The sequence below is a fragment of the Streptomyces hoynatensis genome, from assembly GCF_003626535.1.
GTDB classification, from domain to species: domain Bacteria; phylum Actinomycetota; class Actinomycetes; order Streptomycetales; family Streptomycetaceae; genus Streptomyces; species Streptomyces hoynatensis.
On record NZ_RBAL01000006.1, the window covers coordinates 285,892 to 341,944 of the forward strand.

Annotated in this window: 51 protein-coding genes and 1 pseudogene (2 of these 52 running past the window's edge); 31 read left to right on the top strand and 21 right to left on the bottom strand. The window is 74.2% G+C overall.

Features of this window, described 5'->3' with window-relative positions; translation table 11 throughout:
• Positions 1-416, bottom strand: partial view of a transaldolase gene (gene tal, locus D7294_RS13405; RefSeq protein ID WP_120679127.1) — the beginning only. It extends 703 nt beyond the left edge of the window; only the first 416 of its 1,119 coding nucleotides appear in the window; the start codon lies at positions 414-416; the stop codon falls past the left edge of the window.
• Between the two features lie 38 nt (positions 417-454).
• Positions 455-2,533 (bottom strand): transketolase, encoded by a 2,079-nt coding sequence (gene tkt, locus D7294_RS13410; protein WP_120679129.1) that lies wholly within the window; start codon positions 2,531-2,533, stop codon positions 455-457.
• 403 nt (positions 2,534-2,936) lie between these two features.
• Here tkt and D7294_RS13415 point away from each other — a divergent pair, with 403 nt between their 5' ends.
• A complete protein-coding gene (locus D7294_RS13415) occupies positions 2,937-3,878 on the top strand; it encodes a heme o synthase (RefSeq protein WP_120679370.1) in 942 nt (313 codons plus the stop codon).
• Positions 3,879-4,036: 158 nt separating this feature from the next.
• Positions 4,037-4,471: a hypothetical protein gene (locus D7294_RS13420; RefSeq protein ID WP_338325646.1), complete on the top strand. Its 435-nt coding sequence runs from the start codon at positions 4,037-4,039 to the stop codon at positions 4,469-4,471.
• A 66-nt stretch (positions 4,472-4,537) separates the two neighbouring features.
• Here D7294_RS13420 and D7294_RS13425 read toward each other — a convergent pair whose 3' ends face one another.
• From D7294_RS13425 to D7294_RS13440, 4 genes are all read right to left on the bottom strand, one after another.
• Complete coding sequence (locus D7294_RS13425) at positions 4,538-5,539, bottom strand: COX15/CtaA family protein (RefSeq protein ID WP_241562328.1); 1,002 nt, start codon at positions 5,537-5,539, stop codon at positions 4,538-4,540.
• A gap of 85 nt (positions 5,540-5,624) precedes the next feature.
• The gene (locus D7294_RS13430) at positions 5,625-6,413 is read right to left on the bottom strand and encodes an ABC transporter permease (protein WP_120679132.1); all 789 of its coding nucleotides are present in this window, start codon (positions 6,411-6,413) and stop codon (positions 5,625-5,627) included.
• Positions 6,410-7,345 carry an ABC transporter ATP-binding protein gene (locus D7294_RS13435; protein WP_120679134.1) on the bottom strand — a complete coding sequence of 312 codons (936 nt, stop codon included), beginning with the start codon at positions 7,343-7,345 and terminating at the stop codon, positions 6,410-6,412. Before D7294_RS13435 ends, D7294_RS13430 begins: the two co-directional genes overlap by 4 nt.
• A gap of 111 nt (positions 7,346-7,456) precedes the next feature.
• Entirely contained in the window at positions 7,457-8,761 is a 1,305-nt protein-coding gene (locus tag D7294_RS13440; protein ID WP_120679136.1) for a Gfo/Idh/MocA family oxidoreductase, read from the bottom strand.
• Between the two features lie 303 nt (positions 8,762-9,064).
• On the opposite strand from D7294_RS13440, the gene D7294_RS13445 reads away from it, so the two are divergent.
• The 8 genes from D7294_RS13445 (at position 9,065) to D7294_RS13480 (ending at position 16,010) form a co-directional block, all read left to right on the top strand.
• Positions 9,065-9,964 (top strand): helix-turn-helix transcriptional regulator, encoded by a 900-nt coding sequence (locus D7294_RS13445; protein ID WP_120679138.1) that lies wholly within the window; start codon positions 9,065-9,067, stop codon positions 9,962-9,964.
• On the top strand, positions 9,961-11,382 hold the full coding sequence (gene sufB / locus D7294_RS13450) for a Fe-S cluster assembly protein SufB (RefSeq protein WP_120679140.1): 1,422 nt from the start codon (positions 9,961-9,963) through the stop codon (positions 11,380-11,382). Before D7294_RS13445 ends, sufB begins: the two co-directional genes overlap by 4 nt.
• 188 nt (positions 11,383-11,570) lie before the next feature.
• Positions 11,571-12,752 (top strand): Fe-S cluster assembly protein SufD, encoded by a 1,182-nt coding sequence (sufD, locus tag D7294_RS13455; protein ID WP_120679142.1) that lies wholly within the window; start codon positions 11,571-11,573, stop codon positions 12,750-12,752.
• Complete coding sequence (locus D7294_RS13460) at positions 12,749-13,114, top strand: non-heme iron oxygenase ferredoxin subunit (protein WP_120679144.1); 366 nt, start codon at positions 12,749-12,751, stop codon at positions 13,112-13,114. Before sufD ends, D7294_RS13460 begins: the two co-directional genes overlap by 4 nt.
• Before the next feature lie 9 nt (positions 13,115-13,123).
• Positions 13,124-13,885, top strand: a complete 762-nt coding sequence (gene sufC / locus D7294_RS13465) for a Fe-S cluster assembly ATPase SufC (RefSeq protein ID WP_120679146.1) — start codon at positions 13,124-13,126, stop codon at positions 13,883-13,885.
• A complete protein-coding gene (locus tag D7294_RS13470; protein WP_120679148.1) occupies positions 13,882-15,168 on the top strand; it encodes a cysteine desulfurase in 1,287 nt (428 codons plus the stop codon). Before sufC ends, D7294_RS13470 begins: the two co-directional genes overlap by 4 nt.
• Positions 15,169-15,183: 15 nt before the next feature.
• Entirely contained in the window at positions 15,184-15,666 is a 483-nt protein-coding gene (gene sufU / locus D7294_RS13475) for a Fe-S cluster assembly sulfur transfer protein SufU (protein WP_120679150.1), read from the top strand.
• Positions 15,663-16,010, top strand: a complete 348-nt coding sequence (locus D7294_RS13480; RefSeq protein ID WP_277751086.1) for a metal-sulfur cluster assembly factor — start codon at positions 15,663-15,665, stop codon at positions 16,008-16,010. The genes sufU and D7294_RS13480 overlap by 4 nt, the downstream gene beginning before the upstream one ends.
• Positions 16,011-16,097: 87 nt before the next feature.
• Here the strand turns inward: D7294_RS13480 and D7294_RS13485 are convergent, their stop codons facing one another.
• Positions 16,098-16,334, bottom strand: a complete 237-nt coding sequence (locus D7294_RS13485) for a hypothetical protein (protein WP_120679153.1) — start codon at positions 16,332-16,334, stop codon at positions 16,098-16,100.
• Positions 16,335-16,600: 266 nt separating this feature from the next.
• Between D7294_RS13485 and dapD the strand changes: the two genes are divergently transcribed.
• Complete coding sequence (gene dapD, locus D7294_RS13490) at positions 16,601-17,599, top strand: 2,3,4,5-tetrahydropyridine-2,6-dicarboxylate N-succinyltransferase (RefSeq protein WP_120679155.1); 999 nt, start codon at positions 16,601-16,603, stop codon at positions 17,597-17,599.
• A gap of 123 nt (positions 17,600-17,722) precedes the next feature.
• On the opposite strand, the gene dapA is transcribed toward dapD, so the two are convergent.
• Positions 17,723-18,646 carry a 4-hydroxy-tetrahydrodipicolinate synthase gene (gene dapA / locus D7294_RS13495; protein ID WP_120679157.1) on the bottom strand — a complete coding sequence of 308 codons (924 nt, stop codon included), beginning with the start codon at positions 18,644-18,646 and terminating at the stop codon, positions 17,723-17,725.
• Between the two features lie 431 nt (positions 18,647-19,077).
• Here dapA and D7294_RS13500 point away from each other — a divergent pair, with 431 nt between their 5' ends.
• Positions 19,078-20,583 (top strand): hypothetical protein, encoded by a 1,506-nt coding sequence (locus tag D7294_RS13500; RefSeq protein WP_120679159.1) that lies wholly within the window; start codon positions 19,078-19,080, stop codon positions 20,581-20,583.
• Positions 20,584-20,730: 147 nt separating this feature from the next.
• On the opposite strand, the gene D7294_RS13505 is transcribed toward D7294_RS13500, so the two are convergent.
• Positions 20,731-20,922: a hypothetical protein gene (locus D7294_RS13505; RefSeq protein WP_120679161.1), complete on the bottom strand. Its 192-nt coding sequence runs from the start codon at positions 20,920-20,922 to the stop codon at positions 20,731-20,733.
• Positions 20,923-21,044: 122 nt separating this feature from the next.
• A complete protein-coding gene (locus D7294_RS13510; protein ID WP_120679163.1) occupies positions 21,045-22,250 on the bottom strand; it encodes a helix-turn-helix domain-containing protein in 1,206 nt (401 codons plus the stop codon).
• A gap of 511 nt (positions 22,251-22,761) precedes the next feature.
• Here D7294_RS13510 and D7294_RS13520 point away from each other — a divergent pair.
• From D7294_RS13520 to D7294_RS13565, 10 genes are all read left to right on the top strand, one after another.
• A complete protein-coding gene (locus D7294_RS13520) occupies positions 22,762-23,466 on the top strand; it encodes a GntR family transcriptional regulator (RefSeq protein ID WP_120679167.1) in 705 nt (234 codons plus the stop codon).
• Positions 23,463-24,419, top strand: coding sequence for a dihydrodipicolinate synthase family protein (locus D7294_RS13525; RefSeq protein WP_120679169.1), 957 nt, complete (start codon positions 23,463-23,465; stop codon positions 24,417-24,419). Before D7294_RS13520 ends, D7294_RS13525 begins: the two co-directional genes overlap by 4 nt.
• Positions 24,420-24,493: 74 nt before the next feature.
• Positions 24,494-26,263, top strand: coding sequence for an L-arabinonate dehydratase (araD, locus tag D7294_RS13530; protein ID WP_422070694.1), 1,770 nt, complete (start codon positions 24,494-24,496; stop codon positions 26,261-26,263).
• Between the two features lie 245 nt (positions 26,264-26,508).
• Positions 26,509-27,438, top strand: coding sequence for a carbohydrate ABC transporter permease (locus D7294_RS13535; RefSeq protein ID WP_120679171.1), 930 nt, complete (start codon positions 26,509-26,511; stop codon positions 27,436-27,438).
• Positions 27,435-28,328 carry a carbohydrate ABC transporter permease gene (locus tag D7294_RS13540; RefSeq protein WP_120679173.1) on the top strand — a complete coding sequence of 298 codons (894 nt, stop codon included), beginning with the start codon at positions 27,435-27,437 and terminating at the stop codon, positions 28,326-28,328. The genes D7294_RS13535 and D7294_RS13540 overlap by 4 nt, the downstream gene beginning before the upstream one ends.
• Positions 28,328-29,512, top strand: coding sequence for a Gfo/Idh/MocA family protein (locus D7294_RS13545; RefSeq protein WP_120679175.1), 1,185 nt, complete (start codon positions 28,328-28,330; stop codon positions 29,510-29,512). Before D7294_RS13540 ends, D7294_RS13545 begins: the two co-directional genes overlap by 1 nt.
• Entirely contained in the window at positions 29,509-31,131 is a 1,623-nt protein-coding gene (locus tag D7294_RS13550) for a glycoside hydrolase family 43 protein (protein WP_120679177.1), read from the top strand. Before D7294_RS13545 ends, D7294_RS13550 begins: the two co-directional genes overlap by 4 nt.
• A gap of 177 nt (positions 31,132-31,308) precedes the next feature.
• Positions 31,309-32,637 (top strand): ABC transporter substrate-binding protein, encoded by a 1,329-nt coding sequence (locus D7294_RS13555; protein ID WP_120679179.1) that lies wholly within the window; start codon positions 31,309-31,311, stop codon positions 32,635-32,637.
• 131 nt (positions 32,638-32,768) lie between these two features.
• Entirely contained in the window at positions 32,769-34,166 is a 1,398-nt protein-coding gene (locus D7294_RS13560; RefSeq protein ID WP_120679181.1) for a pectate lyase family protein, read from the top strand.
• Positions 34,167-34,280: 114 nt separating this feature from the next.
• Positions 34,281-35,492 (top strand): serine hydrolase domain-containing protein, encoded by a 1,212-nt coding sequence (locus D7294_RS13565; protein ID WP_120679183.1) that lies wholly within the window; start codon positions 34,281-34,283, stop codon positions 35,490-35,492.
• A 139-nt stretch (positions 35,493-35,631) separates the two neighbouring features.
• Here D7294_RS13565 and D7294_RS13570 read toward each other — a convergent pair whose 3' ends face one another.
• Entirely contained in the window at positions 35,632-36,702 is a 1,071-nt protein-coding gene (locus D7294_RS13570) for an alkene reductase (RefSeq protein ID WP_120679185.1), read from the bottom strand.
• 127 nt (positions 36,703-36,829) lie between these two features.
• Between D7294_RS13570 and D7294_RS13575 the strand changes: the two genes are divergently transcribed.
• The gene (locus tag D7294_RS13575; protein ID WP_120679187.1) at positions 36,830-37,210 is read left to right on the top strand and encodes a MerR family transcriptional regulator; all 381 of its coding nucleotides are present in this window, start codon (positions 36,830-36,832) and stop codon (positions 37,208-37,210) included.
• 51 nt (positions 37,211-37,261) lie between these two features.
• Here D7294_RS13575 and D7294_RS13580 read toward each other — a convergent pair whose 3' ends face one another.
• Positions 37,262-38,095: an NAD-dependent epimerase/dehydratase family protein gene (locus D7294_RS13580; RefSeq protein ID WP_120679188.1), complete on the bottom strand. Its 834-nt coding sequence runs from the start codon at positions 38,093-38,095 to the stop codon at positions 37,262-37,264.
• A gap of 197 nt (positions 38,096-38,292) precedes the next feature.
• On the opposite strand from D7294_RS13580, the gene D7294_RS13585 reads away from it, so the two are divergent.
• The 3 genes from D7294_RS13585 to D7294_RS13595 all read left to right on the top strand — a co-directional run bounded on the left by D7294_RS13585 (position 38,293) and on the right by D7294_RS13595 (position 41,723).
• Entirely contained in the window at positions 38,293-39,498 is a 1,206-nt protein-coding gene (locus tag D7294_RS13585; RefSeq protein ID WP_120679190.1) for a hypothetical protein, read from the top strand.
• 198 nt (positions 39,499-39,696) lie between these two features.
• Positions 39,697-41,115, top strand: coding sequence for an NCS2 family permease (locus D7294_RS13590; RefSeq protein ID WP_120679192.1), 1,419 nt, complete (start codon positions 39,697-39,699; stop codon positions 41,113-41,115).
• A 68-nt stretch (positions 41,116-41,183) separates the two neighbouring features.
• Positions 41,184-41,723, top strand: coding sequence for an NUDIX hydrolase (locus D7294_RS13595; protein ID WP_120679194.1), 540 nt, complete (start codon positions 41,184-41,186; stop codon positions 41,721-41,723).
• Between the two features lie 83 nt (positions 41,724-41,806).
• On the opposite strand, the gene D7294_RS13600 is transcribed toward D7294_RS13595, so the two are convergent.
• Entirely contained in the window at positions 41,807-42,577 is a 771-nt protein-coding gene (locus D7294_RS13600; RefSeq protein WP_120679196.1) for an IclR family transcriptional regulator, read from the bottom strand.
• Positions 42,578-42,689: 112 nt separating this feature from the next.
• On the opposite strand from D7294_RS13600, the gene D7294_RS13605 reads away from it, so the two are divergent.
• Both D7294_RS13605 and D7294_RS13610 read left to right on the top strand, forming a co-directional pair.
• Positions 42,690-44,216, top strand: a complete 1,527-nt coding sequence (locus tag D7294_RS13605) for an aldehyde dehydrogenase (NADP(+)) (protein WP_422070691.1) — start codon at positions 42,690-42,692, stop codon at positions 44,214-44,216.
• Between the two features lie 414 nt (positions 44,217-44,630).
• Entirely contained in the window at positions 44,631-45,755 is a 1,125-nt protein-coding gene (locus D7294_RS13610; protein WP_120679200.1) for a glycoside hydrolase family 53 protein, read from the top strand.
• 73 nt (positions 45,756-45,828) lie between these two features.
• On the opposite strand, the gene thpD is transcribed toward D7294_RS13610, so the two are convergent.
• From thpD to D7294_RS13640, 6 genes and pseudogenes are all read right to left on the bottom strand, one after another.
• Positions 45,829-46,728, bottom strand: coding sequence for an ectoine hydroxylase (gene thpD / locus D7294_RS13615; protein WP_120679202.1), 900 nt, complete (start codon positions 46,726-46,728; stop codon positions 45,829-45,831).
• A gap of 175 nt (positions 46,729-46,903) precedes the next feature.
• Entirely contained in the window at positions 46,904-47,359 is a 456-nt protein-coding gene (locus D7294_RS13620; RefSeq protein ID WP_120679204.1) for an ectoine synthase, read from the bottom strand.
• 64 nt (positions 47,360-47,423) lie between these two features.
• On the bottom strand, positions 47,424-48,692 hold the full coding sequence (gene ectB / locus D7294_RS13625; protein WP_120679206.1) for a diaminobutyrate--2-oxoglutarate transaminase: 1,269 nt from the start codon (positions 48,690-48,692) through the stop codon (positions 47,424-47,426).
• A gap of 122 nt (positions 48,693-48,814) precedes the next feature.
• Complete coding sequence (ectA, locus tag D7294_RS13630; RefSeq protein ID WP_120679208.1) at positions 48,815-49,408, bottom strand: diaminobutyrate acetyltransferase; 594 nt, start codon at positions 49,406-49,408, stop codon at positions 48,815-48,817.
• A gap of 419 nt (positions 49,409-49,827) precedes the next feature.
• Positions 49,828-50,475 carry a hypothetical protein gene (locus tag D7294_RS13635; protein WP_120679210.1) on the bottom strand — a complete coding sequence of 216 codons (648 nt, stop codon included), beginning with the start codon at positions 50,473-50,475 and terminating at the stop codon, positions 49,828-49,830.
• A 211-nt stretch (positions 50,476-50,686) separates the two neighbouring features.
• Positions 50,687-51,268: pseudogene (locus tag D7294_RS13640) on the bottom strand (SigE family RNA polymerase sigma factor); the annotation flags it as partial.
• Positions 51,269-51,401: 133 nt separating this feature from the next.
• Between D7294_RS13640 and D7294_RS13645 the strand changes: the two are divergent.
• Entirely contained in the window at positions 51,402-52,538 is a 1,137-nt protein-coding gene (locus tag D7294_RS13645) for an amidohydrolase family protein (RefSeq protein ID WP_120679213.1), read from the top strand.
• On the opposite strand, the gene D7294_RS13650 is transcribed toward D7294_RS13645, so the two are convergent.
• Positions 52,528-52,731, bottom strand: coding sequence for a hypothetical protein (locus D7294_RS13650; RefSeq protein WP_120679215.1), 204 nt, complete (start codon positions 52,729-52,731; stop codon positions 52,528-52,530). The genes D7294_RS13645 and D7294_RS13650 overlap by 11 nt on opposite strands.
• A 23-nt stretch (positions 52,732-52,754) precedes the next feature.
• Complete coding sequence (locus D7294_RS13655) at positions 52,755-54,086, bottom strand: inorganic phosphate transporter (RefSeq protein ID WP_120679217.1); 1,332 nt, start codon at positions 54,084-54,086, stop codon at positions 52,755-52,757.
• A 68-nt stretch (positions 54,087-54,154) separates the two neighbouring features.
• Between D7294_RS13655 and D7294_RS13660 the strand changes: the two genes are divergently transcribed.
• Entirely contained in the window at positions 54,155-54,847 is a 693-nt protein-coding gene (locus tag D7294_RS13660) for a class II aldolase/adducin family protein (protein ID WP_120679219.1), read from the top strand.
• A gap of 350 nt (positions 54,848-55,197) precedes the next feature.
• A protein-coding gene (locus tag D7294_RS13665) for an alpha/beta hydrolase (RefSeq protein ID WP_120679221.1) crosses the window boundary here: on the top strand, positions 55,198-56,053 show its 5' portion. 239 nt of this gene lie beyond the right edge of the window; 856 of the gene's 1,095 nt are visible here — the first part of the coding sequence; the start codon lies at positions 55,198-55,200; the stop codon falls past the right edge of the window.

Consider the following 56,053-nt stretch of genomic DNA (forward strand, 5'->3'; position numbering starts at 1 on the left):
ATGAAGGTGTTCGGGCGGTCCACCAGCCAGGCCAGCTGCTTGGCCTCGGCGACGGTGGCGGCGGTCCGGTGGGCGAGGCGGGGGTCCACCTCGATCGAGACCCGGCCGTCGAGACCGCCGGTGGCCTCGTACACCGGACGCAGCACGTCCGCCGCGTCCCTGACGTCGGCGGTGGTGATCATGCGCACCGCCTCCTCGACCGTGACCCCGCGCGCCGCGAGGTCGGCGAGCTGCTCGTCGTAGCCGGTGCCGCCCGAGATGGCCTTCTGGAAGATCGTCGGATTGGTCGTCACGCCCACGACGTGCTGCTGGTCGAGCAGCTCGCCGAGGTTGCCGGACGAGATCCTGGCCCGTGACAGGTCGTCGAGCCAGATCGCGACACCCTCCTGGGAGAGGCGCTTGAGTGCGTCGGTCATGGGAATCGCATCTCCTGCTGTCTTCTCGGATACCGGTGTCAGCGCTCGGCGGCCGCGAGGGATTCCCTGGCGGCCTGGGCCACGGCCTCGGGGGTGATGCCGAACTCGCGGAAGAGGGTCTTGTAGTCGGCCGAGGCGCCGAAGTGCTCAAGCGAGACGATCCGCCCGGCCTCGCCGACCCAACGGTGCCAGGTGAGGCCGATGCCCGCCTCGACCGCCACGCGGGCGCGGACGTTGGGCGGCAGCACGCGGTCCCGGTAGGCCGCCTCCTGCTCCTCGAACCACTCCACGCAGGGCACGGACACCACGCGGGTGGGCACGCCCTCGGCCTGGAGCTCCTCGCGGGCGGCCAGGGCCAGGTGCAGCTCGGAGCCGGTGGCGAGCAGGATGGCGCGCGGGGCGCCGCCCTCCGCCTCGGTGTGCACGTAGGCGCCGCGGGCGGTGTCCTCGTTCGGCGCGTACGTCGGCACGTTCTGCCGGGTCAGCGCGAGGCCGTGCGGGGCGGGGGCGGTGGTGTGCCGCCTGAGGATCTCGCGCCAGGCGATGACCGTCTCGTTGGCGTCCGCGGGGCGCACCACGTTGAGCCCGGGGATGGCGCGCAGCGCGGCCAGGTGCTCCACGGGCTGGTGGGTGGGGCCGTCCTCGCCGAGGCCGATGGAGTCGTGGGTCCACACGTAGGTGACGGGCAGCCGCATCAGCGCGGCCAGCCGGACCGCGGGCCGCATGTAGTCGGAGAACACCAGGAAAGTGCCGCCGTAGATGCGGGTGTTGCCGTGCAGCGCGATGCCGTTCATGGCCGCGCCCATCGCGTGCTCGCGGATGCCGAAGTGCACCGTGCGGCCGTAAGGGGCCGCGGTCGGCAGCGGGTTGTCCGCCGGGAGGAAGGAAGAGGAGGCGTCGATCGTGGTGTTGTTGGAGCCGGCGAGGTCGGCGGAGCCGCCCCACAGCTCGGGCAGCACCGGGCCGAGCCCGGCGAGCACCGTGCCGGACGCCTTGCGGGTGGCGACGGAGGAGCCGGCGTCGAAGACCGGCAGCGCCTTCTCCCAGCCCTCGGGCAGCCGGCCGGCCCTGATCCGGTCGAACTCGGCGGCCCGCTCCGGGTTGGCCTCGCGCCAGGCGTCGAGCTCCTTCTGCCAGGCGGCGTGGGCGCTTTGCCCGCGGGCGACGGCGTCGCGCGCGTGGGCGAGCACCGCCTCCTCGACCTGGAAGTCCTGCTTCGGGTCGAAGCCGAGCACCTCCTTGGTCGCGGCCACCTCGTCCGCGCCGAGCGCCGAGCCGTGCGCGGCCTCGGTGTTCTGCGCGTGCGGGGCGGGCCAGGCGATGATCGAGCGGGCGGCGATGATCGAGGGGCGGCCCGTCTCGGCGCGCGCCGCCTGGAAGGCCGCGTACAGGGCGTGCGGGTCCAGGTCGCCGTTCTCCTTGGGGGCCACCCGCTGAACGTGCCAGCCGTAGGCGGCGAAACGCGCCAGGACGTCCTCAGAGAAGGCGGTCTCGGTGTCGCCCTCGATGGAGATGTGGTTGTCGTCGTAGAGCAGTACCAGGTTGCCCAGCTTCTGGTGGCCGGCCAGCGAGGCGGCCTCGGCGGCGACGCCCTCCTGGAGGCAGCCGTCGCCGGCGATCGCCCAGATCGTGTGGTCGAAAGGCGAGGTGCCGGGGGCGGCCTCCGGGTCGAACAGGCCGCGCTCGTACCGGGCGGCCATCGCCATGCCCACGGCGTTGCCGATGCCCTGGCCGAGCGGGCCCGTGGTGGTCTCGACGCCGGCCGTGTGCCCGTACTCCGGGTGGCCCGGGGTCCTGCTGCCCCAGGTGCGGAAGGACTTGAGGTCGGCGAGTTCGAGGCCGTAACCGGCAAGGTACAGCTGGATGTAGAGCGTGAGGCTGGTGTGGCCGGCCGAGAGGACGAAGCGGTCACGGCCCGCCCAGTCCGGGTCCGAGGGGTCGTGCCGCATCAGCTTCTGGAAGATCAGATAGGCGGCGGGCGCCAGGCTCATCGCCGTGCCCGGGTGGCCGTTGCCGACCTTCTGCACGGCGTCCGCCGCAAGCACCCGAGCGGTGTCGACCGCCCGCTGGTCCAGGTCGGTCCATTCGAGTTCTGAGGTGGTCGGCATGCTGCTCACCCTGCGTCAGGGCTCCTCTCCGCGTGTGTTCAGGCCGGTGACGCCGGCGTCGTGGTGCGCTCCCGCCTGGCGGCGGACGGGCTCACCGGGCCGGTGTCGAGCCTACCTCTGGCCCGGCGGGCACTCCGGGGAGACTGCGCCGATCCCGCCGCGGCCCGGGCCGGGCCCCGCCGCGGCCCCGGCACGCGGGGAGTCGGCGGCCGGGGGACGGCCGGGGGACGGCCGGGGGACGGCAGGGGAAGGGGGCCACACGGGGACCCGGCGACGAGTCCCCGGCGCGCGGCGTCTAAAGTGGCCGGGTGTGCGCGAGCCCTCACCAGCCGCCTTTGCCGGGGGCCCCGCGTGCCACAGTCACCAAGCGGCGCAACCGAGCCGCCGATGTCGCAACGAACCAGGGGTGTCCGTGACGGCCGTCGAAACCCGTCCCGTGGCTCAGGCCCAGCCGGGCTCGGGCCGCTGGACCCTGGGAGCCCGGCTCAAGGCGTTCGTCGCGCTGACGAAGCCGCGCATCATCGAGCTGCTGCTGATCACCACGGTCCCCGTCATGTTCCTGGCCGAGGGCGGGGTGCCCGACCTGTGGCTCGTGCTGGCCACCTGCGTCGGCGGCTACCTGTCCGCGGGCGGCGCCCATGCGCTGAACATGTATCTGGACCGGGACATCGACGCGCTGATGGACCGCACCAGGAACCGGCCGCTGGTGACCGGCGTGGTCTCGCCGGCGGAGTGCCTGGCCTTCGGCCTCGCCCTGGAGGCGGTCTCCACGCTCTGGTTCGGCCTCACGGTCAACTGGGCCTCGGCCGCGCTCTCGGTGGGCGCGCAGCTCTTCTACGTCGTCGTGTACACCATGTGGCTGAAGCGGCGTACGGCGCAGAACATCGTCTGGGGCGGCATCGCGGGCTGCATGCCGGTCCTCATCGGCTGGTCCGCGGTCACCGGCACGGTCTCCTGGGCCGCGGTGATCCTCTTCCTGGTCATGTTCTTCTGGACGCCGCCGCACTACTGGCCGCTCTCGATGCGGGTCAAGGACGACTACGAGCGGGTCGGCGTCCCGATGCTGCCGGTCATCGCCGCGAACGCCGTCGTGGCCAGGCGGATCGTCGCCTACAGCTGGGTCATGGTGGGCGTGTCGCTGCTGCTGTGGCCGCTGGGCTACGCCGGCTGGTTCTACACCACGGCCGCGGCGGCGGCCGGGGGCTGGTGGCTGTGGGAGGCGCACGCGCTGCTCGGGCGGGCGCGCGCGGGCCAGCGGGGCGCGCGGCTCAAGGAGATGCGCCTCTTCCACTGGTCGATCACGTACATCTCGCTGGTCTTCATCGCGGTCGCGATCGACCCCTTCCTGAGCTGAGGCCCCGCGCCCGGGCTGCCCTGCCGCGAGCAGACGCGCCCGGCCGCCTCCGCGGGACGCCGGCGCGGCCCCGCCCGGGGCCCCGGAAGCCGAGGCCCTGCGTATCCCCGGAAGGCCTGCCAGGCGGCGTTGTCCTTACCCGTGGGTAGCATGTGGGCATGGCTGGGAACGAAGCGGAGAGCGAGACCAACGGCCCCCTGGGCGAGGGCGGTTCCGGACGGAAGGGCGCGGAGCCCGCGTCCGCCGATTCCGTGGCCCCCGAGCCCGCGCCGGCGGCGCGGCCCGCGGCGGGCAAGGGCGGTCGCGCGGCGGCGCGGCTGGCGCGGCGGGTGCGTGACTTCGCGGCGCGGCACGGCGCCGAGGGCACCGAGGGGCACCTCGCCTACCTCGGGGCGCGCGGCTACCGGCTGGTGCTCGTGGGGGCGGACGGCGCCTGGGGCGACCTGGTGGCCCCGGAGCGCGAGCCGCTGGAGGCCGCCGCGGAGCGGGCCGGGGTCAGGCTGCGGGAGGCGCTGGACGGGGGGCTCGCGGGGCGGATGCGTACCGGGCCCTACGAGTGGCGGCGGATGGCGGGGATACAGCTCGGCGGCTGAGCCGCCGGGGCGGGCCGGACGGCGCCCCGCGCGGGGGCGAGTCCAGGCGCGCCCCTGGCGGCGGGCTCAGGCGGTGGTGACCGCGGTGGGGGCGGGGCGGGCGCCCGCGGAGACGGGCGCGGGCTCCGCGGCGGCGCTTGCCGGCACCGGGCCGCGGTCGCGGGTGGAGAGCAGCAGCCGCAGGACCGCGATCCACACCAGCGACGCCCCGAACAGGTGGATGCCGACGAGGAGTTCCGGCTCGTCGAGGAAGTACTGGACGTAGCCGATGACGCCCTGGCCCAGCAGCACGAGCAGCAGGTCCCTGGCCCGCGCCCGGGGGCCGGCCGGGGCGTCGGCGAGGCGCAGCACGGCCACGAGCGCCAGGGTGCCGAGCACGACCAGCCAGGCCAGCGCCGAGTGCGTCCTGGTGATCAGCGTCCAGTCGAACGGCATCCGGTCGATGTCGCTGCTGTCGCCGGCGTGCTTGCCGCTGCCGGTCACCGCCGTGCCCACGACGAGCAGCGCCGCCGCCAGCACCGCGAGCGCCAGCACGCCCCGCCGCACGGGCGCGCCGACCAGCGGGCGCGGGGCCTCGTCCCCCTCGGCGGTCCGCTGCCAGGTCACCACCGCGACCGTCAGCAGCGAGATGGCGGCCAGGAAGTGCGCGGCCACGATGTACGGGTTGAGATCGGTCAGCACGGTGATGCCGCCGATCACGCCGTTGCTCATCACGACCCAGAACTGCAGCCAGCCGAGCCGGGTGAGGGAGCGGCGGCGCGGCTTGGCGGAGCGGGCCGCGACGGTGACCCACACCGCGGCGGCCGTCACCACGTAGGTGAGCATCCGGTTGCCGAACTCGATGGCGCCGTGCACGCCGCGCTCGCCGGTCGGGGTCAGGCTGTCGTCGCTGCACCGCGGCCAGGTCTCGCAGCCGAGGCCCGAGCCGGTGAGGCGGACGGCGCCGCCGGTGACGATGATGACGACCGCTATCACCAGCGCGGCGGCCGCCGCGCGCCGGACGGTGCGCGGCGCGGGCGTCCAGTGACCGGCGATGAAGGCGAGGGGATTTCGCACGGCTTTCAGCACCCGTTCATGGTATGCCCCCGCTTGTGCGCGGATTCACGAGGGGGCCGCGGGGGCGCCTGCGGTGCTCCCCGGGGCGCCCCCCGGCTCATTCCCAGCGGAAGAAGCGGCCCGCGGCGGCCAGGCCGAGGACGGCCCACGCGGCCAGCGCGGCGGCGTCGTCCCAGGGCAGCGAGGCGCCGTCGCGCAGCACCGCGCGCAGCCCGTCGGCGAGCGCGCCGAGCGGCGTCAGGGCCAGCAGGTCCGGCAGGGCGCCGGGGAAGTCGCCGAGGGGGATGATCACGCCGCCGAAGAACAGCAGCAGCACGAACACCAGGTTGGCCGCGGCGAGGGTCGCCTCGGCGCGCAGCGTGCCCGCCATCAGGAGCCCGAGCCCGGAGCAGGCCGCGGCGCCGAGCAGCATCAGCAGGGCGACGGCGACCGGGTTGCCGTGCGGCGACCAGCCGAGCAGCAGCGCGACCGCCGTCAGCAGCGCCGTCTGCAGGAGCAGGGTGACCAGGACGGACAGCGTCTTTCCGCACATCAGGCCCCAGCGCGGCAGCGGGGAGGCGGCGAGCCGCTTGAGCACCCCGTAGCGGCGCTCGAAGCCGGTGGCGATGGCCTGCCCGGTGAAGGCGGTGGACAGCACGGCGAGCGCGAGGATGCCGGGCGCCAGGAAGTCGACGCGCTCGCCGCCGCCGCGTTCCGAGGCGTCCAGGGAGACGATGTCCAGGCCGCTGAAGAGGACGAGCAGCAGGGTGGGGATCACCACGGTCAGCAGCAGCTGCTCCCCCTGCCGCAGCAGCATCCTGGTCTCGATCGCGGCCTGGGCCGCGATCATCCTGGACACCGGGGCGGCGCCCGGGCTCGGCGCGTACCGGCCGGCGACGGCGGTCATGACCGCAGCTCCCTTCCCGTGAGTTCGAGGAACACGTCCTCCAGTGTGTGCCGCCTGGTGGTGATCCGGTCGGCGAGGACCCCGTGCTGCGCGCACCAGGCCGTCACGGTGGCCAGCAGCCGCGGGCCGACGTCGCCGGTGACCCGGTAGCTGCCCGGGCTCGGCTCGGTCACCTCGCTGCCGGCGGGCAGGGCCGCGCGCAGCGAGGCGAGGTCGAGTCCGGGGCGGCCGGCGAAGCGCAGCACGTCGGCCGCCGCGCCGCCGCCGAGTTCCAGCGGGGCGCCCTGCGCGATGGCCCGGCCGCGGTCCACGATGACCACCTCGTCGGCGAGTTCCTCGGCCTCGTCCATGTAGTGGGTGGTGAGCACCACGGTGACCCCGTCGGCGCGCAGCTCGCGGACCAGCTCCCAGGTGGCGTGCCTGGCCTGCGGGTCCAGGCCCGCCGTCGGCTCGTCGAGGAACACCAATTCGGGGCGGCCCACCACGGCCAGGGCGAGCGCGAGGCGCTGCTTCTGGCCGCCGGAGAGCCGCCGGTAGGGGGTGCGCCCGCAGCCGGCGAGGCCCAGGCGCTCGGCGAGGGCGTCCACGTCCAGGGGGTGGGCGTGCAGCCCGGCCACGTGCCGCAGCATCTCGACGGCGCGCACCCCGGGGTAGATGCCGCCGCTCTGGAGCATGACGCCGATCCGCGGGCGCAGCAGGGCGGCCTCGCGGACCGGGTCGAGGCCGAGGACGCGCAGCCGCCCGCCGTCCGGGGCGCGGTAGCCCTCGCAGAGCTCGATCGTCGTGGTCTTCCCGGCCCCGTTGGGCCCCAGCACCGCGGTGACGGTGGCCCTGCGGACGGTCAGGTCGAGGCCGTCCACCGCGGTCGTCCGGCCGTACCGCTTGACCAGGCCGACCGCTTCGACGGCCGGTTCGGCGCCTGCGGTGTGCATGGGGGCGAGTCTAGGTCCGCCCGCGGGCCCGGCCCGCGCCGGGTGGGGGCCGGGCCCGCGGGCCCGGGAGCGGGCCCCGCGCCGGGGCGGGCCGGGGGCTTCGGGCCGGCGTCAGCCGCCGGCGAGGCGGGTGCCGCCCTCGGTCAGCAGGACGGGCCTGCCGGTGCGGGCCGCCTCGTCGGCGGCGACGCCGGTGAGCACGCTGCGCACCCCGTCGCGGTAGCCGGCCTGGCGGGCCAGCGGGTCGTTCGCCGCGCCGCGGAAGACGTCGTCGAGGAGCAGCCGGTCGCCGCCGCCGTGGCCGCCGGCGCCCGCGTGGATCGGGATCTCCTCGGCGGGCTTCCAGTGTTCCTGGACCCGCAGCCGCTCGAAGACGCCCTCGTCCTGCCGGTCCTTGCTGACCGAGGGGTCGATCGCGGCCGAGGGGGGCGTCCAGGAGCGCTCGCAGACCTCAAGCTCCAGGCGGCCGTGCGTGCCGTTGAACGCGACCCGGTAGCCCTCCCAGGGGGCGTGGGCGTGCAGCGAGTAGGTCAGCAGCGCCCGGTTCGCGTAGCGCACCAGCACCGACATGTTGTCCGGGATGGTGACGCCCTCGGTGAAGACGTCCTGGTCGCGGAGGTACCCGTCCTCGTGCTCCGCGTCCAGGTAGAGGCGCTTGAGCCGCGGGTCGGCCGCCATGTCGAGGAGGAAGGGGTCGCTGCCGAGGCCGGGGGCGCCGTGCGCCCGGGCGGGGCGCGGGCCGAATGCGCGCGCCCCGGCGTTGCCGCCGCCGTAGAAGCGCAGGTCGGTCTGGGCGAAGACGAGCTCGGGGTGGGAGGCCAGCCACCAGTTGATCAGGTCGAAGTGGTGGGTCGACTTGTGCACGAGCAGGCCGCCGGAGCACTCGCGGCGGCGGTGCCAGCGGCGGAAGTAGTCGGCGCCGTGCATCGTGTCGAGCAGCCACTCGAAGTGCACCGAGGTGACCTCGCCGATGCGGCCGGAGGCGAGGACCTCGCGGACCGCGGAGTTGCGCGGGGAGTAGCGGTAGTTGAACGTCACCACCAGGCTGCCCCGGCTGCGCTCGGCGGCCTCGGCGATCCTGGCGCAGCCCTCCGCGTCGATGGTCAGCGGCTTCTCCACGACGACGTCGCGCCCGGCGTCGAGGGCCGCGCACACGTACCGGGCGTGGGCCGAGTCCATCGTGGTGACGATGACGGCGTCGGCGCCCTCGATCGCGGTGGCGAACTCCTCGGCCGGGTAGCAGGGGACCGCGGGCCGGCCGCCGGCCGTCACGCGCTCGTTGTAGTAGTCCATGCGCGTCCGGTTGCGGTCGCAGAAGGCGACGATCTCACCGGCGTCGCTCCAGTCGCCGAGCAGCGCGTCCACGTACATCTGGGCCCGGTGGCCGAGCCCGACGATGGCGAAACGGCGTGTCATCCGAGAGTCTCCTGGAAAGTGCGTTGGCTCGGGGTGGCGGCGGCCCGCCGGGCCCGCGCGGGGGGCGGGGCGCCGGGCGGGTGATCGACAAACGTTTGCAGCACGCTTTCCCATATCGGGGAAAACGTCAAGGTCTGTGGGCAACAACCGGTTGCACAATCGACGGCAAAGCTCGCGCCGCGCGCGCCCGTGGCCCCGGGCGGCCCCGGCCTTCAGGTTAGGCATGCCTTACGTGATGTACTGCATCCCGGCAGGTCAGGACCCGGCTTGCCCGTGCCGTCTGAATTACGCAACAATGACGTTGTGAAAAAGCGGAGCGAGCGGCGTGAGACCGCGGCGACCGGTCAGGCCGCCGCGCGCGAGGCGCTGCCCGCGGGGGCCGCTCAGGCCCCGCCCGCCACCGAGGAGCAGTCGGGGACGCGGCAGCGCGTGGCCAGGTCCATCCTGCAGCACGGCCCCTCCACGGCGGCCGAGCTCGCCGGCCGGCTCGGGCTGACCCAGGCCGCCGTGCGCCGGCACCTCGACGCCCTGGCCGCCGAGGGCCTGGTCGAGCCCCGCGAGAAGCGGGTCTACGGCTCGCGCGGCCGCGGCCGTCCGGCCAAGGTGTTCGCCCTGACCGACGAGGGCAGGGGCGCCTTCGACCAGGCGTACGACGAGCTCGCCGTCGAGGCGCTGCGCTGGATCGAGCGCGCCGCCGGGGGCGGCGAGGGCGGCGCGGCGGCCGTCATGGCCTTCGCCCGGGAGCGGGCCGCCGCCCAGGCGGAGCTCTACCGCCCGTTCCTCCAGGACGCGCCCGCCGCCGAGCGGGCCAGGGCGCTGGCCGAGGCGCTCACGCACCACGGGTACGCGGCGGCCACCCGCGGCGTGCCCTCCCCGCCCGGGGAGCAGCTGTGCCAGCACCACTGCCCGGTGGCACACGCGGCGGCCCGCTTCCCGCAGCTGTGCGAGGCGGAGACCGAGGTGTTCTCCCGCCTGCTCGGCAGCCACGTGCAGCGGCTCGCCACCATCGCCCACGGCGACGGCGTCTGCACGACCTTCGTACCGAAGTCCACGGCGGAGGCACCGGCGGAAGCGCCGGAGCCCGCCCCCACCGAGGGCCGCGCCGAGCGCTCCCGCGGCCGGCCGGCCGAGCCCTCGCTTCCGTCACATCCGCTCAAGAAGACCACCGCACACGCACGCATCGCCGGGAGGAACCCCGCATGACGCTCCCCACGGAGACTGCCCACCCCGAGCTCGAGGGCCTGGGCACGTACGAATACGGCTGGGCCGACTCCGACGAGGCGGGCGCCGCCGCGAGGCGCGGCCTTTCCGAGGAGGTCGTCCGCGACATCTCGGCCAAGAAGTCCGAGCCCGAGTGGATGCTCAGGCTGCGCCTGAAGGGCCTGAAGCTCTTCGCCAAGAAGCCCATGCCCACCTGGGGCTCCGACCTCAGCGGCATCGACTTCGACAACATCAAGTACTTCGTGCGCTCCACCGAGAAGCAGGCCCAGAGCTGGGAGGACCTGCCCGAGGACATCAAGCGCACCTACGACAAGCTGGGCATCCCCGAGGCCGAGAAGCAGCGCCTGGTCGCGGGCGTGGCCGCGCAGTACGAGTCCGAGGTCGTCTACCACCAGATCCGCGAGGACCTGGAGCGGCAGGGCGTGATCTTCCTCGACACGGACACCGCGCTCAAGGAGCACCCGGACCTCTTCCAGGAGTACTTCGGCACCGTCATCCCCGCCGGGGACAACAAGTTCGCCGCGCTGAACACGGCGGTCTGGTCGGGCGGCTCGTTCATCTACGTCCCGCCGGGCGTCCACGTCGACATCCCGCTCCAGGCCTACTTCCGGATCAACACCGAGAACATGGGCCAGTTCGAGCGGACCCTGATCATCGTCGACGAGAACGCCTACGTGCACTACGTCGAGGGCTGCACCGCCCCGATCTACAACTCGGACTCCCTGCACTCCGCCGTCGTGGAGATCATCGTCAAGAAGGGCGGCCGCTGCCGCTACACGACGATCCAGAACTGGTCCAACAACGTCTACAACCTGGTGACCAAGCGCGCCGTGGCCTACGAGGGCGCCACCATGGAGTGGGTGGACGGCAACATCGGCTCCAAGGTGACGATGAAGTACCCGGCCGTCTACCTCATGGGCGAGCACGCCAGGGGCGAGACGCTGTCCATCGCCTTCGCCGGCGAGGGCCAGCACCAGGACGCCGGCGCGAAGATGGTCCACATGGCGCCGCGGACCTCGTCCAACATCGTCTCCAAGTCCGTGGCCAGGAGCGGCGGCCGCACCTCCTACCGCGGCCTGATCGAGATCAGCGAGGGCGCGGCCGGGTCGAAGTCCAACGTCCTGTGCGACGCGCTGCTCGTCGACACGGTCTCCCGCTCCGACACCTACCCCTACGTCGACGTCCGCGAGGACGACGTGACCATGGGCCACGAGGCCACCGTCTCGAAGGTCAGCGACGACCAGCTGTTCTACCTGATGAGCCGCGGCCTGTCCGAGGACGAGGCGATGGCGATGATCGTGCGCGGCTTCGTCGAGCCGATCGCCAAGGAGCTCCCCATGGAGTACGCCCTGGAGCTGAACCGGCTGATCGAGCTCCAGATGGAGGGCGCCGTCGGCTGACCGGCCCCGCGGCCGGCCGGGGCGGGGCGCCCGGTTCCCCCGGATTCCCCGCCCCACCCCCGGGAGCCGCCCGGCGGCCCCCGGGCCGCTCGGCAGCCCCCCGACACGTGCGACAAGACCGAAGACAGCAGCCCAAGCAGTCCCACAAGAGCCACAAGAGCCACAAGAGAGTGAGCACGACGACAGCCATGGCTGAGGCCCAGAGCATGCCGGCCGGTGCCGGCCCGGGAGGCGCGGTCGCGGTGGCCGGCGAGTCCGGCGTCGCGACCCGGATGAGCGCGCCGCCGTCCTACGACGTCGCGGACTTCCCCGTCCCGCACGGCCGCGAGGAGGAGTGGCGTTTCACTCCGCTGGAGCGGCTTCGCGGCCTGCACGACGGCACCGCCGCCGCCGCGGGCTCGATCAAGGTCGACGTCACCGCCCCCGAGGGCGTGACCGTGACGACCGTCGGCCGCGAGGATCCGCGCGTCGGCAAGGCGGGCGTGCCCGTCGACCGGCTCGCCGCGCAGGCGTACAGCTCCTTCGAGAAGGCCACGGTGGTCTCCGTGCCCGCCGAGGCGGTGCTCACCGAGCCGGTGCGGCTCGCGCTGCACGGCGAGGGCGGCGCGACCTTCGGGCACACCGTCTTCGAGGTGGGCGCCTTCGCCGAGGTCGTCCTCGTCGTCGACCACACCGGCGAGGGGCTGCGCGCGGCGAACGTCGAGTTCCTGGTGGGCGAGGGCGCCAAGGTGACCTTCGTCAGCGTGCAGGACTGGGCGGACACCGCCGTGCACTGCTCGCAGCACAGCGTGCTCATCGGCCGCAACGCCAGCTTCAAGTCGGTCGTCGTCACCTTCGGCGGCGACCTGGTCCGGCTCCACCCCCGGGTGAGCTTCGCGGGACCGGGCGGCGAGGCCGAGATGTACGGCCTGTACTTCACCGCCGACGGCCAGCACCACGAGCACCGCCTGGTGATCGACCACACCGCCCCCAACTGCCGCAGCAACGTGGCCTACAAGGGCGCCCTCCAGGGCGAGCGGGCGCACGCCGTGTGGGTCGGCGACGTGGTGATCAGGACGCAGGCCACCGGCACCGACACCTACGAGCTGAACCGCAACCTGGTCCTGACCGACGGCGCGCGGGTCGACTCGGTCCCCAACCTGGAGATCGAGACCGGCGAGATCGTCGGCGCCGGGCACGCCTCGGCCACCGGCCGCTTCGAGGACGAGCAGCTGTTCTACCTCATGGCCAGGGGCATCCCGGCCGCGGAGGCGCGGCGCCTGGTGGTGCGCGGCTTCTTCGCCGAGCTGGTCCAGCAGATCGGCGTCTCCGACGTCGAGGAGCGGCTGATCGCCAAGGTCGAGGCCGAGCTGGAGGCGTCGATCGCATGAGCCACCCAAGCGGCCAGGGCGCGCCCGCCCCCGGGGACTTCGTCCGGGTCTGCGCGCTCGGCGACCTGGAGGACAGCGTCCCGCTGCGGGTGGAGGTCGGCGGCACCCCGGTCTCCGTCGTCCGTACCGAGGGCGAGGTCTTCGCGGTCAACGACATCTGTTCGCACGCGAACGTCTCGCTGTCCGAGGGGGAGGTGGAGGACTGCCAGATCGAGTGCTGGCTGCACGGCTCCAGCTTCGACCTGCGCACCGGGAAGCCCTCCGGGCTGCCCGCCACCCGCCCCATCCCCGTTTACCCCGTCACAATCGATGGAGACGGCCCCGACGCGGCCGTGCTCGTCTCCCTCACCCAGGAGTCCTGAGGCATCCCCATGGCAACGCTTGAGATCCACGACCTGCACGTCTCCGTCGAGGGCGAGTCCGGCCCGAGAGAGATCCTGCGCGGGGTCGACCTGACCGTGAAGCAGGGCGAGACGCACGCCATCATGGGCCCCAACGGCTCCGGCAAGTCGACCCTGGCCTACTCCCTGGCCGGCCACCCCAAGTACACGGTGACCGGCGGCAGCGTGACCCTGGACGGCGAGGACGTCCTGGCGATGAGCGTCGACGAGCGGGCCAGGGCCGGGCTCTTCCTCGCCATGCAGTACCCGGTCGAGGTCCCCGGCGTCTCCGTCTCCAACTTCCTGCGCACCTCGGCCACCGCCGTCCGCGGCGAGGCACCCAGGCTGCGGACCTGGGTGAAGGAGGTCAAGGAGGCGATGGAGCGCCTGGAGATGGACCCCGCCTTCGCCGAGCGCAACGTCAACGAGGGCTTCTCCGGCGGCGAGAAGAAGCGCCACGAGATCCTTCAGCTCGAACTGCTGAAGCCGAAGGTCGCCATCCTCGACGAGACCGACTCCGGCCTGGACATCGACGCGCTGCGCATCGTCTCCGAGGGCGTCAACCGGGTCCGCGAGACGGGTGAGGTGGGCACCCTGCTGATCACCCACTACACGCGCATCCTGCGCTACATCACGCCGGACCACGTGCACGTCTTCGCCGCCGGCCGGGTCGTCGAGTCGGGCGGCCCCGAGCTGGCCGACAAGCTCGAGTCCGAGGGCTACGAGCAGTACACCAAGGGAGGGGCGTCATGAGCGGGGAGGTACTGCCGGGCGAGGCGCCCGCGGTACTGCCGGGACTGCTCGACACCGAGGCGATCCGCAAGGACTTCCCGATCCTGGACCGCACCGTCCACGACGGCAGGAAGCTGATCTACCTGGACAGCGCCGCCAGCTCGCAGAAGCCGCGGCAGGTGCTCGACACCCTGCAGAGCTACTACGAGCGCCACCACGCCAACGTGCACCGCGGCGTGCACGTGCTGGCCGAGGAGGCGACGGCGCTGTACGAGGCGGCCCGGGACAAGGTCGCCGCGTTCGTCAACGCGCCCAGCCGCGACGAGGTGGTCTTCACCAAGAACGCCTCCGAGTCGCTCAACCTGGTGGCCAACATGCTCGGCTGGGCCGACGAGCCCTACCGGGTGGACGCCTCGACCGAGATCGTCATCACGGAGATGGAGCACCACTCCAACATCGTGCCCTGGCAGCTGCTGGCGCAGCGCACCGGCGCGACGCTGAAGTGGTTCGGCCTCACCGACGACGGCAGGCTCGACCTGTCGGACATCGAGCAGGTCATCACCGAGCACACCAAGGTCGTCTCCTTCGTGCTGGTCTCCAACGTCCTGGGCACGGTCAACCCGGTGGAGGCCATCGTCAGGCGCGCCCAGGAGGTCGGCGCCCTGGTGGTGATCGACGCCTCGCAGGCCGCCCCGCACATGCCGCTGGACGTGCAGGCCCTCCAGGCCGACTTCGTGGCCTTCACCGGCCACAAGATGTGCGGCCCCACCGGCATCGGGGTGCTGTGGGGGCGCCAGGAGCTGCTGGAGGACCTGCCGCCCTTCCTCGGCGGCGGGGAGATGATCGAGACGGTCACCATGCACTCCTCCACCTACGCCCCCGCGCCGCACAAGTTCGAGGCCGGGACGCCGCCGATCGCGCAGGCGGTCGGGCTCGGCGCCGCCGTGGACTACCTCTCCGGCATCGGCATGGACCGGATCGCCGCCCACGAGCACGCGATCACCGAGTACGCGCTGCGGCGGCTGTCCGCGGTGCCCGACCTGCGCATCGTCGGCCCGGTCTCCGCGGCCGACCGGGGCGCGACGCTCTCGTTCACGCTCGGCGACATCCATCCGCACGACGTGGGCCAGGTGCTCGACGAGCAGGGCATCGCGGTCCGGGTGGGCCACCACTGCGCCCGTCCGGTGTGCCTGAGGTACGGAATTCCGGCGACCACGCGGGCGTCGTTCTATCTGTACTCCACCCCGGCCGAGGTGGACGCCCTCGCCGAGGGGCTGGAGTACGTCCGTGGCTTCTTCGCATGAGGATGGGCTGAGCACGTGCAGCTGGAATCGATGTACCAGGACGTGATCCTGGACCACTACAAGCACCCCCACGGGCGCGGCCTGCGCTCGGGCGACGCCGAGGTGCACCACGTCAATCCGACCTGCGGCGACGAGATCACCCTGCGCGTGCGCTACGAGGGCGGCACCGTCGCCGACGTCTCCTACGAGGGGCAGGGCTGCTCCATCAGCCAGGCCAGCGCCTCGGTGCTGAACGAGCTGCTGGTCGGCAAGGACCTCGGGGAGGCCCTCGGCATCCAGGCCACCTTCCTCGAACTCATGCAGTCCAAGGGGCGGATCACCCCGGACGAGCAGATGGAGGAGGTGCTGGAGGACGCGGTCGCGTTCGCCGGCGTCTCGAAGTACCCGGCGCGCGTCAAGTGCGCGCTGCTGAGCTGGATGGCGTGGAAGGACGCCACCGCGAAGGCGCTGGGCGAGGCCGCGTGGGAGGCCGCGGGGCAGGAGAGGAGGACGGCGTGAGCGAGACCGCCACCGCACCCACCGGGCCGGGCAGCCCGGTGAGCGAGGAGGAGATCCGGGACGCCATGATGGACGTCGTGGACCCCGAGCTCGGGATCGACGTGGTGAACCTCGGGCTGATCTACGGGATTCACATCGACGAGGACAACGTCGCCACCCTGGACATGACCCTCACCTCCGCGGCCTGCCCGCTGACGGATGTGATCGAGGACCAGGCGAGGTCCGCCACCGAGGGCCTGGTCAGCGATCTGCGGATCAACTGGGTGTGGATGCCGCCCTGGGGCCCTGACAAGATCACCGACGACGGCCGCGAGCAGCTGCGGGCCCTCGGCTTCAACGTCTGAGCGGCCGGGCCCCGCTCCTTTCGCCCCCGTTCCCGGCGCCCCCGTCCCGGCCCGCCCGGGCGGGGGCGCCGCGGTTCAGGCGCCGGTTCAGGCGCGGTCGACGAGCTGGCCCGCCCCCTTGGCCCGGGCGCAGTGCCCGGAGCAGAAGAAGTGGCCCTCCTCCGTCTCCAGGCCGTGGCCGATGATGCGGCACCCGCAGTTCTCGCAGATCGGGGCCATGCGCTGGACGGCGCACTCGAAACTGTCGAAGACGTGCACGTCGCCCGCGGCGCGCACCTCGAAGGCCATCCGGTAGTCGTTGCCGCAGGTCTCACACACGGCCATCGTCGCCTCACTCCCTCGGGATTCCGATCGGTTTGCCGGGTCGGCACGTCACCGCGCCCGGAAGGCTCCGCGAGACTCCGGGAGGCCCGGAAACGGCCGGAAAGCGCCGGTGAAAATCCCACAAGCTGCCCGGCTGGTGACGCGGCAAGGATCGCCGTGCGGGCCGCCGCCGCCCCGGCGGCGCGCGCGATGCTCACTCCACCGGCGGGGCACCGGGACGGGGCCGGGTGCCGCCCCGGGGGCGGCGACCGGTTAGCGTTTCCGGCATGACCGACGCTGCATCCCGGGGCCCCGCGCCCCACACCGGCGCCGTCGCCGCCGGCCTGGCCACCCTCGCCGACGACGGCACCGTGCTCGACACCTGGTTCCCCGCCCCCCGGCTCGCCGCCGAGCCCGGCCCCTCGGGCACCGAGCGGCTGAGCCCGGAGCGCGCCGCGGAACTGCTCGGCGACGCCGCCCCGCGCGCCGCCCGGCGCGACCCGCGGCGCGGCGTCGAGGTGGTCGCGGTGCGCACGGTCGTCTCCGACCTGGCGGAGAAGCCGGTGGACGCGCACGACGTCTACCTGCGCCTCCACCTGCTCAGCCACCGCCTGGTGCGCCCCCACGGGCTCAGCCTTGAGGGGCAGTTCGGGCTGCTGGCCACCGTGGCCTGGACGAACATCGGCCCGGTGCCGGCCGACCGGGTCGAGGAGACCCGGCTCGCGGTCAGGGCCGAGGGCGGGCAGCTGAACGTCACCAGCGTGGACAAGTTCCCCCGGATGACCGACTACGTGCTGCCGAGCGGCGTGCGGATCGGCGACGCCGACCGGGTCAGGCTCGGCGCCCACCTGGCCAGTGGCACCACGGTGATGCACGAGGGCTTCGTCAACTTCAACGCCGGGACCCTGGGCACCTCCATGGTCGAGGGCCGCATCAGCGCCGGGGTGGTCGTCGGCGACGGCTCCGACATCGGCGGCGGCGCCTCGATCATGGGCACCCTCTCCGGGGGCGGCAGGCAGGTCGTCTCGATCGGCGAGCGCTGCCTGCTCGGCGCCGAGGCGGGCCTCGGGATCTCGCTGGGCGACGACTGCGTCGTGGAGGCCGGGCTCTACGTCACCGCGGGAACCCGGGTGAGGCTGCCCGACGGCGGGGTGGTGAAGGCGCTGGAACTCTCCGGCGCGCACAACCTGCTCTTCCGCCGCAACTCCACCACGGGCGCGGTGGAGGCGCTGCAGCGCACCGGCACCTGGGGCGGGCTCAACGCCGCCCTGCACAGCCACAACTGACCGCTTCCCGGCCGCCCGAGGCCGGCACCGCCCGGCGGCCCGGCGCGTTCCCGCACCGCCCGGCGGCCCGGCGCGGCCCGGCTTTCCCGCGGGCGCCGGGCCGCGGGCGCCGGGCCGCGCCGCTCAGGAGCCTGCGCCCGTGGGCGCCGGCTCGGGCGCCCCGAGCACCGCCCGCAGCGTGTCCGCGAGCCGGGCCGTCAGCTCCTCGCCCGCCGGAAGCAGGGGGCCGCGCACCGGCCCGCCCGGCAGCCCCGCCACCCGGAACAGCGCCTTCACCGCGACCGTCGCGGGCACCTCCCCGAACACCGCCTCCGCCAGCGGCAGCAGCGCCCGGTGGCGGCGGGCCGCGGTCTGCACGTCGCCCGCGGCGAAGGCGTCGAGCACGGCCCGGACGCGCGGCCCGGCCACGTTCGCCAGGGTGCTCACCACGCCGGTGGCGCCCAGGGCGAGCAGCGGCAGGTTGAGCTCCTCGCTGCCCGAGTAGTACGCCAGGCCGGTCTCCTCCAGGGCCCGGCCCGACTTCAGCAGGTCGAACGCGCAGTCCTTCACGGCGACGATCCGCGGGTGCCCGGCCAGCCGCCGCAGCGCGTCCAGGCCGAGCGCCGTGCCCTCCCCGGTGCGCGCCGGGATGTCGTACAGCATCACCGGCAGGTCGGCGCCGTCCGCGATGGCGCGCAGGTGGGCCACGATCGCCTCCTGCCCCGGCCGCGAGTAGTAGGGGGTGACCGCGAGCACGCCGTGCGCCCCGTCCGCCGCGGCCTGCCGGGCCAGGGCCACGGAGTGGCGGGTGTCGGCGGTGCCCACGCCGGTGAGCACGGTGGCCCGGTCGCCCACCGCCTCGACCACGGCCCGCACCACCGCCGACTTCTCGGCGTCCGACGTGGTGGGGGCCTCGCCCGTGGTGGCGTTGAGGACGAGGGCGTCGCAGCCGCCGCGATCCACCAGGTGCGCGGCGAGCCGCTGGGCGCCCGGCAGGTCCAGGCCGCCCTCCTCGGTGAACGGGGTGATCATCGCGGCCGCGCAGCGGCCGAAGGGAGCGGTGTGCATGGCCCAGAGTCTCCGGGTCGGCGGCCCCGCGGTCCACTCAATACCCCCCCGTACCCCCGTCCCCCTTGTGCCCCTCCCGCCGCCCCTCCGGCAGCGGCTCGTTGCCGGCGCCGGGCGGGGCGCGCCCGCGCCGGGGCCCGCGGCCCGCGGGACCCGCGGGCGCCCGCGCCCCCTGGCCCCCGGGGGGACTCCCGGGACGCACGGGAAACCGGGGCACACCGGGCCGGCCGCGCTCCCGCCCCCTCGGTCAAGGCCGGGCAAAATGTGGCGAACCAGCGGTGCGCCCCCGCCTCCTGTGCCGCACGCGTGCGGGAACCGCAGAGGCCCGCTGACGGCTCGTCACGATCGAGCGCTCCACTCATCTAGGCTGGGCTTTGCCCTAGTGGTTCCGATGAGGAGCGATTGTGAACTCCCGTGATCAGAGTCCCGTCATGCCGCCGGTCAGGCTGCCCTCCGAGGCCGAGCTGGCTCGGGACGCCCTCGCCGCTCCGCTGCTGCACCGGGCCGTGCGCCTGGCGCGCTGGGCGGCGCACGGCGTTCCGGTGGGAGCGGGCGGCGAACTCCTCGCCGACGAGCTGAAGTCCGCGGTCGCCGTGCTGGCCATCGAGGCCGAGGAGGACGCCGCGGCCCTGGCCGCCGACGCCTGGAACTTCGCCGTGGACACCGGCCTGGTCGAGGTCGAGGAGGCGGAGGACGCCGTGGCCCTGGCCGCCGAGGACGCCGTGATCGGCACCGCCACCGGGGGCGCCGAGCTGACGAGGATCACCGAGGGCACCCCGGCGGACGTGCTCGACATCTGGGCGGCGGGCGTGGAGGCGGTGCTCGCCGACGCCTCGGCCCCGATGCTCGAAGACCTCGTCGAGGGCCTCGGCGCGCGGGAGGGAGCCTTCGGCGACGACGGCGAGCCGGACCAGGACACCATCGACCTCGACGCCCTGGACTGGGACCCGGAAGAGGAGGCCGACTACCTCGACGCGGCGCTCGGCAGCCTCTACCTGTTCGCCGTCACCGACGACGCGGGCCAGGCCGCCACGCCGGTGCCGCTGCCGATGGTCGCCGCGGCCTCCGTCATTCCCGAGGACATGGACGAGCTCTCGGAGGCGGCCCTGGACGACCTCTCGGCGACCGTGCTGAAACTCAACGGCCAGTTCCGTGCCCTGGCCGGGACCGGCCTGCTGGAGTACCGGCCGGTCGACGAGTCCGTGCTCCTGGCCGAGGAGGGCGAGGAGCAGCGCCGCGCCCTCCCCGAGGCCGAGGAGGAGGAAGACCTCGGCCGCTACGGGCAGGCGCGGCTGACGCCCCTCGGGCTCTACGGCGTGCGCCGCCGCATGATCGAGGCGGGCCTCGCCGCCCCGGTCGTCGGCGAGCTGGCGGGCCAGGACGCCCGCGCCCTGCTCGGGGCGCTGCCCTACCTCCCGGAGGCCGCGGCGCACGAGGAGGCGGAGCTGTGGCTGGCCGAACGTGAACCCCTCGATGCCGCCCGGGAGTTGCTCGATGCCGCCCGGGGCGGCGACCCGGCGGCCCCCGGCCGGCGCCTGGGCTGCCAGCTGGTGCTCGCGCTGCTCGACGAGCGGGCCGACGGCGCGCTGCGCGAGGTGCTGCACGACGCCGAACTCGGCGGCCTGGCCCGGGTCTGGCTCGTGGAGCGCGGGGTGGTGGACGTGCCGCCGCCCTCGGACGACATGGTCTTCTGGCTGACCATCGACACCCTCGCCGCCCAGCTCGCCACCGCGAACGGCGGCCGGGAGAACGCGGAGGAGCTGCGCGAGCTGGTGACCAACCTGGCCGCGCAGCACAGCGGCTTCTTCGAACGCGCCTGGCGGACCGACCACCCCGCGACGGCCGAGGTGCTGGACGCGGTGGGCCGCCTGCACCCGGACAAGCAACTCGCCAAGCAGGCCAGGAAGGCGGCGTTCAAGTCGCGTTCGCGGGACTAGGCCGTACCGCAGGGGACCCGGCCGGATCGGGCGGGACTGGGCGAGACCCCGGCCGTGCCCCCGGCCGGGGCCGGCCGCCCCGGCGTGCGGGAGGGTGGTGAGGGGCGCGGGAGGGCGGCGCCCGCGCCGGGCGCGGGGGAGCGGGGGTCACCGGTCCCCCTCCGGGGCCGGCCACGCGGTGTGGCAGAAGTGCGAGCAGGGGTCGAAGGCGATCCCGTGCTGCGGTTCGGGCGGATGCGCCTCGGCCTGCCGGCAGTCGGCACAGCGGTGCTCGGCGCACTGGGGGGAGACGTAGCGGCCCGCGGCCGAGGCGGGCCCCGGGTGCTGCGGCGTCGTCATGGAGGGCTCCTGTGCTGCTTCCCGGGCGAATGATCCCAGCCTGCCCCGGAAACCCCCCGGGGACCTTGCCGCCTTGGCATTGCCAAGGCGGCAGAACGGGTTGACGCGCGGTGACCGTGGTGTTACACACCGCTCCAGCGGGCGAACTCCCGCAGCGCCTCGGCCGGGCCTCCGGGCCGCGCCCGCAGCAAGGTGCCCACCGTCTCGTGCACATGGGGGTGGTACCTGGTCAGCTGCGGCGCCGTCCGGCGCGCCTCCCGCAGCGAGGCGAGCGCCTCCTCGGGGCGGGCCGTCCACGCCTCGGCGCGCGCTCGCCGGATCATGAAGTGTGCCGCCAGGGTGGGCGGGCAGCCCTCGGGCAGCCGCATCCCCGAGGCGCGCCGCAGCGCGGCCCCGTGGTCGTCGCGCTCGTTGTCCACGCCCATCTGCGCCAGCGCCACCCCGAACGGGCCGAACATCAGGCTGTAGTGGTAGACGTCGCCCACCTGGGCCGCCAGCTCCCTGGCCTGCCCCAGCCAGTCCTCGGCCCCGCTCTCGTTCCCCTCCTGCAGGGCGAGTTGCGCGGCCCGCAGGTACAGCGCCCCACGGACCGCGCGGGTCTGTGCCGTCCCGTCGTCGTCGAGGTCGCGCAGGGCCACCCGCATCAGCGCCACGCCGCGATCGGCCCGGGACGCCTGGCTGTGCGTCATGGAGGAGCGTTCCATGCGCTCGATGGCCACCTGCGCCGGGTCGCCGCTGTGCGGGGCCGCCATGGCCATGCGCGACAGGGCCAGCCGGGCGAGGTCGATGAAGCCGAGACGGTACGCCACGATGGCGGCCGTCCGCGCCAACTCGGCCTGCAGCGCGTGCGCCTGCTCGCGGTGCTCGCCGGGGGAGGCGTGCGCCTGGGCGAGGGCCGACGCCTCGACGATGAGCGGCGGCAGCGCCTCGGCGATCTCGGCGAAGTGGGTGCGCAGCCGCAGCCGCACGATCCGCTCCACCTCGGCGCGCAGCGCGCCGAGCGGGCGCGGCGGGACGTCCTCGGGCGGGATGTCCCAGCTGCCGAGGGCGCTGCTGATCGGCGTGAGGAGCGCGTCGAGCCGGTCCTGCTGGAGCATGTGGATGTAGGGCAGTCCGTGGAGCACGGAGACGGTCACGCCGAGGGCCCTGGCGATGTTCGCCTCGACGGTGGAGCTGACGGACCTGGCGCCGCTCTCGATGCGGGACAGCTGACTCGTGGACACGTGGGCGCGGCGCCCGAGTTCGGTGAGGGAGAACCCCCTGATCGTCCGGAACTCCTTGACGCGCGCGCCGATTCCCCCGGTGGGCGTGCGGGCCTGGTCGGCCATGCCGGCTCCCTGCTGTGACGGGCCTCGAAACAGCAGGACCGTACTCTCCGGCCGTGCCGGGCCGGGCCGAAAGGGCGCGCCGTCACACGGGCGAGTGGGTTCCCCGGCCGCGCCGCATGGCCGCGCGGGAGGCGAGCGGCGCGCCGAGCCGGTCGGGCGGCGCGCTCCGGCTGCCCCCGGCGCCGTCGAGTTCGCGGGCGACGGCCGGCCCGGGCGGTGGCGGCCGGCGCCGTGGCCCGAGCCTCGCCCGCGCCCCCGCCTCGCGCCCGCGCACCCCGCGCCCGCGCACCCCGGCCGGCGGGGCGCGGGCGCCGTCTTGTGTCCCGTTCCCGGCCCACCGGGACAGATTGTGCAAGCGCTTGCATCTTTTTTGTCAGAAGCGTTGACGGCCGCCCGCGGGCAGTCCTACCGTCATCGGGCCGCCGCATCGTACGCCATATGTCATATACGAGATACGAGGCGCTCGCATGCGAAACCTGCACCACAAGCCGGACGACGAAGGCCCCGCCGCATGAACCCTCCGCTACCAGGCCCCGCGCCGGTGCCCATCCCGTCCAGGACGCAGTTCGTCCTGGAGCACCTGACGCGCGCCATCCTCACCGGCGGACTCGCCCCCGGCTCCGCACTCGTCGAGACCGAACTCGCCGCGCGCTTCGGCGTTTCCAAGACCCCCGTCAGGGAGGCGCTGAAGACGCTCGCGGGCCGCGGGCTCGTCGAGATGAGCGAGTACAAGGGCGCGACGGTGCGGACCGTCGACGCGGCCATGGCCCGCTCCGTCTACGACGTGCGGCTGCTGCTCGAACCCGAGGCGGTGCGCCGCACCGTCGCCGCCCAGGGCTCGCTCGCCGCGGCCCACGCGGCGCTCGAACGCGCCGACGCCGCGGCCGACACGGCCGAACGCTCGCTGGCCAACCGGGACTTCCACCGCGCGCTCTACCTGCCCTGCGGCAATCCGCTGCTGGCCAGGATGCTCGACGAGCTGCGCGACCAGGCGGCCCTGGTCTCCTCGGTGGCCTGGCAGGCCACCCCGACCTGGGAGCGGGAGGCGGCCGAGCACCGCGCGATCCTCGCCCGCGCGGAGGAGGGCGACCCGCAGGGGACCGCCGAGCTGCTCCGCGCCCACATCGAGGGCTTCATGGCCCGCTCGTTCCCCGAGCAGCTGCCCGCGGCGGAGCAGGCACCGCTCACCCCCCACGCACGACAGGAGCTGGCATGACCGACTTCGTGGCCCAGCGCGCGGCGCTCGCCGACGTGGTGGCGATCCCCGTCACCCCGTTCGACGCGGAGGACCGCATCGACGCCGGCGCCTACCGGGCGCTCCTGCGCCGGCTGCTGACCGCCGGGGTGCGCGCCCTCACGCCCAACGGCAACACCAGCGAGTTCTACTCCCTCACCCCCGCCGAGCGGCGGGCCGAGGTGGCGCTGACCGTCGAGGCGGTGGCCGAGTCCGGCGTGGAGGCGCAGATCCTCGCCGGCGTCGGGCAGGAGGTGCCCGCGGCGGTCGCCGCCGCCCGGGAGGCCGCCGAGGCCGGCGCCCACATGGTGATGGTGCACCAGCCCGTCCACCCCTACGTGTCGCAGGAGGGCTGGCTCGCCTACCACCGGGCCATCGCGGAGGCCGTGCCGGAACTCGGCGTCGTCCCGTACCTGCGCAACCCGGCGATCGAGGGCGGCACCCTGGCCAGGCTCGGCGCGGCCTGCCCGAACGTGATCGGCGTGAAGTACGCCGTGCCCGACCCGGTGCGGTTCGCCACCGTCTCCCGGGACGCGGGCCTCGACCGCTTCGTGTGGGTGGCCGGGCTCGCCGAGCTCTCGGCGCCCGCCTACTTCGCCTCGGGCGCCACCGGCTTCACCTCGGGGCTGGTGAACGTCGCCCCGCGGCTGACCCTCGCCATGCTCCGGGCGCTGCGCGCGGCCGACTACCCGGCGGCGATGCGGATCTGGGAGGAGATCAGGCCCTTCGAGGAGCTGCGCGCCGAGCGGCAGTCGGCCAACAACGTGACGGTCGTGAAGGAGGCCCTGGCCCACCTCGGGCTGTGCCGCCGCGACATCAGGCCGCCGAGCAGCCCGCTGCCCGAGGCGGAACGCGGCGCCGTGGCCGCGCTCGTCGGCAGGTGGCGCGCGGCCGGGAGCACCTCCGAGGCGCCCGGGACGGAGGTGCGGCGATGAGCGGGCAAGGCCGTGAGCAGGGACGTGAGCAAGGACGTGAGCAAGGACGTGAGCGGAACACCGTGAAGGACCCTGTGCAGGACGCCGGGAAGGACGCCGGGAAGGACACCCCGCGGAACGCCGCGGACGGCAGGCGGCTGCGCAGCCACCAGTGGTACGGCAGCGAGGGGGTGCGCTCCTTCAGCCACCGGGCCCGTACCCGGCAGCTCGGCTACCTGCCCGAGGAGCACCTCGGCAAGCCGGTCATCGCCATCCTGAACACCTGGTCGGACATCAACCCCTGCCACCAGCACCTGCGGGAGCGGGCCGAGGCGGTCAAACGCGGGGTGTGGCAGGCGGGCGGCTTCCCGCTGGAGTTCCCGGTCGCCACGCTCTCGGAGACCTTCCAGAAGCCGACCCCGATGCTGTACCGGAACCTGCTGTCGATGGAGACCGAGGAGGTGCTGCGCAGCTACCCGGTGGACGGCGCGGTGCTGATGGGAGGCTGCGACAAGACCACGCCGGCGCTGCTGATGGGCGCGGCCAGCGCCGACCTGCCCGCCGTCTTCGTGCCCGCGGGGCCGATGCTGCGCGGGCACTGGCGTGGCGAGACGCTCGGCTCAGGCACCGACATGTGGAAGTACTGGGACCAGAAGCGGGCCGGGCGGATCGGCGACCGCGAACTCGCCGAACTGGAGTGCGGGCTGGCGCGTTCCGCGGGCACCTGCATGACGATGGGCACCGCCTCCACGATGACCTCGGCCGCCGAGGCCCTCGGGGTGACGATGCCGGGGGCCGCGGCCATCCCCGCGGTGGACTCCGCGCACAGCCGGATGGCCGCCGCCGCGGGGCGGCGCGTGGTCGAGCTGGTGCACGCGGACGCCCGCATCTCCCGCTTCCTCACCCGCGAGGCGTACGAGGACGCCATCGCCACCGTGCTGGCGCTCGGCGGCTCGACCAACGCCGTCATCCACCTGATCGCGATGGCCGGGCGCTCCCGGGTGCCGCTCGGCCTGGACGACTTCGACCGCCTGGCGCGCACGGTGCCGGTGCTGGCCGACGTGCGTCCCGGCGGCCGTTACCTGATGGAGGACTTCTACTACGCCGGCGGGCTGCCCGGGCTGCTGGCCAGGCTCGGCGAGGCCGGCCACCTGCACCTGGAGCGGCCGACCGTCGCCCACGACACGCTGCGCGAGCAGCTCGCCGGGGCGCTGGTCCACGACGAGGAGGTGATCAGGCCGCTGGACAAGCCGGTGGCCGGGCAGGGCGGACTGGCCGTGCTGCGCGGCAACCTCGCCCCGGACGGCGCGGTGATCAAGCACATCTCGGCCGAGCCGCGGCTGCTCACGCACACGGGTCCCGCCGTCGTCTTCGACGACTACCGCACGATGCAGGCCACCATCAACGACCCCGCGCTCGGCGTCACCGCCGACAGCGTGCTGGTGCTGCGCGGCGCCGGGCCGCTCGGCGGTCCTGGCATGCCCGAGTACGGGATGCTGCCGATCCCCGACTACCTGCTGAAGGAGGGGGTCACCGACATGGTGCGGCTCTCCGACGCCCGGATGAGCGGCACCAGTTACGGCGCCTGCGTGCTGCACATCGCGCCCGAGTCGCACGTCGGCGGCCCGCTGGCCCTGGTCCGCACCGGGGACCTGATCACCCTCGACGTCGAGGCACGCACCCTGCGCCTTGAGGTGGACGACGCCGAACTCGCCCGGCGCAGGGCCGAGTGGCAGGCGCCGCCGCCGCGGTACGGGCGCGGCTTCGGCGCCCTGTACCAGGAGCACATCACCCAGGCCGACACCGGCTGCGACTTCGCCTTCCTCTCCCGCGAGGGAGAAGTCCCCGAGCCCTACGCGGGCTGAACGCGCGCCCCTCCCCGGAGGGGCGCGCACCCCCCCGTCCCCGGAAGATCCCACACGCCTCCGCAGCACCCCGCACGACCCCGCAGGACCCGCAAGTCCGCGGGACCCCCGCACGATCCAGCACCTCCCCGGCCCGCGAGAGCAGCCGCACGACGCGCGCGGGCCGCAAAGCCCCACGGAAAGACCCTTGCACAGCCCTGAGAAAGCGCTTCACCGCCCCGCCGTCCAGAACGGAGAGAGCCGTCATGGCCGATGCCGTGAAAGCCAGAAGCCGGCCCCTGAGGCGTCGCCGTGCCGGAAGTACCCCCCGCTATCTGCCCTATGTGCTGATCGCGCCCGCCGCCCTGCTGATGCTCGGCTTCATCGCCTATCCGATGCTGAGCGTCCTCCAGTACAGCCTGCGCGATTACAACGTCACAAAGCCCTGGCGGAACGGGTTCGCAGGACTGGACAACTTCAAGGAGATCTTCACCGAGGACGACTTCTTCTGGGACACCCTCGCCTTCAGCGGCCGCTGGGTGCTGGTCGAGGTCGCGCTCCAGCTCGTCTTCGGCCTGGTCCTCGCGCTGCTGATCAACCAGACCTTCGTCGGCCGCGGCCTGGCCCGCGCCCTCGTCTTCTCGCCGTGGGCGGTCTCCGGCGTGCTGACCAGCACCATCTGGATTCTGCTCTACAACCCCTCCACCGGCGTCAGCCGGTACCTCGCCGACGCCGGCATCGGGGAGTACGGCACCTCGATACTCTCCGACCCCGGCACCGTCTTCTGGGGCGTGGTGGTCGCCGAACTCTGGCGCGGCGTCCCGTTCTTCGCGATCCTCCTGCTCGCCGACCTGCAGTCGGTGTCCAAGGACCTCTACGAGGCGGCGGCGGTGGACGGGGCCGGGCGCCTGCGGCAGTTCTGGCACATCACGCTGCCGCACCTGCGGGACGCGATCGTGCTGTCCACCCTGCTGCGCGGCGTCTGGGAGTTCAACAACGTCGACCTCCTCTACACCCTCACGCACGGCGGGCCGGCCGGCGCCACCACCACGCTGCCGCTCTACGTCGCCCAGACCGGCATCGACGGAAACGAGTTCGGGTACGCCGCCGCGCTGACCACCGTGGCCTTCGTGATCCTCCTGTTCTGTTCGATCCTCTACCTGCGCCTGAGCAAGTTCGGAGGCGATGACCAGTGACCTCGGCCGTCATCGACCGGGAGCCGCTCCCGGACACCGCCCCTCAGGACCCGCCCCGGGCCGGCCGCCGGCGCCGGCGCCACGACCAGCCGCCGCGCTGGCAGCTGTTCGTGCCCCTGGGCGTCTACCTGCTCTTCACGCTCGTCCCCTTCTACTGGATGCTGCTGTTCGCGCTCCGCGAGTCCGGCTCGGACTCGCTGGTGCCCTGGCCGATCACCTTCGAGCACTTCGAGAAGGTGTGGAACGAGCGCAGCTTCGACACATACTTCTTCAACAGCATCCAGGTCGGCGTGGCCACCATGGTGATGACGCTGCTCGTCGCCCTCTCCGGCGGCTACGCCCTGGCCCGCTTCAGGTTCAGGCTGCGGATGCCGTTCATGCTGGCCCTGCTGTGCTCGCAGTTCATCCCCGGCGCGCTGCTGCTTGTGCCGCTCTTCGAGGTGTTCCGCGAGCTGCAGATGCTCAACTCGCTGGGCAGCGTGATCATCGCCGAGACCGTCTTCCAGCTGCCGCTGTCGATGATCCTCATCAGCGGCTTCATCAGGAACGTGCCGCCCTCCCTGGAGGAGGCCGCCTGGGTGGACGGCTGCTCCCGGCTGCGCGGCTTCCTCGCCATCGTGCTCCCGCTGCTGCGCCCCGGCCTGGTCGCCGTCGGCTCCTTCGCCTTCGTGCACAGCTGGAACCACTTCCTGTTCGCCCTGATGTTCCTCAGCTCCCAGGACAAGCAGACCATCCCCGTCGGCCTCAACACGCTCATCGGCTCCGACAGCGTCGACCTCGGCGCCCTGGCCGCCGGCGGCGTGGTGGCGGCCCTGCCCGTGGTGATCGTCTTCGCCTTCATCCAGCGCTGGCTGATCACCGGCTTCAGCGCCGGGGCGGTGAAGGGCTGATGGCCGCGCACGCGCTGCCCGTCCCCGTGGTGCTCGCGGGCGCCCGCGGCCACGGCCGCTGGCACCTGCGCAACCTCGGGCGGCTGGCCACGCAGGGCCTCGTCCGGCTGGTCGGGGTCTGCGAGCTGGACCCGCTCGGCCCCGAGGAGCTGGCCGAGGCCGCGCCCCAGGAGGGCCCGGCGCCCGTGCCCGAGCAGTCCGCCGACCTGGCCTGGCTGCTCGACCGCACCGGGGCCGAGATCGCCGTGATCTGCACGCCGATCCACACCCACGAGGAGCTGGGCCTGATCGCCGCCGCCCGCGGCGTCCACCTGCTGCTTGAGAAGCCGCCCACCCCCTCCTACGCGGCCTTCCTGCGCCTGGCCGAGGGCGTCGCCGCGGCCGGCACCGCCTGCCAGATCGGCTTCCAGTCGCTGGGCTCCGCTGCCGTGACCGAGATCCGCCGGCTGATCGCCGAGGGCGCCATCGGCCGGGTGCGCGGCCTCGGCGCCGCGGGCGCCTGGGTGCGGGAGGAGGCGTACTGGCGGCGCGCCCCCTGGGGCGGCCACCGCACCCTCGACGGACGCGACGTGGTGGACGGGGTGCTCACCAACCCCCTGGCGCACGCGGTGGCCACCGCCCTGCGCATCGAGGGCACCGACCGGGCCGAGGACGTCGCCGGCATCGAGCTGGAGCTGTACCGGGTCAACGACATCGCCGCCGACGACACCTCCTGCGCCCGGATCACCACCGTGGGCGGCGGCCGGATCGTGACCACCGTGACCCTGGCCGCCGAGAGCCCGGGCGAGCCCTACGTGGTGGTGCACGGCGAGAGCGGCCGGATCACCCTCTGGTACAAGGCGGACCGGGTGCTGCTGGAACGCCGGGGCCACGCCCCGGAGACCACCGACCACCCGCGCACCGACCTGCTCGCCAACCTGGTCGCCCACCTGCGCGGCCACGCGCCGCTGCTGGTCCCGGTCGAGCGCACCGGGGCGTTCACCCGCCTCGTCGAGGCGGTGCGCACCGCCCCGGAACCGGTGGCGCTGCCGCCGGACGCCTGGCGCGTCGAGCCGGGCGTGCAGGGGCCGCGCCGGGTCATCCCCGGCATCGACGAGCTGACGGCCCGCGGCGCCCGCGAACTCGCCCTGTACTCGGAGCTGGGCGCGCCCTGGGCCGACTACCCGAGAAAGGCCACGCGATGACCGTCACCCCCTCAGGCAGCGGCGCGCCGGGAGCCGGAAGGCCCGGGCGCTACCGCAACCCCGTGCTCGCGGCGGACTGGTCGGACCCGGACGCCATCCGGGTCGGCGAGGACTTCTACCTCACCGCCTCCAGCTTCTCCCGCGTGCCGGGGCTGCCGCTGCTGCACTCCCGCAACCTGGTCGACTGGCGGCTGATCGGGCACGCCCTGAAGCGCCTCGAACCCGCCGGCGTCTTCGACGTGCCCCGGCACGACTGCGGCGTGTGGGCCCCGGCGCTGCGCCATCACGCCGGCCGCTTCTGGATCTTCTGGGGCGACCCCGACCACGGCATCCAGCAGGTCAGCGCCCCCGCCATCGAGGGGCCCTGGAGCGAGCCGGTGCTGCTGAAGCCGGGCCGCGGCCTGATCGACCCCTGCCCGCTGTGGACCGAGGACGGCGCCTACCTGGTGCACGGCTGGGCCAAGTCCCGCTCCGGCATCAAGAACCGGCTCACCGGGCACCGGATGAGCGAGGACGGCACCGCGCTGCTCGACGAGGGCCGGGTGATCGTCGACGGCGACGCGCTGCCCGGCTGGTTCACCCTGGAGGGGCCCAAGCTCTACCGGCGCGAGGGATGGTTCTGGATCTTCGCCCCGGCGGGCTCGGTGGAGACCGGCTGGCAGGGCGCGTTCCGCTCGCGGGACTTCTTCGGCCCCTACGAGGAGCGCGTCGTCCTCGCCCAGGGCGACACCGAGGTCAACGGCCCGCACCAGGGCGCCTGGGTGGACGCCCCCGACGGGCGGGACTGGTTCCTGCACTTCCAGCAGCGCGCCCCGTTCGGCCGGGTGGTGCACCTCCAGCCGATGCGCTGGGACGAGGAGGGCTGGCCCGTGCTGGGCGAGGGCGGCAGCCCGGTGGCGGAGCACGCCCTCCCGGTGCCGCTGCCCGGGGTGGAGCCGCACGGGCCCGCGACCGACGACGACTTCCCCGGCGGGGAGTTCGGCCCGCAGTGGTCCTGGACCGCCAACCCCAGGCCCGGGCTGACCCTGGCGCACGGCGGCCGGGGCCTGCGGCTGGTGTGCCGCCGCTCGCCCGACGCGGCCGACCTGCGCCGGCTGCCCTGGCTGCTGGCCCAGCGCCTGCCCGTGGGGCCGCTGACGGTCAGCGTCGACCTTTCCCTGCACGGCGAGGAGCCGGGCGCCCGGGCCGGACTCGCCGTGCTCGGCGACGCGTTCGCCTGGATCGGCCTCGAACGCGGCGCCGACGGCGTGCGGTTCGTCCACCGCTTCGCCGAGCAGACCGCGGGCCGGGAGCGGGACGCGGCCCCCTCCCGCCCGGCGCCCGCCGGCCTGGCCCGGCTGCGGATCGACGTCCGCGCCGACGGGCGGTGCCGCTTTTCCGCCGCCCTGCCGGAGGCGGCGGGCGCCGAGGCGCCCCCGACGCCCTCCGGCTTCGAGTTCGCCGCCACCCCCTGGCGCTGGGTCGGCGCCCAGCTGGCCCTCTTCGCCGTCGCCCCCGGGGAGGCGGAGGAGGCGGGGGAGGACCCGGGAAAGCCCGCGGCGAAGGGCGGGGCGAAGGGCGAGGCGGCCGCCGGGCACGCCGAGTTCCGCGCCTTCCGCGTCACCTTCGCCGCCCCCTGACACCCGCACCCGGGGCCGCGCCCCCACGAGCGCCTGCGTGGCCACCCCACGAACACCAGAGTTCGACGAGCACGAGAGTTCGACGAGCACCACCCGGTGAGCAGCAGCGCACCGGCGAGCACCACCGCACCTCTCACACCGGTCCATCCTTTTCCACGCACGAGGAGAGCCGCACGAATGAGAAGATCCCCGCGCCGCGGTCTCGCCGCCGTCGCCACCGCACTCGTCCTCGCCGCGGCCGCATCCGGCTGCGGTGACTCGGGGACGAGTTCAGGTTCCGAGGGCGACGGCACCGGCAAGATCACCTTCTGGGACAACAACGGAGGCGTCAGGACCGAGGTCTGGGAGCAGATCATCGACGCCTTCGAGGAGGAGAACCCCGACATCGAGGTCGAGTACGTCGGGGTCCCGATCGCCGACGTGCAGTCCAAGTACGACGCCGCCATCCAGGGCGGCGACGGCCTGCCGGACGTCGGCGGCGTCAGCACCTCCTACCTGGCCAACCTGGTCGCCCAGGGCGCCCTCGACCCGGTCACCGACCGGCTCGCCGAGAGCGGCCTCGACCAGCAGCTGCTTCCGGCCATGCTGGACAGCGTCCGCGCCACCGTCGGCGAGGGCGAGGAGCTGTACTCGGTGCCCACCTCGGCCAATCAGGGCGTGCTGTGGTACCGCACCGACCTGTTCGAGGCCGCCGGCCTGCAACCGCCCACCACCTGGGACAACTTCTACACCGCCGCCGAGGAGCTGACGGACCGGGAGCACAACAGGTTCGGCTTCACCATCCGCGGCGGCGCCGGCTCGGTCGCCCAGGCGCTCGACATGATGTACGCGCAGTCCGGCATCGACTCGTTCTGGGAGGGCGACGAGACCACGGTCAACGACCCGGCGAACGTGGAGGCCCTGGAGAACTACGTCGGGCTCTACAACACGGTGACCCCCGAGGCCGACCTCAACAACGACTTCACCAACATGGTCGCCACCTTCACCGGCGGCGAGGTCGGCATGCTCCAGCACAACCTGGGCTCCTACCAGGACCACATCGACGCCTTCGGCGAGGGCGTGGTGGACGGGCTGCCGATGCCGACTCAGGAGGAGGGCGGCCCGCACACCTTCGTCTCCAACCCGGTGGACGGGCTCGGCCTGTTCAAGTCGAGCGACAACAAGGAGGCCGCCTGGCGGTTCATCGAGTTCGCCGCCTCCCACGAGATGAACAGCCTGTGGAACGAGTCGGCCGGCTCCATCCCCGCCAACACGGAGGCGCTGAACGACGACTGGATCCAGTCGGCGCCGCCCACCCAGGCCGCCGTCGAGGCGCTGAGCGACGAGCGCACCACCATCGTCCAGCTCCCGTACTACCTGCCGGACTGGAACAACATCACCAAGGCGGACACCGAGCCCAACTTCCAGCGGGTGCTGCTCGGCGAGATGAGCGCCCAGGACTTCCTCGACGACCTCGCCGACCGGCTGAACGAGGCCCAGGCCGAGTGGCTGGAGCAGCAGGAGTAACCGCCGCGCCCCGCACCGCCGCACCGCACGTACCAGGCACCACCCGAGGCGCCGCGGCGGACCCCAGGGCCCGCCGCGGCGCGTCACCCCCGAGCACGTCCTTCGACCGTCTCACCCCCAACGGAGCCGCGATGTACGTCAGATCAGCAAGAACGGCAAGCACGGCAAGCACGGCAGGAACGGCCGGAAGAATCGCCCTGACGGGCTGCGCCGCCCTCGTCCTCGGCCTGCTGCCCCAGGCGGCGCTCGCCCACGGCCACCCGGGACACCACGGCCACGGGCAGGGCCACGGTCACGGGCAGGCGGGGGACCCCGCCCGTGAGGTGCTTGCCGAGGACGACGGCTGGGCCGCGGCCGGGGGCGGCGTCACCGGCGGCTCGGCGGCCGACGCCGAGCACACCTTCACCGTCTCCACCCGCGAGGAGCTGGCCGCCGCCCTGGCCGCGGCGGACGGCGAGCCCACCCTCATCCGGGTCCGGGGCACCATCGACGCCAACACCGACGCCGAGGGCAACCCGCTGAGCTGCGAGGACTACGCCACCGACGGCTACACCCGGGAGGGCTACCTCGCCGCCTACGACCCCGCGACCTGGGGCAGGGAGGACCCCTCGGGACCCCTGGAGGAGGCCCGGATCGCCTCCGCCGCCCGGCAGGCCGAGCGGGTGAAGCTCTCCGTCGGCTCCGACACCACGATCATCGGCCTCGGCGACGACGCCAGGCTGCTGGGCGCCACCCTGAACGTCAGCGGCCAGGACAACGTCATCGTCCGCAACCTCACCTTCGAGGACGCCTTCGACTGCTTCCCCTACTGGGACCCCACCGACGGCGAGTTCGGCGAGTGGAACTCCGAGTACGACAACCTGGTGCTCTCCGGCTCCACCCACGTCTGGGTCGACCACAACACCTTCACCGACGGCCGCCGCCCCGACGCCGCGCAGCCGCGCTACTTCGGCCGCCTCTTCCAGCAGCACGACGGGCAGCTCGACGTGGTGCGCGGCGCCGACCTGGTGACCGCGAGCTGGAACGTCTTCACCGAGCACGACAAGACGATCCTGGTCGGCAACAGCGACGGCGCGAGCGCCACCGACCGCGGCAGGCTGCGGGTGACCTTCCACCACAACCTGTTCCACAACCTGACCGAACGCGCCCCCCGGGTCCGCTACGGCCGGGTCGACGCCTACAACAACCACTACGCCCAGGACGCGGGCCGCGACTACGCCTACAGCTGGGGCATCGGCAGGGAGTCCGGCCTGCTCGCCGAGTACAACGCCTTCACCCTGCCCGCGGGGGTCGACGCCGCGCAGACCATCCACCAGTGGACGGCCGGCACCTCGCTCACCGAGAACGGGAACTGGGTCAACGGCGAGCCCACCGACCTGCTCGCCGCGTACCGCGCCGCCAACCCGGGCAGCGATCTCGGCGACGACTCCGGCTGGACCCCGGAGTTGCGCGCCCGCGTCGACGACCCGCGGCGGGTGCCCGCCCTGGTCGACGAGGGGGCGGGCGCGGGGAACCTGAGGCGGCACTAGCCTCCTCGGGACCCGGGACCCGGGACCCGGGACCCGGAAACCCGGACCCACGGCACCGAAGCACCGCCGCACGAGTGCGCGGGGGCGGCATCGCCCCCGCGCGGAGGAGGAACGATGACCGGCCACGAGCGCAGCGCGGACGCGGGCAGCCCGGCCGAAGAAGGCGGCGCGGACGCCCCGGCCGGCGCGGGGGCCCCGTACCCCGCGGTGGTGCACGGCACGGTGGCCCCCGGCTTCGAGCCGCTGCGCGACACGTTCGCCGCGGTGCTCGGCGCGGAGCCAGGGCAGGCCGCGCAGGTGGCCGCCTACCTCGACGGGCGGCAGGTGGCCGACCTGTGGGGCGGCCCCGGCATGGCCGGGGACTCGCTGCTCGGCGTCTTCTCCTCGACCAAGGGCGCCACCTTCCTCGTGCTCGCCCTGCTCGCGCAGCGCGGCACCCTCGACCTCGACCGCGAAGTGAGGGCCTACTGGCCCGAGTTCGCGGCCGAGGGGAAGGGGGCGCTGACGCTGCGCGAGCTGGCGGGACACCGCGCGGGCTCCATAGGCGTGGACGAGGGCTTCACGCTCGCCGAACTGGCCGAGGACGAGGCGCTGGCCGCGCGGCTCGCCCCGCACCGGCCGTACTGGCGCCCAGGGGCGGCGTTCGGCTACCACTCGCTGACCATCGGCGCCCTGGTCGGCGAGGTGGTCCGCCGGGCCTCGGGCGCCTCGCTGCGCGCCGTCTACCGCGAGGCGCTGGCCGGGCCCTACGGCATCGACCTGTACCTGGGCCTGCCGGCGAGCGAGGAGCACCGCTTCCTCGACGTGGCCGCGCCCGCCCCCGCCCCGGCCGACGCGGCGCCCCCGGCGCCCGACGGCCTCGGCGGGATCGCCGCGAACGCCCACCACCCCGAGTCGGTCGACCTGAGCCGGCTGCCGAACCTCCCGCTGATCAGGGCGGGCGGGCAGGGCTCGGTCGCCGCCCTGGCCTCGGCCCGCGGCCTGGCCCGGCTCTACGCGGCGGCCCTCAGCGGCCTCGACGGCCGCCCGGCCCTGCTGTCCGCGGCCACCCTCGCCGAGTGCGCCCAGCCCTTCTCGGTGGGCCACGACCTCACCCTCGGCATGCATCGCGCCTACGGGCTCGGGTTCATGGTGGGCCTTCCCCATCTGGGGGCGGGCGCCTTCGGCCACGACGGGGCGGGCGGCTCGGCGGCCTTCGCCGACCCGCGCAGCGGCCTCGCCTTCGGCTACACCCGCCGCCGCTTCCCCACCCCCGCGGGAGCGGGCCCCGACGCCGAGGCCCTGGCCAGGACGGCCCGCGCCTGCGCCCTGGCCGGCCGGTCCTGAGACGCCCCACCGGCCGCCCCACGCGCCTGGCGGCCGCCCGCATTGCCCGCGTTGCCCATATGTCGACAAACGGAGTCCACGCTTCGGGCGGGTGGGGCGCACGGGGGCGGGGCCCGGCCCGTGGCGCCTTGGGCGCGGGTCAGGCGGCGTAGGCGTAGGACGGGTAGGTCAGGTACCCGGCGTCGCCCCCCTGGTAGTAGGTGGCCTCGTCGGCCGGCGCGAGCGGGAGCCCGTTGCGCAGCCGCTCGACCAGGTCGGGGTTGGCCAGGAAGGCGCGGCCGAAGCTGATGAGGTCGGCCCCGAGCCCGAGCCAGTGGTCGGCGTCCTCCCGGCCGGTCGGCTTGGGTCCCATCGGGAGGCTCGGATTCACGACGAGGGTGCCGGGCCAGGCGCGGCGCAGGCCGAGCAGGACCTCCTCTTCCGCGGTGGCCTCCAGGTGGACGTAGGCCAGGCCCAGCGGGGCCAGCTCGGCCAGCAGCGCGGCGTAGAGCTCGGGCACGTCCCTCTCCCGCACCCCCCAGAAGGTCCCGCCGGGGGAGAGGCGGATGCCGGTCCGCTCGCCGCCGACGGCCTCGACGGTGGCGGCGGTGGCCTCGACGGCGAACCGGATGCGGTGGGACACCCGGCCCCCGTAGCGATCCGTGCGCAGGTTGGCGTTCGAGGAGAGGAACTGGGAGATCAGGTAGCCGTTGGCGCCGTGCAGTTCCACGCCGTCGAAGCCGGCGCCGACGGCGCGGCGCGCGGCCTCGGCGTACGAGCCGGCGTGCCCGGCGACCTCGGCGGTCTCCAGGGCGCGCGGCAGCGGCGCCGGCTGGGGTCCCGAGGGGGTGAACACCCGGCCCTCGGCGGGGACGGCCGAGGGCCCGACCGGCCGCAGGCCGGTGGTGTCGGGGTGCGAGACCCGCCCGCCGTGCATGAGCTGGGCGAAGATCCGCCCGCCGTTGGCGTGCACGGCCGCGGTCACCTGGCGCCAGGAGGCGGCCTGCTCCTCGGTGTGCAGGCCGGGCGTGCCCGGGTTGGACTGCCCGATCAGGCTCGGCTGCACCCCCTCGGTCACGATCAGCCCGGCCGTCGCCCGCTGGGCGTAGTACGTCGCCATCGACGGCGTCGCCAGGCCCCCGGCGGCGGCCCTGCCCCGGGTCATGGGGGCCATCACCACGCGGTTGGGCAGGGTCAGTTCGCCGAGCCGGTGGCTGCTGAAAAGACTCATGGGAGAACTCCTCCGTCCGTGCCACCCGGGGTTCCGGGCACGGGCGCTACGCTAAAAGCTCACATGGATGTGAGAGGCAAGCGCGTGAGCCGCCGTGTGCCGCGGGTCACAGGAGCAAGGAGGGCGAGTGCGCATCGGAGAGCTCGCGTCGCGGACCGGCGTCAGCATCAGGTCCCTGCGCTACTACGAGGAACAGGGCCTGCTCACCAGCAGCCGCAGCCCCAGCGGGCAGCGGCACTACGGCCGGGAGGCCGTGGAGCGGGTGGCGTTCGTGCAGCGGCTGTTCGCGGCGGGCCTGTCCAGCCGCACCGTCGCCGAGCTGCTGCCCTGCGTCGACGCCCCGAGCGAGGAGCACTCGGACGCGGCGCTCGACCGGATGGCGCAGGAGCGCGACCGGCTCTCCCTGCACATCGCCGAACTGCTGCACACCAGGGACGCGCTGGACGGGCTGATGGCCACGGCCAGGGCGCACCGGGAGCGGCAACGGGCGGGGGCGCCGGCCTGCTGAGGGGAGCGGCCGGGGCGGGCCGCAGCGGCCCGCCCCCGACGGGGGGCTTCCTCAGTACGGCCAGATCGGCGGGTCGGTGACGAAGGCGCCGCCGAGGTGGGCCTGGTCGGGGCGGTTGGTGTCCAACTCGCCCTGCTCGGCGATCAGTTTGGCCGCGAAGGACTCGGAGTCGTCGAGCGGGGTGTAGCCGAGCGCCTCGCCGGCCGAGAGGTCCCACACGCCGCGGGTGTTGGCCGAGGAGCCGTAGACGATCGTGTGGCCCACCTCCTCGGCGGTGAGCGCGGCGTGGAAGAGCCTGGCGGCGTCGGCGGGGCTCAGCCAGACCGACAGCATGCGGACGTTGCCCGGCTCGGGGAAGCAGGAGCCGATCCGGACGGACACCGTCTCGATGCCGTGCTTGTCCCAGTACAGCTGGGCCAGGTCCTCGCCGAAGCACTTGGAGAGGCCGTAGAAGGTGTCGGGCCGGTGCGGGGTCGCCACCGGCACCCGCGGCGTCCCGGCGGCCGGCCAGGGGGTGTAGCCGATGGCGTGGTTGCTCGACGCGAACACGATCCGGCGCACGCCCTCCTCGCGCGCGGCCTCGTACAGGTGGTAGGTGCCCTCGATGTTGGCCCGCAGGATCTTCTCGAAGGTGGACTCCAGGGAGATGCCCGCCAGGTGCAGGATCGCGTCGGCGCCGCGCACCGCCTCGCGCAGCGCCTCCCGGTCGTTGAGGTCGGCCGTGATCGCGTCCGGCTCCCCGGGCAGGGGCACGACGTCGAAGGGCCGCAGCCGGTAGCCGTACGGGGGCAGGAGCGCGCGCATCAGGGTTCCGACGCCGCCGGCGGCTCCGGTGAGCAGGACGGTCTTCTCCGCGGGAAGTCCCTGGGAAGGTGCTGCGGCCATCGGATCTCCGTCCGTTCTCCGTCCGAATATGCGGTTCATATATGGGGACACGCTAGGGGCCCTACTCGCCCTCGTCAACGGACCCTTGACCACGGAAACGAAGCTCATCTAGCGTGCCCGTTCAGGCATATGGACGACTGCGCCCAGGGCGCGGGGGCAGGGAGAACGGGAATGGACGCAGCCGGGGCGGGGGCGTGATGCGCGCCGGAGCCTTTCTCTACCCGTGGGACGTCGCCGGGGACGGCGAGGCCGCGGGCCGGATCGCGGCCCTCGGCGTGGCGCAGGCCACCCTCGCCTCGGCGTACCACACCACCCGCGCCGCCACGCCACGCCACCCCGCCCACCGCGTGGTGACCGCGCGGCACTCCGCGGTCTACTACCCGCCGGACGAGGCGCGTTGGGCCGGGCGGGCGCTGCGGCCCGGCGCCCAGCGCTGGCTGCCGGAGCCGGACGCGTTCGGCGAGGCCGCCCGGGCGCTGGACGCCGCCGGGGTCGAGGTGCACAGCTGGGTGATCCTCGCGCACAACTCCCTTGTCGGCGAGCGCAATCCGTCCAGCACCGTGGTCAACGCCCACGGCGACCGCTATCCCTGGGCGCTGTGCGTGGCGCGCCCGGAGGTGCGCGCCTACGCGGCGGAGCTGGCCGCCGAGGCGGCCGTGCGCCCCGGCGCGCGCGGCACCGAGCTGGAGTCCTGCGGCTGGTACGGCTTCGACCACCTGCACGCCCACGACAAGACCGCGGGCGCGGCCCTCGGCGGCACCGGCGGCTACCTGATGTCGCTGTGCTTCTGCGAGGAGTGCGGGGCCGGGTACGCGGCGCACGGCGCTGACCCGGACGAGCTGCGCGCCGCGGTGCGGGCGGCCCTCGCCGGGTACTGGGCGGGCCGCCCCCCGCAGACCGCGCCGGGACGGGCCGGGGAGTGGGCCGGGGTGGTGGCGCTGCTCGGCGCGCGGGCCGCCGCCGCGGCCGCGGGCTGGCGCGAGCGGGCCGCCACGGAGTTCCGGCGGCAGGCGGTGGCCGCGGTCAGGGCCGCGGCCCCGGCCGGCTTCCGGATCCTGCTGCACGCCGACCCGGCGCCGCACCGCTGCGGCGCCAACGTCGGCGCCGACCCGGCCGCCCTGCTGGACGTCGCCGACGGCGTGGTCGTGCCCTGCACGGGCGGGGAGGAGGCGCGCGCCGAGGCGCTCGGCCCGTTCGCCGCGCGGCTGCGGCGCGGGGCGGGCACCACCCTGGCGGCGAACCTGACGGTGGTCTCCGGCATGGGCGGCAGCCCGGGGACGCTGGCCGCGGACGCCGCGCACGCCGCCGCCCTCGGCGCCACGGAGCTGCGGCTCTACCACGCGGGCCTGGCCACGGACGCCGAGCTGGACGCGGTGGGCAGGGCGCTGCGCGAGCTGGACTGAGCCGGCGGGCGCGCCGGCCCTCGGGGCCGGCGAAAGGACGGCGGCAAGGCGGCGGCGAGGGGTCGGCGAAGAGAAGCGGAAGCGGCGATTCCGTAACGGTGCGGCATCGTGTTACCTGCGCAAAACCCACGCACCTCGCCGGGCAGGCACAATCCCTGCGTCCCCATCCCCACCCGTATGGTCAAGGAACACTCTTCGATGCCCTCGGCGCCCACGTCCCTGTTGCACAGGTTTGACGGCTTTTTCCAGATATCCGCGCGCGGTTCCACCTACGGCCGGGAGATACGCGGCGGAGTGGTCACGTTCTTCACGATGGCCTACATTCTCGTGCTCAACCCGATCATTCTCGGCGGCGCCGAGGACGTGAACGGCGACCGGCTGTCGTTCCCGCAACTGCTCACCGTCACCGCGGTGGTCGCGGCCGTGATGACGGTGCTGATGGGGCTCACGGCCAACATCCCGCTCGCCCTGGCCGCGGGGCTCGGCATCAACGCGGTGGTCGCCTACCAGATCGCGCCGCGGATGACCTGGCCGGACGCGATGGGCCTCGTGGTGATCGAGGGCCTGATCCTGTGCGTGCTCTCCGGCACCGGCTTGCGGGAGGCGGTGATGAACGCGATACCCGCGGCGCTCAAGCAGGCCATCGGGGTGGGCATCGGCCTGTTCATCGCCCTGATCGGCTTCGTGGACGCCGGCTTCACCGTCGGCGCCGCCGGCTCGCCCCCGCTGAACCTGGGCGGCACCGGGGAGTTGCACGGCTGGCCGGTGCTCGTGTTCGTCGCCGGGCTGCTGCTCACCCTCGCCCTGCTGGCCCGCCGGGTGCGGGGCGCCATCCTCATCAGCATCGCCCTCACCACCCTCCTCGCCCTCGTGATCAACGCGGCGGCCGACGTGCCGGACACGGCCTGGGGCCTGACGATTCCCGAACTCCCCGACGATCCGGTCGCGAGCCCGGACTTCGGCCTCCTCGGCGACTTCAGCCTGTTCGGCGCCTTCGGCGAGGTGAGCGCCGTGACCGTGGTGCTGACCGTCTTCACGCTCTTCCTGACCGACTTCTTCGACACGATGGGCACGGCGGTGGCCGTGACCAGCGAGGCCGGGCTGCTCGACGAGCGGGGCCGGGTGCCGCGGCTGGGGCGGCTGCTCTTCGTCGACGGCCTGGCCGCCGCCGTGGGCGGCGCCGCCTCCGGCTCCTCCAACACCTCCTACATCGAGTCGGCCGCGGGCGTCGGCGAGGGGGCGCGGACCGGCCTGGCCAACGTGGTGACCGGCGCGCTCTTCGCCCTCGCCCTCTTCTTCGCGCCCCTGGCCGCCATGGTGCCCTCGCAGGCCGCGGCGCCCGCCCTGGTGGCCGTCGGCTTCCTCATGATGGTGCAGGTCGCCCGCATCGACTGGAGCGACCAGGCGATCGCCATCCCGGCCTTCCTCACCATCTCCGTGATGCCCTTCACCTACTCGATCACCAACGGCATCGGCGCGGGCTTCGTCTCCTACGTGCTGCTGAAGGTGGTGCTCGGCCGGGCCCGCGAGCTGAACTGGCTGCTGTGGGGCACCGCGGGCCTCTTCGTGATCTACTTTGCCATCAACCCCATCGAGCAGCTGTTCGGCGTCTCCTGAGGCGGCCGGGCGCCCGGCCGCGGCCGGGAGGCCGGGCGCGGAACCGGGGAGGGGAGGGGGAGGAGACCATGGCCCAGGCCCCCGAGGGCCCGCGGCCGGGCCGGCCGGTACCGGACCGGCTGGCGCGCCGTTCGGCCCGGGTGCTGCTGCTGGACGCCTCGGGGCGCCTGCTGCTGTTCCGGATGGAGGACGGCTCGGCCCTCTCGCCGTTCTGGATCACGCCGGGCGGCGGCGTCAAGCGGCGCGAACGCCCCCGGGTGGCGGCGGCCAGGGAGCTGTGGGAGGAGACCGGCCTCCGGGTGGCCCCGGAAGACCTCGGCCCCCAGGTCGCGGTGACCGGCGGCCTGGCGGATCTGGGCTGGGCCCGCGGCCGCTTCGAGGACGTCTTCTACCTGTTCCGCCTGCGCCGGGCCCCCGCCCACGAGGTGGACACCTCGCACATGGAGCGCTGGGAGCGGGGCGCCACCGTGGGGCACCGGTGGTGGACCGCGGCGGAGCTGGCGGCCACCACCGAGCGGGTGCTGCCGCTCGGCCTCGCGGCCCTGCTGGGCGATCTCCTGGCGGGCCGCGCCCCAGAGCGGCCCGTCCGCCTGCCCTGGCACCACTGAGCCGCACCACCCCCGGGGCGCGTGACCCGCGGCCCGCGCCCGGCGGGCGGCAGGGCCCGATCGCCCGGCGCCCGGGACCGCCCCTACAGGTGCCTGGTGGCCAGCGCGAGGCGGTCGCGGGCGTCGAACAGCGCCTCCTTGACCAGCTGTTCGTGCGCCGGGGTCAGCCTGGCCACGGGAACCGAGCAGCTGATCGCGTCCCTGGCGGGGGTTCGGTAGGGGATGGCGATGCCGAAGCAGCTGAGGCCGAGGGTGTTCTCCTCGCGGTCGATGGCGTAGCCGCGCTCCCGGACCTGGTGCAGCTCCTCGATCAGCCGCTCGCGGTCGGTGATGGTGTGCTCGGTCAGCCGGTCGAGCCGCTCCGGCAGCAGCTTGCGCACCTGGTCGTCGGTGCAGGTCGCCAGCAGGGCCTTGCCCAGGGAGGTGGAGTGCGCCGGGAGCCGGCGGCCGACCCGGGTGAAGGGGCGCAGGTAGTGCTCGGACTGGCGGGTGGCCAGGTAGACGACGTTGGTGCCGTCGAGCCTGGCCAGGTGGATGGTCTCGGTGGTGTCGTCCGAGAGCCGGTCCAGGGTCGGCCGGGCGGCGGCCACCACCTCGTCGCCGTCGATGTACGAGGTGCCCACCAGCAGCGCGCGCACGCCGATGCCGTACCTGGTGCCGGTGGCGTCCGTCTCCACCCAGCCGAGGTCGACGAGGGTCCGCAGGAGCATGTAGAGGCTGGACTTGGGGTACCCGACCGCGGTCTGCACGTCGGCGAGAGAATGCATCCCGGGCCGGCCGGCGAAGAACTCCAGCAGTTCGACCGTGCGCACCGCCGACTTGACCTGGGAACCGCCCGTCTCACCCGCTGACATCGACCTTGACCCCCTTGTTCGAGCCGCTATAGAGTCCCTGCGGGAATTCACATACAGGGACAATGTTCAGTATCTCGAACATAGCATGCGCCTGGCAGGAGGATCGATCCCGGTGGCAGAACCAGTGTGGAGCGTTGACCCGCGAACCGGAAAGCAGCGAGAGCAGGTTGGGGTCGAGGCCACCGCCGCCGACGTCGACGCCGCGGTACGCGCCGCGCACGCCGCCAGGGCCGCCCTCGCCGACCGGGACGCCAGGATCGCCCTGTTGCGGGCCGCGGCCGACGAACTGGAGGCGGACGGCGAGCGCATCCTCGCGGCGGCCGACGCCGAGACGGCCCTCGGCATGGGCCGCCTCCCCGGCGAACTGGCCCGCACCACCGGCCAGTTGCGCGCCTTCGCGGCGGAGGTCGCCGACGGCGGCTACCTGGACGTGATCATCGACCACGCCGACGCCTCGCTCACCCCGCCCCGCCCCGACCTGCGCCGCTACAAGATCCCGCTCGGCGTCGTCGCCGTCTACTCGGCCTCCAACTTCCCGCTGGCCTTCTCCGTGCCGGGCGGCGACACCGCAAGCGCCCTGGCCGCGGGCTGCCCCGTGGTCGTCAAGGCCCACCCCGACCACCCGGCCACCTCCGAGCTGGCCGGCGCCGCGCTGCGCCGGGCCGCCGCCAGGTCCGGGCTGCCCGAGGACGTCGTCACCGTGCTGCACGGCTTCGAGGCCGGCGTCGCCCTGGTCACGCACCCGCTGGTCGCGGCGGCCGGGTTCACCGGCTCGGTCCGCGGCGGCCGTGCCCTGTTCGACGCCGCCGCGGCCAGGCCCGTCCCGATCCCCTTCTACGGCGAGCTGGGCAGCCTCAACCCGGTCCTCGTCACCGAGGCCGCCGCCGCCGAGCGCGCCGCCGAGATCGGCGCCGGCCTCGCCGCCTCGATGACGCTGGGCACCGGGCAGTTCTGCACCAAGCCGGGCCTGGTCCTGGCCCCCGCGGGCGGGGCGGGCGACGAGCTGCTGAACGCGCTGACCAAGAAGGCCGGCGAGGCCGCCCACGGCGTGATGCTCGACGGCAGGATGCGCGAGGCGTTCCTGGCCGGGGTCGCGGAGCGGGCCGCGCTCGACGGCGTCGAGGCGCCGGTGGCCGCCGCCGGGAGCGAGGACAGGACCGTCGCGGCCGGCGTCCTCACCGTGGACGCGGCGCGGCTGGCCGCGGAGGGCCCGCACGACCTGCTGCTCGAGGAGTGCTTCGGCCCGGTCACCGTCCTCGTCCGCTACGCCGGCGCCGCCGAGGCCCGTGCCGTGCTCTCCCGCTTGCCGGGCAACCTCACGGCGACCCTGCACCTCGGCGCGGCCGAGGAACGGGGCGAGGGCGAGGGCGCCGCGCTGCTGTCGGAGCTCACCGCGCTCGCCGGCCGCGTCCTGGTCAACGGCTGGCCCACCGGCGTGGCCGTCACCCCCGCCCAGCACCACGGCGGCCCCTACCCGGCGACCACCTCCACCTCCACCTCGGTCGGCGCCACCGCGATCGAGCGCTGGCTGCGCCCGGTCACCTACCAGAGCGCCCCGCCCGCCCTGCTGCCGCCCGAGCTGCGCGACGAGAACCCGCTCGGCCTGCCCCGGCGGGTGAACGGCAGCCGCGAGATCTGAGGCCCCGCCCCGGCCCACGGGCCCGGCCGCCCCGCCCGCCTCGGGCCGAGCGGCCGGGCCCGCGCACGTGGGGGCCGCATCCGCCGCGCGTGGGCCGCGTGGGGCCGCATCCGCCCCGCGTGGGCGGGGCCGCGGCGCGTTCCGTGGGCACGGAGGCGGCGGGGGAGCGACGGGGCGGGGGGCGGCCGGAAGCAGGCCGGTCCTGGCCTTGCCGCGGGCCGGGAGGCGCTGGCTATCGTGGGCCCGCACGACCCCCGGCCGCGCCCACCCCGTGGCGGGCGCGCGCCCCGCGGCCCGCAGGGAACGGCCTTCCGGCGCCCGGCGCGCCGGGCCGGTGGGGCACGTCCCCCCACGTGGACGGCCCAGGGGCCCACGCCCCGGCCGCCGTCCCGCCGCGGCTCATGGAAGGGACCCATGATGCGCAGAAGAACCCTCGTCCGGGCGGGCGCGACCGCCCTGGCCGCACCCCTCGCCCCCGCCGCCCTCACCGCCCTGACCGCGGGCCCCGCCCGCGCGGCCCAGGTGCCCGTCCGCGGCGTCGACCTGTCCTCCGTGCCCAAGGGCGAGGACCACGGCGCGGTTTTCCGCCACCAGGACGGCACCGTGGGCGACCCGGTGCGCATCCTCCAGGAGGGCGGCGCCACCTGGGTACGCCTGAAGGTCTGGGTGAACTCGCCCGACGGCTACCACGGGAAGCCGCAGATCCTGGCGATGGCCAGGCGGGCCGCGGCCCTCGGCATGCAGACCCTGGTCGACTTCCACTACTCCGACAGCTGGGCCGACCCGGGGCAGCAGAACAAGCCGGCCGCCTGGGCAGGTCTCGGCGGCGCGGCCCTGGAGCGGGCGGTCGCCGACCACACCGCGGACATCCTGGGCGCCCTCGCCGCCCAGGGGACCCCGGCCGGCATGGCGCAGATCGGCAACGAGATCAACGGCGGCCTGCTGTGGCCCGACGGCTCGGCGGACGACTGGGACGCCCTGGCCGGGCTGCTCACCAGCGGCTCCCGCGCCGCCACGGCCGCCTCCCCCGGCACCAGGATCGTCCTGCACCTCGCCGAGGGCGGCGACCTGGGCGGCACCCGCTGGTGGTTCGACAACGCCGTCTCCCGGGGCGTCCCGTTCGACGTCATCGGCCTGTCGTTCTACGGCTACTGGCACGGCAGCCTCGACGAGTTGCAGGCCAACGCCGACGACGCCGCCGCCCGCTACGGCAAGGACGTCCTGGTGGCCGAGACCGGCTACCCCTTCCGGCTCGGCAGCGAGGACGGCACCGCCGACCTCATCGGCAGCTCCTCGCAGCTGGTGCCCGGCTACCCCGCCACCCCGGAGGGCCAACTCGCCTGGATGCGGGACATCACGGCCGTGATGGCCCGGGTGCCGGGCGGCCGCGGCCTCGGGGTCTGCTACTGGGAGCCGGCCTGGACCGCGACGCCGGGCAACGGCTGGGACCCGGCCGACCCGGGCAGCGGCAACGCCTGGGAGAACCAGGCCCTGTTCGGCTACGACGACCGGGCCCTGCCCGCGGTGACCTGGCCCTAGCTGTGCTGTCCCGGGCGGCAGGACGCCCCGCCCGCGCCGTGCGGCGGGCGGGGCGAGGGGGCCGGCCGGCGGCTCACCTGATCGGGGTGAAGTCCCTGGCGCCGATGAACTCGGGGCGGCGGACCGGGGCCGCGAAGGGCTCGACCGCCGTGTTCTCCACGCTGTTGAAGACGATGAAGACGTTGCTGCGCGGATACGGGGTGATGTTGTCCCCCGAGCCGTGCATGCAGTTGCAGTCGAACCAGGTGGCGGAGCCGGCCGGGCCGGTGAACAGCTTGATGCCGTGCCGGTCGGCGAAGCCGGTCAGCGCCTCGTCCGAGGGCGTGCCCGCCTCCTGCATCTGGAGCGACTTCTTGTAGTTGTCCTTCGGCGTCTCGCCCGCGCAGCCCAGGAACGTCAGGTGCGAGCCCGGCATGATCATCAGGCCGCCGTTGGTGTCGTAGTTCTCGGTCAGCGCGATCGAGACCGACACCGTCCGCATCCGGGGCAGGCCGTCCTCGGCGTGCCAGGTCTCGAAGTCGGAGTGCCAGTAGAAGCCGCTGGCGCCGAAGCCGGGCTTGACGTTGATCCGGCTCTGGTGCACGTAGACGTCGGAACCCAGGATCTGCCGGGCCCGGTCGAGCACCCGCGGGTCGCGGACCAGGTCGGCGAAGACCTGGCTGATCTTGTGCACCTCGAAGACCGAGCGGATCTCCTGCGACGTCGGCTCCACGATGGAGCGCTCGTCCGCCCGCACCGCGGGATCGTTGACCAGCCGGTCCAGCTCGGCCAGGTAGACGGTCACGTCCTCGGGCGAGATGAGCTGCTCGACCGTCGCGAAGCCGGTCCGCTCAAGCCCCTTCAGCTCCTCGGCCGAGAACGGCCCCGGCGCGCCCGGCTCCGACCACACGACCGGGTCCTGCCGCGGCGTGGCCACCTCGGTCGCGCCCCGCGTGGGGTACAGGTCGACGGTGCGCTCGGGTGCGGTGGTCATGATGACTCCCTTCTGTTCCTTCCCGTTTCTCCCGTTGTCCGCGGCCCTTCGCGGCCGTTCGCGGTCCTCGCGGGTCCTTCGCGGATCACCCGGGTTGCCCGGGGGGTTGCGTTCCTTCGGTGCGTGCCTGGCAGGTGCGCCTTCCCGCCGGTTGTGTGGGCCGCGTCCGCCCGGCTCAGGAGGCGGCCTCCGGGACCCCGGCGACCTGCGGGGACGCCGCGGCCCCCGGGACCTCGGGAACCTCGGTCAGCAGCGGGTAGACGCCGTTCTCGTCGTGGTCCTCGCGGCCGGTGACGGGCGGGTTGAAGACGCACAGCACGCGGAAGTCGGTCCGCGGGCGGACCGTGTGCTTCTCGTGCCCGTTCAGCAGGTACATCGTCCCGGGCCTGATCAGGTGCTTCTCGCCGGTCTCCTCGTTGGTGAGTTCGGCCTCGCCCGCCACGCAGAAGACCGCCTCGATGTGGTTCGCGTACCACATCGTGGTCTCCGTACCCGCGTACATGACGGTCTCGTGCAGCGAGAAGCCCACCTGCTCCTTGGCCAGGACGATGCGCTTGCTGCGCCAGGTCCCCGAGGCGGACACCACGTCCCGGTCGGTTCCCTCGATGTCGCTGAGCGATCGGACGATCACGTCGCTTTCTTCCTTCCGTTCGGTGTGCGGCGCCGGCCTCAGGGCGGCCGGCGCCGCCTTGCGGTCAGTCGGTCTCGCGCACGGCCCTGGCCAGGACCCGCAGGCCCTCGTCGAGTTCCTCGGGGGTGACGGTCAGCGCGGGCAGCAGCTTGACCACCTCGCTTTCCGGGCCCGAGGTCTCCACCAGCAGCCCGAGTTCGAAGGCCCGGCGGCACACCGCGGCGGCCCGCTCCGTGTCCTCGAAGGTCAGCCCCCACACCAGCCCGCGGCCGCGGAACCCGGCGCCGGCGTGCGCGTGCTCGGCCGCGATCGAGCGCAGCGCCGCCTCGGTCTGCTCGCCCCGGCTCAGGGTCTGCTTCTCCATCTGCCCGTCGGTCCAGTACGTGTCGAGGGCGGCGGAGGCGGTCACGAAGGCGGGGTTGTTCCCGCGGAAGGTGCCGTTGTGCTCGCCCGGCTCCCAGATGTCGAGCTCCGGCCGGAACAGCGTGAGGGCGAGCGGCAGTCCGTAGCCGCCGATGGACTTGGAGAGGGTGACGATGTCGGGGACGATGCCCGCCTCCTCGAAGGAGAAGAACGGCCCGGTGCGCCCGCAGCCCATCTGGATGTCGTCGACGATCAGCAGCATGTCGTGGCGGCGGCACAGGTCGGCCAGGCCGCGCAGCCACTCGGGACGTGCCACGTTGACGCCGCCCTCGCCCTGCACCGTCTCCACGATGACGGCCGCCGGGGTGTTGAGGCCGGAGCCGGCGTCGTCGAGGAGCCGCTCGAACCAGATGAAGTCGGGGATCTGCCCGTCGAGGTAGTCGTCGAAGGGCATGGGCGTGCCGTGCACCAGCGGGATGCCGGCCCCGGCGCGCTTGAAGGCGTTGCCGGTGACGGCCAGGGCCCCGAGGGACATGCCGTGGAAGGCGTTGGTGAACGAGATGATCGACTCGCGGCCCTTGACCTTGCGGGCCAGCTTCAGCGCGGCCTCGACGGCGTTCGTGCCGGTGGGCCCGGGGAACATCACCTTGTGGTCGAGGCCGCGCGGGCGCAGCACCACGTCCCTGAAGGTTTCCAGGAAGGCCCGTTTGGCGGTGGTGGACATGTCCAGGCCGTGGGCGATGCCGTCGCGCTCCAGGTAGTCGAGGAGGGCGCGTTTGAGCACGGGGTTGTTGTGGCCGTAGTTGAGGGCCCCCGCCCCGGAGAAGAAGTCGAGGTAGGCGTGGCCGTCCTCGTCGTAGAGATGGCTGCCGCTGGCGCGGTCGAAGACGGTGGGCCAGCCACGGCAGTAGCTTCGCACCTCCGACTCCAGGGTCTCGAAGACGCTCAGGTCGGGCTGGGTGATGGTCACAGCGGTCTCCTGGTCGGGAAGGGCCGGCGAAGGCGAACGAGCTGGTTTCTGGCTGCGGGAAGGGGATGGGCTGCGGACAAGGGGCGGCGGGGAGGGCGGGGGCCGGGGCGCGCGGGCGCCCTTCAGCGGCCCGTGGCCGGCACGGGTGCGCCCAGCGGCCCGATCCGGTAGAGCACCTCAGGCGCGTGACCGTGCTCGGGGAAGACCACGGAGTCGAAGAGCACCTCCCGTTCCACGGCCGCTTGGTGCCGCAGGGCGAACGAGGTGAAGAGCCGGTCGGATGCGGTGTTGTCCGGTGTGACGGTCGTCTCGACGACCTCGACCCCGAGCCGGCGGCGCGCCCTGGCGGCGAGCGCGTCCAGCATCGCCCCGGCCAGCCCCCGGCCGCGCTGTGCGTGGTCCACCGCGACCTGCCAGATCAGCAGGGTGCGGGGGGCGGCGGGGCGGGTGTAGCCGGTGACGAAGCCGACCGGGCTGCCCGAGGCGTCCCTGGCCACGATCGAGGTGCCGGCGTAGTCCCGGCACCAGAGCAGGTAGCTGTAGGACGAGTTGAGGTCGAGCACCCGGGAGTCTCGCGCTATGCGCCACAGCGCCGCGCCGTCGGCGAGGCGTGGGCTGTCGAGTCGCATTCCTTCCTGCGTGGTCGAGGAATTGCTTTCCAGGGAATCGCTGCAATCACTGGCGGCACGTGCATCGTCTGCTTGTGCGGGGGTCATGCAGATCGAATTTACCCAGCAGAATCTGAAATCGCATCGCGGGAGGGGCTTAACGGGGGAGGGGGGCCTGTGTTATCGCGCGCGCGTGGGGTCCCGGGGAACTCCCCCGAAGATGTGCCGGTTTGTCCGTTAGTTACCGGACAAACCGGGCTCCCGCGCGGGAGATGTAACAAATGTGTAACGCTCGTGCGATCTTCGTGGCCCGCTGGCGTGAACGTCGGGGCGGCATCGGGAGCGCGGCCGGAGTGTGTTTAGCCCCGAAGAAACCGGGAAGAAGAGGGCCCGCCAGGTGTATCGAAAATTCCCCCGAAAACAGCAGTTGAATTTCCGGGGAATTGATGTCGGGGATTATGCTGTGCGGCCTCGTGGCCGGCGCGGCCCGGTGCCCTCCCCGGCGGTTGCCGCGTGCCGGTTGCCGGTCAGCCGAAGCCGCCCTGCGCCGTCCGCTCCCCGCCCGGCCCCGCGGCCAGGATGCGGTAGCCGTCCCTGGAGGCGTCGTGCCGGCCGGGGGCGTGGTCGTACTGGCCCGCGAACGTGTGCTCGCCGGCGGGGACCTCCGCGCCGGGGCGCAGCCGCCAGCGGAACACGAGGAACCCGTCCTCCCGCGTCCAGCTCAGGTCGAAGTCGGCCTCGGGCAGCGTGCGCCAGGCCCCGGTCGGCCGCGTGCCCTCCCCGGCGGCCACCCGCAGCTCGACCGTCAGCGAGGTCAGCGTGCCGCCGGTGCGCAGCGTGACCTCGCTCCGCGACCAGTGCGGATTGTCCTCCGGGTCGACCACCGTGCCGCGGGCGCCGAGCCCGGGCGCGGGCGCCGCCGAGGCCGTGACGCCCGGGGCCTCCACCGGCTCCGGCGCGCCCCCGCCCACCCACCCGGCCGCGAGCGAGGCCGCGCCGAGCGTCGCCGCGAGCGCCGCGGCCGCGCCGGCGATCCGCGGCCAGGCCGCCGCGCGCCGCCGCCTCCCGCGCGCCGCGATGCCGCGCTGCACGCGGGCCAGCATCCGCGCGCGGTCGGGCCGGTGCGCGGCGGCCGCCTCCCGCAGCAGCTCGCGCGGCTCCTGACGTTCCGGCATCGGTCCTCTTCCGCCTCGCTCACCAACTCCCGCCCTCCGCCGGGCCCGTGCGCAGCGCCCGCAGCAACTCGCCGGGCTCGCCGCGCCCTCCGGCGGCGGGACCGTCCCCGCTGCGGGCCCCTGGCGGGCCGAAGGCGGCCCTGCCGGGCGCCGCCCCCGGCGCCTCGGCGGCCGATGCGGCCCGGCCGGGCGCGGGACCCGCCGGCGCCTCGCCCGCCGGCGCCCCGGTCCGCGCCGCGGCCCCGGGCCCGGCGGCCGGGCCGGCCGGGCGCCTGTTCTCGGCGAGCAGCCGCGCCAACTCGGCCATCCCGCGCGAGGTCTGACTCTTCACCGTACCCACGGAGATGCCCAGGGCGCGCGCCGTCTCGCGCTCGGACAGGTCGAAGGCGTGCCGCAGCACCACGCAGGCCCGCTTGCGGTACGGCAGCCGGCCGAGCGCCGCCCGCACGTCGAGCACCGCGGGCACGTCGGGCCCCTCGGCCGGCTCGCCGTGCAGCGACCAGAACAGGGCGATCCTGCGGCGTTCGCGGGTTCTGCTGCGGATGCGGGAGCGCGCCAGGTTGGCCACCACGCCGCGGGCGTAGGCGACCGGGTGCTCCGCGGCCCGCACCCGGTCCCAGCGGTGCCAGATCGCCACGAGCGCGTCGGCCGCCAGGTCGTCCGCGCTTTCCGCGCTGCCGGGCGTGCCCAGCAACAGGTGGGCGAGCCGGGAGAGTTCGGCGTGATGCCGCTCGAAGAACTCCCGGAACTCGTGGTCGAACTCATCGCTGTACTCATCGTTGGGGCTGGCCACGGCCAACCTCCTCGGTAAGCGGCTCGTCGTGTGCGTGGACCCCGTCTGTTCGACGGGTCGTTCCGTGTTCGTCCCTGCGTGCGAGCCCCCAACGACTGTGGAGAGTAGCAGGCAATTTGTAGGCTGCCGAGGCATGAGCGACAGTCCGGTGGTGCACATCAAGGGGAGGGTTCTGACGGGTCCTGACCCCGAGGCGGAGGTACGTGAAGAGGCCTGGGTGATAGGGGGCCTGATCAGCTATCGGCCCCCCGTCACCGCGCGGGAGGTCGTCACCGTCACCGGCTGGGCGCTGCCGGGACTGGTCGACGCCCACTGCCACGTCGGCCTCGACGCGCACGGGGCGGTGGACCGGGCGACCGCGGAGCGGCAGGCCCTGACCGACCGGGACGCCGGTGCCCTGCTGCTGCGCGACGCGGGCTCGGCCGCCGACACCCGCTGGATGGACGAGCGGGCGGACCTGCCGCGGCTGATCAGGGCCGGCCGGCACATCGCGCGGCCGCGCCGCTATCTCCGCAACTACGCGCACGAGATCGAGCCGGACCGGCTGGTCGAGGTGGTGCGCGGGGAGGCGCGGCGCGGCGACGGCTGGGTCAAGCTGGTGGGGGACTGGATCGACAGGGAACGCGGCGACCTCGCGCCCTGCTGGCCCGCGGACGTGCTGCGGGAGGCGGTGGCCGCGGCGCACGAGGAGGGGGCGCGGGTCACCGCCCACTGCTTCGCCGGGGACTCGCTGCCCGACCTGGTGGCGGCGGGCATCGACTGCATCGAGCACGCCACCGGGCTGACCGAGGAGACCATCCCGCTGTTCGCCGAGCGGGGCGTGGCGATCGTCCCCACCCTGGTCAACATCGCCACCTTCCCGGGCCTCGCGGCGGGCGGGGAGGCCAAGTTCCCGCGCTGGGCGGACCATCTGAGGCGGCTGCACGCGCGCCGGTACGCCACCGTGCGCGCGGCCTGGGAGGCGGGGGTCCCGGTGTACGCGGGCACCGACGCGGGCGGCGGGCTCGCCCACGGCCTCGTCGCCGAGGAGGTGGCCGAGCTGGTGCGGGCAGGACTGCCGGCAACGGCCGCGCTGTCCGCGGCCACCTGGGGCGCCAGGGCCTGGCTCGGGCGCCCGGGGCTGACCGAGGGGGCGCCCGCCGACCTCGTCGTCTACCCGGCCGACCCGCGCCGGGACGTGCGGGTGCTGGCCGCCCCCGCACTCGTGCTGCTGCGCGGGCGGCCGGTGCGCCGGGCCGGCGGGGGCCGGCCGGGCCCGCTCAGCCCGTGATGATCCACACGCCGTAGCCGACCGCCGCCGCGCACAGCGCGAAGCTGGCGTAGCCGACCGGCCGCACGGCGCGCGTCACGGAGGCCGAGGAGCGCATCCCGACCGAGAAGAGGCCGACGAGGGCCGAGGTCAGCAGCACCGAGACGAGGGCGACCTGCCCCAGCGCGGACCAGTCGATGTGCGCGAAGCCCATGGGGAACCTCCGGTCTTGCGCCGTCAGGAGACGGGGTCGGTCGCGGTCGGGTGCGGCGCGGGCGCCGCCGGGGGAGCGGGGATGATCACGGGAAGGGCCGTCTCCGCCGGCCTGGGCGCCTCCCCGGCCGGCTCGGCGACGGGGCCCACCGGGGCGTTCAGGGCGACGTCCACCGGGAGCTCCGCCGGGAGATCCGCGGTGACGCCCGTCCCGGGCACCGGCTCCGCGTTCACCTCGGCAGCCGTCCCGGCCCGCGGCTCGTTCACGTTGGTGTGGTCGATCGGGTCGCGGCTCGCCCGCTGCCAGATCCCCACCCCCGCGAGCAGGAGCAGCACGAAGACGGCCGCCACGCCCCAGTCGCCCTGGTCGGCGAGCAGCGCGCCGAGCGCGCCCACCGCGGCCGCGGCGGGCAGGGTCAGGCACCAGGCCGCGGCCATCCGGCCCGCCGTGGACCAGCGCACCACCCCGCCGCGGCGGCCCATGCCGCTGCCGAGCACGGCACCCGAGCACACCTGCGTGGTGGACAGCGCGAAGCCGAGGTGCGAGGAGGCCAGGATCGTGGTGGCGGCGCCGGTCTGGGCGGCGAAGCCCTGCGCGGGCTGGATGTCCGTGAGGCCCTTGCCCATCGTGCGGATGATCCGCCAGCCGCCGAGGTAGGTGCCGAGCGCGATGGCGGCCCCGGCCGAGGCGATGACCCACAGCGGCGGGTCGGAGCCCGGGGCGAGGGAACCGCCGGTGATCAGCGCGAGGGTCATCACGCCCATCGTCTTCTGCGCGTCGTTGGTGCCGTGGGCCAGCGAGACCAGCGCGGCCGAGGCGATCTGGCCGGCCCGGTAGCCGCGGGCGCTGGCCCGTTCGTCGGCGCCGCGGGTGAGCCGGTAGGTCAGCCTGGTGGCGAGCGTCGCGGCGATCCCGGCGACCAGCGGCGCGGCCACCGCCGGGACGATCACCTTGGTCAGCACGGCGTCGCCGTTGATCGCGTCCGCGCCCACCGAGGCCAGGGTGGCGCCGATCAGGCCGCCGAAGAGGGCGTGCGAGGAACTGGAGGGCAGCCCCGCGAGCCAGGTCAAAAGATTCCAGACGATCGCCCCGACGAGGCCGGCGAAGATGACCTCGGGTCTGACCCCGGCCTCCTCGTCGATGATGCCGCCGGAGATGGTGCGGGCCACCTCGACCGAGAGGAAGGCCCCGAGCAGGTTCAGCGCCGCCGACATCGCCACCGCCGCCCGGGGGCCCATCGCCCCGGTCGAGATCGTGGTGGCCATGGCATTGGCCGTGTCGTGGAAGCCGTTGGTGAAGTCGAACGCCAGAGCCGTGACGATCACGATGGTGATCAGCAACGTTACGTGTTCCATATACCCGGACAATCGTTCGGCGGGCGGGACCAAGCGTCGTTAACGTAAAGTGAATAGGTGAACGGAAGATGAATTTGCGGCGGCGGGAACCTGTTACTTGGCGGCGGGCCTGGCGGGAGCTTCTGGGGACCGCCCGGCGCACCGTGACCGAGGGGCTGGTCGTCGGCACCTCGGGCAACGTATCGGTGCGGCTCGGCGAGGCCGTGCTGGTCACCCCGAGCGGCGTGCCGTACGACCGGCTCGGCCCGCGCGACCTCCTGGCCGTGGACCTCGACGGCCGCCGGCTGACCGGCTCCCTCCCGCCGACCAGCGAGCTGCCGATGCACCTCGCCGTCTACCGCGAGACCGGGGCCGCGGCCATCGTGCACACCCACGCGGTGCACGCCACCGCGGTCTCCACGCTCGTCGACGAGCTGCCCGCCATCCACTACATGACCGCCGCGCTCGGCGGCCCGGTGCGCGTGGCCCCCTACGCGACCTACGGCAGCGAGGAACTCGCCGCCCACGCCCTGGCCGCGCTGCGCGGGCGCAGCGGCTGCCTGCTGCGCAACCACGGCACCCTGGTCCACGGCCCCGACCTGCGGCGTGCCTTCGAGCACACCGCGCAGCTGGAGTGGATGTGCCGCCTGTGGCTGGCCGCGAGCTCGGTGCCGGGCCGCGCCCCCACCCTGCTCGGCCCCGGGCAGCTGGCGGAGGTGGCGGACAGGCTGCGCACCTACGGCCCGCAGGACCCGGCCGCTCCCGCGCCGAACGGGCCCTGACACTCCCTCACTACCCAGCCTTCGCCCGAGCAACGCCTCCCGGGGCGCGCCGGGCGCCGCGCACCACCGCGAGCGCCGGGCCGGCCGCCCGCCCCCGCGCCCCGCTCCGCCCCGGCCCCTCCGCCCCCAGCGCGCCCCCGCCTCCCCTCCGTCACCCTCCGTTTCCGCCCGCCCGCCCGCGGCACCCCGGGCGTTCCCGCGGCGCCTCCCCGCCCCCGCCCGCCCGCCGCCCCGCCGCTCCGCCTCCCGTCCATCGTTCCCTTGTGCGAAGCCGGGCCGCCGCGGGGACCCCGTGTCCCGGCGGCCCTCCCGAGTGGCCGCCCCCGCGCGGCGCGCGCATGCTTGAACCCATGCGTCGGCGGACAACGGCGGCCCTCGCCGCCAGCACGTTGCTCGGTGCCGGAGCGGCCGTGGCCGCGGCCACGAACGCCGTCCGCTTCCGGACCCTCGACGCCCCGGCGGGCTTCGCCGGGGCGCGGCTGATCGTGCACGGCACCACGGAGGGGCGGATCACCCTCACCCGTTCCCTCGACTCGCTGCTGCCTGGCACGTACGCCGTCACCAGCCGCTCCGCGCGCGCGGTCATCGGGCCGGTGATCGAGGACGCGCCCCGCCGCAGCCCCGACACCGTCGTCCGCCGCCTGGAACGCGTCGACCAGGGGGAACTCACGCCGGGGAGCACCGTCCGCCTCACCCCGCAGCTCCACCGGGGAGACCCGCACGAGGCCCTCGGCATCGGCTACACCGACGTCCGGATCCCCGGCGAACGCGGCGAGCTGCCCGCCTGGTTCGTCCCGGCGCCCCGCGACACCTGGGTCATCGCCCTGCACGGCCTCGGCAGCACCCGCGAGCACCCGCTGAACGTGCTGCCCCTGCTGCACCGGCTCCAGTTCCCCGTGCTGCTGCCCGACTACCCGGCCGAGGGCCTCGGCGCCGCCGAGTGGCCCGACGCCGACGCCGCGGTGCGGTACGCCGTCAGCTACGGCGCGCGCCGGGTGGTCTGCTACGGCTGGTCGGTGGGCGGGGCGATGGCCATGCACGCCGCCGCCCGCTCCCCGCTGCGCGAACGCATCGCCGGCCTGGTGCTCGACTCGCCCGTCCTGGACCCGGCCGCCACGGTGCGCGCCCTGGCCGCGCGGCGCGGCGTGCCCTGGCCGCTGCACTCGCTGGCGGTGCGCGCGGCCCGCGACGGCCTCAGGCCGGGCG

Bases quoted from the DNA above. Each gene is read 5' to 3' on its own strand.
- D7294_RS13420 (WP_338325646.1), top strand. From the start codon at position 4,037: ATGGCTGGGAACGAAGCGGAGAGCGAGACCAACGGCCCCCTGGGCGAG.
- D7294_RS13430 (WP_120679132.1), bottom strand. From the start codon at position 6,413: ATGACCGCCGTCGCCGGCCGGTACGCGCCGAGCCCGGGCGCCGCCCCG.
- D7294_RS13435 (WP_120679134.1), bottom strand. From the start codon at position 7,345: ATGCACACCGCAGGCGCCGAACCGGCCGTCGAAGCGGTCGGCCTGGTC.
- D7294_RS13440 (WP_120679136.1), bottom strand. From the start codon at position 8,761: ATGACACGCCGTTTCGCCATCGTCGGGCTCGGCCACCGGGCCCAGATG.
- sufB (WP_120679140.1), top strand. From the start codon at position 9,961: ATGACGCTCCCCACGGAGACTGCCCACCCCGAGCTCGAGGGCCTGGGC.
- sufD (WP_120679142.1), top strand. From the start codon at position 11,571: ATGGCTGAGGCCCAGAGCATGCCGGCCGGTGCCGGCCCGGGAGGCGCG.
- D7294_RS13460 (WP_120679144.1), top strand. From the start codon at position 12,749: ATGAGCCACCCAAGCGGCCAGGGCGCGCCCGCCCCCGGGGACTTCGTC.
- sufC (WP_120679146.1), top strand. From the start codon at position 13,124: ATGGCAACGCTTGAGATCCACGACCTGCACGTCTCCGTCGAGGGCGAG.
- D7294_RS13470 (WP_120679148.1), top strand. From the start codon at position 13,882: ATGAGCGGGGAGGTACTGCCGGGCGAGGCGCCCGCGGTACTGCCGGGA.
- D7294_RS13485 (WP_120679153.1), bottom strand. From the start codon at position 16,334: ATGGCCGTGTGTGAGACCTGCGGCAACGACTACCGGATGGCCTTCGAG.
- dapD (WP_120679155.1), top strand. From the start codon at position 16,601: ATGACCGACGCTGCATCCCGGGGCCCCGCGCCCCACACCGGCGCCGTC.
- dapA (WP_120679157.1), bottom strand. From the start codon at position 18,646: ATGCACACCGCTCCCTTCGGCCGCTGCGCGGCCGCGATGATCACCCCG.
- D7294_RS13500 (WP_120679159.1), top strand. From the start codon at position 19,078: ATGCCGCCGGTCAGGCTGCCCTCCGAGGCCGAGCTGGCTCGGGACGCC.
- D7294_RS13505 (WP_120679161.1), bottom strand. From the start codon at position 20,922: ATGACGACGCCGCAGCACCCGGGGCCCGCCTCGGCCGCGGGCCGCTAC.
- D7294_RS13510 (WP_120679163.1), bottom strand. From the start codon at position 22,250: ATGGCCGACCAGGCCCGCACGCCCACCGGGGGAATCGGCGCGCGCGTC.
- D7294_RS13520 (WP_120679167.1), top strand. From the start codon at position 22,762: ATGAACCCTCCGCTACCAGGCCCCGCGCCGGTGCCCATCCCGTCCAGG.
- D7294_RS13525 (WP_120679169.1), top strand. From the start codon at position 23,463: ATGACCGACTTCGTGGCCCAGCGCGCGGCGCTCGCCGACGTGGTGGCG.
- D7294_RS13535 (WP_120679171.1), top strand. From the start codon at position 26,509: ATGGCCGATGCCGTGAAAGCCAGAAGCCGGCCCCTGAGGCGTCGCCGT.
- D7294_RS13545 (WP_120679175.1), top strand. From the start codon at position 28,328: ATGGCCGCGCACGCGCTGCCCGTCCCCGTGGTGCTCGCGGGCGCCCGC.
- D7294_RS13550 (WP_120679177.1), top strand. From the start codon at position 29,509: ATGACCGTCACCCCCTCAGGCAGCGGCGCGCCGGGAGCCGGAAGGCCC.
- D7294_RS13555 (WP_120679179.1), top strand. From the start codon at position 31,309: ATGAGAAGATCCCCGCGCCGCGGTCTCGCCGCCGTCGCCACCGCACTC.
- D7294_RS13560 (WP_120679181.1), top strand. From the start codon at position 32,769: ATGTACGTCAGATCAGCAAGAACGGCAAGCACGGCAAGCACGGCAGGA.
- D7294_RS13565 (WP_120679183.1), top strand. From the start codon at position 34,281: ATGACCGGCCACGAGCGCAGCGCGGACGCGGGCAGCCCGGCCGAAGAA.
- D7294_RS13570 (WP_120679185.1), bottom strand. From the start codon at position 36,702: ATGAGTCTTTTCAGCAGCCACCGGCTCGGCGAACTGACCCTGCCCAAC.
- D7294_RS13580 (WP_120679188.1), bottom strand. From the start codon at position 38,095: ATGGCCGCAGCACCTTCCCAGGGACTTCCCGCGGAGAAGACCGTCCTG.
- D7294_RS13585 (WP_120679190.1), top strand. From the start codon at position 38,293: ATGCGCGCCGGAGCCTTTCTCTACCCGTGGGACGTCGCCGGGGACGGC.
- D7294_RS13590 (WP_120679192.1), top strand. From the start codon at position 39,697: ATGCCCTCGGCGCCCACGTCCCTGTTGCACAGGTTTGACGGCTTTTTC.
- D7294_RS13595 (WP_120679194.1), top strand. From the start codon at position 41,184: ATGGCCCAGGCCCCCGAGGGCCCGCGGCCGGGCCGGCCGGTACCGGAC.
- D7294_RS13600 (WP_120679196.1), bottom strand. From the start codon at position 42,577: ATGTCAGCGGGTGAGACGGGCGGTTCCCAGGTCAAGTCGGCGGTGCGC.
- D7294_RS13610 (WP_120679200.1), top strand. From the start codon at position 44,631: ATGATGCGCAGAAGAACCCTCGTCCGGGCGGGCGCGACCGCCCTGGCC.
- thpD (WP_120679202.1), bottom strand. From the start codon at position 46,728: ATGACCACCGCACCCGAGCGCACCGTCGACCTGTACCCCACGCGGGGC.
- ectA (WP_120679208.1), bottom strand. From the start codon at position 49,408: ATGACCCCCGCACAAGCAGACGATGCACGTGCCGCCAGTGATTGCAGC.
- D7294_RS13635 (WP_120679210.1), bottom strand. From the start codon at position 50,475: ATGCCGGAACGTCAGGAGCCGCGCGAGCTGCTGCGGGAGGCGGCCGCC.
- D7294_RS13645 (WP_120679213.1), top strand. From the start codon at position 51,402: ATGAGCGACAGTCCGGTGGTGCACATCAAGGGGAGGGTTCTGACGGGT.
- D7294_RS13650 (WP_120679215.1), bottom strand. From the start codon at position 52,731: ATGGGCTTCGCGCACATCGACTGGTCCGCGCTGGGGCAGGTCGCCCTC.
- D7294_RS13655 (WP_120679217.1), bottom strand. From the start codon at position 54,086: ATGGAACACGTAACGTTGCTGATCACCATCGTGATCGTCACGGCTCTG.
- D7294_RS13660 (WP_120679219.1), top strand. From the start codon at position 54,155: ATGAATTTGCGGCGGCGGGAACCTGTTACTTGGCGGCGGGCCTGGCGG.